The organism is Micromonospora sp. NBC_00421 (genome assembly GCF_036017915.1).
Classification (GTDB): domain Bacteria; phylum Actinomycetota; class Actinomycetes; order Mycobacteriales; family Micromonosporaceae; genus Micromonospora.
Map to the genome: position 1 here is coordinate 5235625 of NZ_CP107929.1, position 56597 is coordinate 5292221.

Below are 56597 nucleotides of genomic sequence, written 5' to 3' on the forward strand. Positions count from 1 at the left end.
CCCCAAGGGCGACCCGGCCGGCTTCGCGCTGGTGCTGGACGACCGGACGATCGCCATCCCGGAGCGGCCGGGCAACCGGCGGGCCGACGGCTACCGCAACATCCTCGACAACCCGCACGTCGGGCTGATCTTCCTGATCCCGGGCCGGACCGACACCCTGCGCATCAACGGCCGGGCGAAGCTGGTCCGCGACGCGCCCTACTTCGACGACATGCTGGTCCAGGGGCACCGGCCGGTGCTCGCCGTCGAGGTGGTCGTCGCGCAGGTCTTCTACCACTGCGCGAAGGCGTTCCTCCGCTCCGAGCTGTGGCGACCGGAGACCTGGCAGCCGGACGTGCTGCCGTCCCGGGCCCGGCTGATCAAGGAGGTGGAGGCACCACCGGAGAGCCTGACCGACCTGGAGCACTACTACGGCCCGGCGTACGCGGACAAGCTCTACCGGGGCTGACCGCCGGGGCGGCCCGGCCCGGTCGGCGGGTCAGCGGTCCCAGGGCGGCGGTACGCGGACCGAGGCCATGCCCGCCGCCGTCGCCGCCGCGACACCCAGGTCGGTGTCCTCGAAGACCAGGCAGTGCTCCGGCGGTACGTCGAGCAGCCGGGCCGCCATCAGGTAGCACTCCGGGTCCGGCTTGGCCCGCGCGTAGTCCTCGGCGCAGACCAGCACGTCGAACCGGTCGAGCAGGCCGAGCGCGGTGAGCGAGGCGGTCACCGACTCGCGGGTGCTGCCGGAGACCACGGCGAACGGCACCTGCCGGTGCGCCTGCTCGATGTGCGCCAGCACCCCGGGTACGGCGGTGAGCTGCGGCAGGAAACTCTGGTAGGCGTCCTCCCGGCGACGGGCCACCACGTCGACCGGCATGGCCAGCCCGTGCCGCGCGTTGAGGTCGACGACGATGTCGGCCACCGGGCGGCCACCCCAGGCGTAGAAGAGGTCCTCGGGCAGGTCGCAGCCCCACTCGTCGAGCGCCGCCCGCCAGGCCAGATGGTGCACCGGCATGGAGTCGACGATGGTGCCGTCGCAGTCGAACAGGTAGGCCCGGAAGTCACCGGGCGGCAGGGGCAGCACCGGCCCAGGATAGCCACGCTCGCCGGTCCCCGGGTGTGGTGGTCAGCGGCCGAGGAGGTCGTCGAGTTCGTCGTCGAACAGCAGGCCGGGATCGAACCCCATCCCGGTGAAGTGGCCGGCGAACTCCAGCGACAGGATGCCGTGCACCCGCGTCCAGAAGGCCAGCGCCTGGCGCAGCGCCGCGGCCGGCACCGTCGGGTCCGCGACCCAGTCGCGATGCTCGTCGAGATGGGCCTCGAACCGTCGCCCTGAGGGCACGACGTCGCGCCGACGGTACGCATCGACCACCGTCGCCATGATCTCGGCCGAGATGGCGGTGGTGTCGTCGGGGGCACGAGGTCGTCATCGTCGTCCTCGGCATCGCCCTCGCGGTCGCCTACCACGCCCTGCGCAGCCGCCGCAGCGTCCGGTAGCCGACGAGAGGCGAGAGGCCCTGGTCGGGGTGGGCGACCGGCAGCTCGCCGTAACGGGAAACCCGGCGACACCGATCCGCCGTTCCGGAATGCTGCCGCCATGACCATCACCCGCGCCAACCCCGAAGGCCTGCACTCCACCCCGGGGTACCACCACGTCACAGTCGTTCCGGCCGGGCGTACCGCCCACCTCGCCGGACAGTGTCCGCTGGATGCCGACGGCACCCTGGTAGGGGCCGACGACGTCGACGCCCAGGTCGACCAGATCGCCAGGAACGCACTGGCCGCCCTCCGATCGGTGGGTGCCGGCCCGGAGCACGTCGTCCGTACCGTGATCTACGTGGTCAGCACCGATCAGGCCGTACTCGCCCAGGTCTGGCGACGCCTGCTGGCCTCGCCCCTCGCCGCCGCGTTCACGACCGCCAGCACCCTTCTCGGGGTGGCACAACTCGGCTTCACCGGGCAACTGGTCGAGGTGGACGTGACCGCGGCCCTTCCCGAGGTGCCCTGACGCACACCGCCGGCACCGCTGGTGGCGTGGCCTCGGAAACGGCGAAGCCCAGGCCGGTGACCTGGGCTTCGCTACCGATTCAGGAGGTGCAGAACGGTGCCGGCCGGGTGAGGCCAAGCTCCTTGCACTCCCATCCGGTGCCCTGTTCGTAGTACCGCCAACCTGTATCGATCGTGTAGTGGAACAGGTAGCGGACGTTGCCGCCGGCCGGGCGCTTCACGTCGGCTGCCGCCCAGGTCTCCGCGCACTGCACGGTGGTGGACGCGAACGACCAGTCCTGCGGCAGTTCGACCAGGTCCCCGAGGGTCTGGATCGATGGACAGTCGGGTGTTTCGGGACCGGTGGTGCCGGGGGCGGCCGCGGGTGGCGCCGACAGGTCGGACCGGTGGCTCACGGCGAAGGCGACGGTGCCGCCGATGGCGAACACCGCCGCTGCGGCTGCGGCACCGGTGGCGAGAGTCGCCCGCCGTTGCGACTGCCGCGACTTACGCAGGGACCGCTCGTACAGGTCGGCGCTGCCGCCGTACTCGCTCAGATCGGACATGGCCTGACGCAGCGGCCCGAGGTCGTCGGTCATCAGGCCTCCTCCATCACGGCCGAGAGCAGCTCCGGCGCTATCTGCCGCATACGGGCCAGCGCCTTGCTGGTCTGACTCTTGATCGTGCCGACCGAACACTGCAACAGAATCGCGGCCTCGGCCTCGCTGCGGTCCTCGAAGAAGCGGATCACCAGCACCGCGCGCTGCCGCTGGGTGAGTTGGGCGAGAGCCTGGTGCAGGGCGAGCTTGAGATCGGTACGGCGGGCGTGGTCACTGCCGGGCTGCGCCACGTCGGCCAACTCCCCGGGCAGGGACTCGGCCACCCTGCGACGCCGCCACCAGCTCACATGCTGGTGGTACATCGCAGTACGGGTGTACGCCTCGAAGTGCCCCGGATCGTCCAGCCGCCGCCGGCCCCGATGGGTGCGGGCCAGCGCGTCCTGCACCAGGTCCTCGGCGAGGTGGCGGTCGCCGGTCAGCAGGAACGCCGTCCGGAGCAACGCCGGCGAGCGGGTCCGGACGAACTCCCGGAACTGATCGTCGATCGACTCCGCCATACCCCGCTCGTGCCCCCCACCTAACGCACAGGTCGTCAGGGCGCGGCGACGTCGGTGCGCGGCCGGCTGACTGTGGTGCACACCGTAACTGGTGTGCACCACAGTGCGCGACCGCGGTCGATCCGACCGGTCAGGAGATACAGAACGGCGCCGGCTCGGTCAGGCCGAGGTCCTTGCAGTCGTATCCGCTGCCCTCGCCGTAGTACTTCCAGCCCGTACCGGCCGTGTAGTGGAACAGGTAGACGCCGTCACCGGCCTTCGGGCCCTGCGGGTCGGCTCCCGCCCAGTCCTTCACACACTCGACACCGCCGAAGGTCATGCCCTTCGGCAGCTCGACCAGGGATTCCAGCGCCTTCGCCGAAGGACACTTGGGACTCGTGGTCGCCGGCTTCGTCGCCGCCGGCTTCGTCGCAGGCTTCGTCGCCGTGGTCGCCGGGTCCGAGACGCAGAACGGCGCCGGCTCGGTCAGGCCGAGCTCCTTGCACTCTTGTCCGCTGCCCTCGCCGTAGTACTTCCAGCCCGTCCCCGCCGTGTAGTGGAACAGGTAGACGCCGTCACCGACGCCCGGACCCTGCGGGTCGGCCCCCGCCCAGTCCTTCACACACTCGACACCGCCGAAGGTCACGCCCTTCGGCAGCTCGACCAGCTTCTGCAGGTTGGTCCCCGAGGGACAGTCGGCACTGTTGACATCCCCGGGTGCCTGGGTGGTCGCCGTGGGCGTGGCACCGGGGGCGCCTGCGGTGGAGCCGGAACTGGGTGCCTCCGTGGCGTTGCAGGCGGTAAGTGCGAACAGAACGGCGGCAGCGGGCAGCAGCAGACGACGTGCAGACATTTCCGGACCCCTATGGATCGTGGCGATCGTTGCTTACACCCGGGTACATGCGATCCACCGCCCGCAGGTTGCCGCCGGCCGGAACTTTTCTCGAATCTCTCGGCGACCGTGCGCCACGAGCCCACCGCACGGAGGCTTCCACCCCGGCGTCAGACGACGGCGGGCAGGACAGGCGGGCGCTCGTCGGTCAGCAGATCGGGCAGCGCGGAACTCACAGCAACAGCACCTTGGACCGCCCGGCCCGCGACCGTCGCGGTTATGTACAGATTTACTCACTTTCATCCGTTTGATGTAGATAATCTACGGGCGAAGTGTTTAGGGCGTGTTGGCCGGTCAGGCGGTTACCGACGTCCCGCCCCCGGTCGGTCCTTCGACCATCAACGGGGACCTGGGGGTTGGCCGGGCCGGCCTGGGGGTGGCCACTCCCAACGGTCTGACCGGGGCCTGCGGTGGCGGCACGATCTCGGCGACCGCCGGTGGCGGGAGCATCAGTCTGACCGGAGCGACATCGCCGGCTGGCGGGAATTGCACCCTCTCGGTGAACGTCACCGGCACCACAAGCGGAACGAAGGTCAACACCAGCGGCCCGGTGGACTCGACCGAGAGCGGCCCGGGTGCCCCGCCTCGGCAAGACTCATGGTCGGTAAAGGCATCCTGCCCGTCACCGGAAGCGCCAGCGCGAGCTACGCCGCCGTCGCCCTGACCATGATCGGCCTCGGTGCGGTGCCGGTCGCAATGCACTACCGGTCGGTCCGGCGTCGGCGCCACGCAGCCTAGCCTCGTCCACCTCAAGGGCAAGGGCTTCTTCCGGAAGACCGACGCCTGCCTCAAATGAACTATCCCGCTCACATTCTTGTGGGGGACAGGGGGCGATTCACAACTGCATCGATGAAAATGAGGCCCTGACCAGCGCTGGCGCTGGTCAGGGCCTCCCTCTGAGCCGCCTGACGGAATCGAACCGTCGACCTACGCCTACCGAACGTCACGAGCCAGAGCTTGCTACTGATCGTCGGCGTCCATCACCGACCTGCACAGACACGATCGCAAGCTCATCAACGCCGGTCACCGATAGCTGTCCATAAGCAGCGGTTTTCGGGGGGTGAGCGGGGGCACCGCTGACCCCTTGCCGGACAGGCACGACCCCGGCCGGTTCAGGCGATCTTGCGGCGGTAGGCAGCCATCGCAAACGCGTAGGCGATGACCAGGATTCCGGCGCACCAGGCGAGTGCGATCCAGATGTCGTTGCCAACGGGCTGTTGCTCGAACAGTGCTCGGATGGCGTTGACGATCGCGGTGACCGGCTGGTTCTCGGCAAAGGCTCGCACTGGGCCGGGCATCGTCTCGGTGGGGACGAACGCCGAACTGATGAACGGCAGAAAGATGAGTGGATACGAGAAGGCGGACGCCCCGTCCGGGGTGGATGCGGTCAAGCCGGGGATCACTGCGAGCCAGGTCAGGGCGAGGGTGAACAGCGTGAGCATGCCCGCCACGGCGAGCCAGGCCAGCAGCCCGGCGGAGGAGCGGAAGCCGATCACCAGCCCGACTCCGATGATGACCACCACGGAGATGCCGTTGGACACCAGAGAGGTCAGCACATGGCCCCACAGCACCGATGACCGGACGATCGGCATCGAGTGGAACCGTTCGAAGATGCCGCTCTTCATGTCCGTGAACAGCCGGAATCCCGTGTATGAGATGCCGCTGGCGATCGCGATCAGCAGGATGCCCGGCATCAGATAGTTGACGTAGTTGTCGGTGTCGGCCTGGATCGCGCCGCCGAAGACGTATCGGAACAACAGCAGGAACGCGATGGGCATGATCGTCACCGTGATGATGGTGTCGAGGCTACGGGTCACGTGCTTGATCGAGCGGTCGAGCATCACGCCGGTGTCACTGAGGACGTGAGTGGTCATGATCAGGCCTGCTTTCCGACGACGGCGAGGAACACTTCCTCGAGGGTGGGCTGCCGTTCCACGTACTCGACCTTGGCTGGCGGCAGCAGTTTCCGCAGGTCGGCCAGGGTGCCGGAGACGATGATCGTGCCCCCGTGCAGGATCGCGATCCGGTCGGCGAGCTTCTCCGCCTCTTCCAGGTATTGCGTGGTCAACAGCACCGTCGTCCCATCGCCGGCGAGCTTCTGGATCTCGTTCCATACCTCGATGCGGCCCTCCGGATCGAGGCCGGTGGTCGGCTCGTCGAGGAAGATGACCGGAGGGTCACCGATGAGGCTCATCGCGATATCGAGCCGGCGGCGCATGCCTCCCGAGTACGTCCCGACGCGGCGCCCGCCGGCGTCGGCCAGCCCGAACCGGTCGAGCAGTTCATCAGCGATCTGGCGGGGGTTGCCGACCCGGCGCAGCCGGCCAACCATGACCAGGTTCTCGCGGCCGGTGAGGATCTCGTCGACGGCGGCGAACTGCCCGGTCAGGCTGATCGATTCGCGCACCCGCACCGGCTCGGACCCGACATCGAACCCCTGGACGCTTGCCGTGCCGCCGTCCGGCTTGAGCAGGGTGGACAGGATGCGCACGACAGTGGTCTTGCCTGCGCCGTTCGAGCCGAGCAGCGCGAAGATGCTGCCGCGCGCCACTTCGAAATCGACGCCCTTGAGGACGGGTAGTTCCTTGTAGGACTTGCGCAATCCGTTGACCCGAATCGCCGGGCTGGCTGTTGCCATGTGCCGCCTCCTGTGCTTGGGCATGGGTCATCGCCGGCGGTCGCCGTTGGCTCCGTCCGTGATGTGGGGACGTGTGTGATCGACGGGCGAGCCGACGCTCGTCCGTGGTTGGTCAGGCGCGGATCAGATGTCGAGGTCCTCGATCGTCGGTTCGTGAACGGCGTCGAGAACCAGCTTGTAGAGCTCGGACGGGACGATCTCGCGCAGCGCGTCGAGGTCGTCGGCGATGCGCAGGCTGGAGTCGGCGGGAATGCGTGTCCAGGATTGGTTGGCGCTCCAGTCGCCGACCCAGGCGCGCCAGCCAGTGCGGTACTTCTCGGCGTTCGGCCCGATGTTCACATGCGCCTCGGACCGCTCGAGGTGGGCGACGTACTTTCCGCTGCGGGTGCGGTAGACCTGGTAGGTCTCGTCGCGCTCGTTGCCGGTCCGCTCCATCTCGGCCAGCAGCACGCCGGAGAACCGCTGTTTGCGGCCGAGCCCCGGCCCGACGCGCACGACGACATCGTCGTACCCCTGCTGCCGGCCCTCCTCGACCTCGACGTAGCGGCGCAGCGCGGCGGCGATGGCCGCCGACAGGGTGCCGCCGGCAAGCTCCTGGGCGCGCTGAAAGAGCGGCAGGTCGTCGTCGGACACGTAGATGGTCTTGTTGGGCACGACCTGACTACACGTACGCCTATACGTACACGCGACGCCGGCGCTATCGGGTCACGGACTCCTGATAGACGTCGGCATAAGTGCGCGAGTCCTTGATCAGGTCATCGCAGAAGGCGGCGACGTCGGCGCCCGTGACTTCCAGAACGCCCTTGCCGGCCACGACGCCCTCCTCGAAGAAGTCGACGATCCCAGGGAGCAGACCCTCGTCGAGCAGATCGGTCGGCCCGACCTTGAACAGGTAGCGCTGCATCTCCTCGTAGACGATCCGATAGTCGGGCGGGAGAGCCTTGACCCGAGCGACGTGCGCCCGCCACTGCTTCTTGCCCTCGATGATGTCCTGGATGCTCACGTCAGTCTCCTAGCCGGGCCAGTTTGCGTGCGACGTTCCGGTTCAGCTGCCTCCGCCACCGGTCGCGGTAACTGCGGGCGCCCGCGCCGCCGGCCAGCGCCGACGTGAAGCCGGCAATGTCGTCGCCGAGCACCTCGTCGATGCGCTGCCCATCGGCTGCGGCTTCCTCGAGCAACCCGAGAGCGGCGTCGGCGATAGGGGTCAGGTTGCGGCCCGTGAAGCTCCCGTACGGGGAGAGGTGAGCCACTATCTGCCCCCACGCGGCCCGATAGTCGGCCGGCAACGCCTGCGCCCGGCCTTCGAACGCTTTCCACTCTCGGGTCAGATCGCTGCCCGTGATGGTCTCCCAGAAGCTCATGCCCCGGCCTCCTTGAGTTTGTCGATCCGCGAGGAGACGTACTGCCACTTCGCCCAGAACGTCGCGAGCTCCCTGCGCCCGGTGTCGTTGAGCGTGTAGAACTTGCGCGGCGGACCCACTTCGGACGGCCGCTTCGCAACCTGGACAAACTTGTTGCGCTCCAGACGCAGCAGGATGGTGTACACCGTGCCGTCGATGACGTCGGTGAAACCGAGCTCGTTCAGGCGACGCGTGATGGCGTAGCCGTAGGTCTCCTCACGGCCGATGATTTCGAGCACGCACCCCTCGAGCGTGCCCTTCAACATCTCGGTCAGATCCTCCACATCAACCTCCAATCCGCTATCTGGTACGACGGGGTACTGGTATACGGTATCACCGAGTACCGCTAGTCGGTAGTACCGAGTACTGGAAACTTCTGCCGGTCAGGAGTGGAAGCGGTAGCCCAAGCGAGGCTCGACGAGAAGGCGGGTCCAACCGCGCAGCCCGGTGGAAACCGGGCGGGCCCATCCCCCCGCCAGCAGAACCCGCCAGCCGGCGCGGCGCAGCGGGTCCTCGCAAGCTCCCGTCGCACCAGGGTCCTGTCAGACCATCGGCGACGCCAAGCCGCAGGGCGGAGTCTTCGGGGGCGACTCAAATCTTCATCGATACAAGAGATGCCCTGACCTGCGTCTCCGCTGGTCAGGGCATCATCCGAGCCGCCTGACGGAATCGAACCGTCGACCTACGCGTACCGAACCCAGTGGTCCTGCATCGTCGTCGACTGTCAGGACTTGGCGCTGAGCCGTACAAACGACCCGGCAGAATACTCATCGTTGGTCACCACTGGTCTGCCGATGGCAGGGACTTTCGAGGGGTGAACGGGGGCGGCCACCAGGCGCGGCGCGTTGCTGTCGCCGGGAAGGTGTCAGGCATCCTCGTCGCGGGTCGCCCCCGCTGTGTCCTGCCGAGGGGCGTACCCGGCTCAGTGATGTGTGTCAGGCTGCGGGTTGCTCGTTGGGGAAGAAGACCTTCTCGACCTGATCGTGGTTGGTGTGCAGCTCCCAGTAGAGCGGCGCGATCTCCTCCGGCGCGGTGGCGCCCGGCTGGCGGGCGAGCCACGTGCCGATTGCGACGTGGCCGACCTGCACTCCCCGGGGAGCGGCAGCGGCGTGCAGGCCGTGGGCCCAGTTGCGGAGCCATGCCGCAGCCGGGCCGACGTTGCCGAATATCTCGTGACCCATCTCCGGACGCACGGAGGTGGCGCCGGTGGTGAACAGGATCGTGCCCGAGCCTCGGGCGAGCATCTCCGGCAGCACCTCGCTGACGGCAGCAACGGCTCCGTGTACGAGGAAATCGAGATGGACCTGCACGTTTTCGTGGGTCAGCTCGGTGGAGGGAGCCATCGGCAGCGCCGGGTTGGACGGCGAATACTCGAAGACGTCGATCTGCCCGAATCGCTGCCTGACCGCAGCGAGGCCGGCGACGATCGACGGCCGGTCGGTCACGTCGGCTGCGAAGGCCGCCGCTTCGATGCCCTGACCGATCAGTTCGGCCACGACCGGCTCCAGCTTGGCCGGGGTCCGCGACAGCAGCGCGACCTGGTGGCCTTCCTTGCCGAAGGTCTGAGCGATGGCGAGTCCCATTCCGGGACCGGCACCCATGATGGCGATGGTGGGCATGACTTTCTCCTTAGATCACGTGGTGAACAGTGGGATGGAACAACGGACCGACTGCCGCCGGGGCTGGCGCGGCGGGCAGGGTCGGCGTCAGTTGCTGATCTGCAGTTCCTGCCGTACGTATCGCAGATTCTCGGCATGAGCGAGCATGAATTGCGCGAGCTCGGCCCGGGAAGTGTGTGAGCCGACCCGGTCCCCGGATCCGGTCCCGGTGCGCACTTCGACCCTCCCGATCCAGTTTCATCAGGTCTCCTGAGCCTGGTCTGAGCCGGATCACCGAGGGGCTCATGGCACAAAATGAGGACACCCTCAGCTTGTGCTGCCACCATAGCACGCAAGTTGAGGAGCACCTCAAGTTGATAGGCTGTGCGGCATGTCCCCCGAACCCGCACCTGCCGCGACCACGGCCCCCGCCCGGCCGCTGCGTCGCGACGCGCAGCGCAACCGCGACTCGCTACTCGCGGCCGCTCAGGCCGTGTTCGCCGAACAGGGGATGGAGGCGTCGCTGGAGCAGGTCGCCAAGCGGGCTGGAGTGGCCATCGGCACGCTCTACAACCACTTCCCCGCCCGGCTGGACCTGGTGCAGGAGGCCTTCGCCGGCAAGCTCGCGATCTGGGTCACCGCCGCCGAGCAGGCCCTGACCATGGACGACGCGTGGGAAGGACTGTGCCTGTTCCTGGAAACCATGTGCGAACTCCAGGCCCGCGACCGGGGCTTCAACGACTTCGCCTCGATCCGGCTACCGGAAAACGCCTGCCTGGCCGGCCAGCAGACCCGGATCCACGACCTCGGCATACGCATCGTCAAACGGGCCCAACAACAAGGCCACCTCCGGCCCGACCTGGCCCCCGAGGACCTCGCCTTCGTCATCTGGTCCCACAGCCGGATCATCGAGGCGACCGACGGCATCGCCCCGCACGCCTGGCGTCGTCACCTGCACCTGATGCTCGACGGATTCCGCGCCGAGCGCGCCCACCCACTGCCCGAACCGCCCCTGACCCCCGAACAGCTCTACCGAGCCATGCTGCGCCTCGGCGGCACCGACACCCTCCGTCCAGCCACGTCCACGGAGGAGTTCTCGGGGGGCGATTCAAAACCGCATCGATGAAAATGAGGCCCTGACCAGCGAACCCGCTGGTCAGGGCCTCACACTGAGCCGCCTGACGGAATCGAACCGTCGACCTACGCATTACGAGTGCGTCGCTCTAGCCGACTGAGCTAAGGCGGCAACGATCGTTGAGTGTACGGCACGAGCCCACCCGGGATCGACCGGGCTCCCGGCCGACCGACCCGGACATCAAGGGACATCGGCGGACAGTGCGACGGCTAGGCTGCCCGGGTGAGCGACGACCACGCCACCCCCGACCACCACGCCACCCCCGACCACCACGCCACCCCCGACCACCACGCCACCCCCGACCACCACGCCACCCCCGCCGACCCCGCCACCCCTGCCGATCCTGGCGACACCGCCACGCCGGACCCGGATGCCGAGCACGCCCCCGGTGAGCGGGCGGTCCGTCGGCCGCGCGGCACCGATCCGGTGGAGCTGGGCTTCACGCCCCGCAGACCGGTCCCCTGGCTCGCGCCGTTCCTGTTGATCAGCACCGGCATCCGTACCCTGCTGGCGATGCTGTTCGGGGCGTACCTGGACAAGCGGGAGTTGCAAAACGCGCTCGACGCGCGGATCGGCGAGCAGGTCGGGCCGGACGGCGGGCTCTGGCTGGACTACGTGGCCGACCTGGGCGACGGTTTCGACGCCACGTACTCGGTGGCCTACCTGCTGGCCCAGCCGGAGCTGACTGTCGACGGGCACCGGCTGCCCCGGGCGCAGACCCTGGTGATGGGGGGCGACCAGGTCTACCCGTCGGCGGCCTACGAGGCGTACGAGGACCGGTGCAAGGGGCCTTACCAGGCGGCGCTGCCGGTGGCCCCGCCGGAGCGGCCGACGCTGTTCGCGGTGCCCGGCAACCACGACTGGTACGACGGGCTGACCGCGTTCCTGCGGCTCTTCGTCCGCTCCCGGGACCGGAACTTCGGCGGCTGGGGCACCGGCCAGTCCCGGTCGTACTTCGCGGTGCAACTGCCGGCGGGGTGGTGGCTGCTCGGCCTGGACGACCAGTCGGGGTCCTACCTGGACGATCCGCAACTCGCCTACTTCGACGAGGTGGCCCGCCGGCTCGGCCCGGACTCCCGGGTGATCCTGGCGGTGCCGGCACCGACCTGGGTGAAGTCCGTCGACCACCCCACCGCGTACGACTCGATCGACTACTTCGTCCGGACGATCATCGCGCCCACCGGCGCGCACGTCCGGCTGCTGGTCTCCGGCGACCTGCACCACTACGCCCGGTACGCCGGCCCGGGACGACAGTTGATCACCTGCGGCGGGGGCGGCGCATACCTGTACCCGACGCACACCCTGCCCGAGCGGATCGAGGTGCCACCGAAGGACACCCTGTCCCGCCGGGCCAGTCGCACCCGCGCGTACGACCTGGTGGCCCGTTTCCCGGACGCGGCCCGCTCCCGCCGGTACGGCTGGGGGATCTTCCACCGGCTGCCCCGACGCAACCCGGGCTTCGGCACCCTGCTCGGCACCCTGCACACGCTGCTGATGCTCGCCATGGCGGGTGTCGCGGCCAACCGCACCGGCACCGAGCAGCGGTTGTTCAGCGTCCCGTTGGTGATCATGTTGGCGGTGACGCTGCTCGGCGCGGCCTTCTTCGCCAAGCCGCCCAGTGCCGGCGGAAAACGGCACGTCCGGCACTGGCTGCTCGGCGTCGGTCACGGGCTCGCGCACGTGGTGCTCGCCGTCGCCGGCACCTGGGCCTGGCTGCACCTGCCGTTCTACGACTGGCCGTGGCCGCTGCCGGCGGTCGCCGCCGCCGTGCTCTACGGCCCGGTGATCGGGCTGGTGGCCACCCAACTGGTGGCCGGTTACCTGCTGGTGGCGGGGGCGTTCGGGGTCAACGTCAACGAACTCTTCGCCGGCCAGGGCATCGAGGACTCGAAGTCGTTCCTGCGGATGCGCTTCGACCCGGACGGCACGCTCACCGTCTATCCGATCGCCGTCGACCGCGTCTGCCACGACTGGCAGCTCAACCCCGACCAGTCCCCCACCGCCTCCTGGCTGACCCCCCACACCCCCCTAACCCCCCACCTAGCCGAACCCCCCATAACCCTCACCTAACCCCACCCCCACCCCCACCCCCACTCCCCACCCACCCACCCACCCCCAGAGGTTGATCAAGAAGTTTGCGTCATCGGGGACGACTTTCCTGACCTGAACCTCTTGGTCAACTGGGCGGGACGGGTGGGCGAGGCTCGTAGGGAGTGGATCATGCTTTTCAGGGCACGGAACCAGCGTCGACGAGGAGTGCGCGAGCAGGGCCCGTCCGGTCTGCCGAGCGATGAGCAGGGGCCGGCCTCCCCGAGTGGGGGCCGGGCCCTTCTGTCGTCACGGGGCCAGGTCAGGGCGATTGGCGCGCAGCCAGGCCAGCACCTCGGTGCGCCCGGCCGAGCTGTTCGATCGGTTCATCGCCTGGACGAAGCCACGCCGCACGCGCAGCCTGCCCACCTGAGCACTACTCCGCCCGAGGGGAGAGGCTCGGCTCTGCGGGGTGGGGCCTCTCCTCGTATGCCTGGCGGGAGCCGCACACCTCGGACAGGGAGCACCGCTTGGTCTCGCCCCCGGTGAGCTGGCGGACGACGACGGTTTCGCTCGGCGGGTGCCGGGACACCACCTTGGCCTGGCCATCCGCGGTCTCGACCCGCTGGCCCGGGCTCGGGTAGGAGGTGCCGCCTTCGGCATAGAGCGGGTGCTCGTACTTCAGGCAGCACATCAGCCGGCCGCAGGCCCCGGAGATCCGCAGCGGGTTCAGCGGGAGGTCCTGATCCTTGGCCATCCGGATGGTCACCGGCTCGAAGTCGTTGAGGAAGGTGGCGCAGCACAGGTCCCGGCCGCAGGAGCCGATGCCGCCCTGCACCCGGGCCGAGTCCCGGGCGGAGAGCTGTCGCAGCTCCACCCGGCAGTGCAGGGTCGCGCCCAGGTCCCGGACCAGGGAGCGGAAGTCCACCCGGTGCGGGGCGGTGAAGTAGACGGTCGTCCGGTCCCCGGTGCCTTCGGCGGCGGCGAGGACATGGTCGACCGCCACCACCTTCATCGGCAGGCCGTGCTCCCGGATCAGCCGCTTCGCGGCCACCTTCGCCTCGGCCTTGCGCCGCCGCAGCAGCTCGTCGCGGCGCAGGTCGTCGTCGTCGGCCAGCCCGGCCAGCTTCGGGAAGCCGGCGGTCTCCTCGGTGACCCACTGGGCGGCCCAGACGCACTCCGCCACCTCGGGACCGTCGTCGGTGGGGACGAGCACCCGGTCGCCGACCTGCGGACGGAACTCCCCCGGGTCGAGGTAGTAGAGCCGCCCGTACCGGTTGAAGCTGACCGCGCAGAGCATGCCCATGCCTTCAGCCTACGACGGATCGACCGAACCCGGCCGGACGCTGCCGCCGGGCACCCCGCCGGGAGCCGGAGCGGGTCACGGTCAGCCGATCCGCAACGGGCCACCGTGGTACGACGGACCGCCCGTCGACCGCCAGGTCGACTCGGCCAGACTGGGCGACCACTGGCGCAGCAGCGTCTCCGCCCCGTCGTATGCCACGCCGAGCACCGAGAGCACCCGGGTGGCGATCTCGGCCGCCGCACCGGCCCCGGCGGCGGGCCCGGCACCGGGGGCGGTCGCCGCCCGGACCCGGACCGCCTCGGTGGAGCCGAGCACCTCGGCCAGCACCCGGGCCACCGCCAGCCGGCTGCCCTCCACCCAGTCGGCCAGCGCGTCGGCGTAACCGGCTGTCGACTCCAACCTGCCGACCAGGCTCTCCGGCCCCTCGTCCAGATGGCGCAGCAGGGCGGTGCGGGCCTCGTCGTAGGACGCCCCGGCCGGACCGGACCAGACGCCCGGGTCGGTGAGGGCGGCGCAGGCGTCGTCGTACCCCCGGACGAGGCGGCGCACGGCGTGCCCGGCGGTCGCCAGCGGCGCGGGATGCAGGTCGAGGAAGGCGCGCAGGGCCTCGCCCGGCAGCAGTTGCATCCGGCGCAGCAGCGGCCAGACCGGATGCGCCTCGGGGGCACCTGCGGCGAGCAGCGTGTCGACCCGGGCGAGCAGGTCGAGGCCGGGCTCGGCGAGCCGGTCCAGCGGGTCCATCACGCCTCCCCGGCCAACCGGCGGCGGGCGTCGTCGTCGGTGGTGGCGTAGCGGTCGGCGGCGCTGCGGACGGCCGACGCGGCGGCGGCCAGCCGGGCGGCGGCGGCACCCGCCTCGCGGGACCGCCCGTCGGTGGCGGTGGCCCACTGCCGATGCAGGGCGCGGCCGACCTCGCCGGGACGGCCGGCGGAGTGCGCGCCGAACGCCGGGTGCGGCGGATCACTGACGGTGACCGTCCGGGACAGGGTGGCGAGGGTGGCGCTGGCCTCGTCGAGGCGGTCGGCGAGGGCGCGCAGGGCGTCCACCTCAGGCCCCCGCGAGCGGACGGTAGGCGGTGAAGGTCTCGTTGTGCAGTTTCTCCCGGGCCCACTGGGCGGCATCGGCGGCGGCCGTGACGGCGGCCTGCACCGAACCGGCGACGTCCCGTGGGTGCCGGTTGTGCAGCGGGCCGAGGAAGCGCACGTCGGTGATCCGGCCGCCGGCGGTCACCACCACCTCGACCAGCCCGTCGGGCGAGCGGACGGTCACCTCGACGGTGTCGACCGCCCGGTCGAACTCGGCCTGGAGGGATTCGATCCGGCGGTACCGCCGCACCGCCTCCTCGATCCACGCCTCGTCGATCTCGCCGCGCGGCATCCGATCTCCCCCCAGGTCGACCTCACCCTGCGTACCACCACGATCACCGCGGCCCCCTCGGGACCGTACCGCACGCCGTCAACGCGTGTCGATGGGCGGAAACGGGCGTCAGCCCCGCCAGAGGGAGAGCATCATCGCCTCCACGGCGATGCGCGGTTTGACGTTCGCCTCGATCGCCGCCCGGCACGCCAGCACCGCCTCCAGCCGACGCAGCGCGCCCTCGGGGGCCCACTTCTGCCCGCCCGCCTCGGCCAGCGCGGCGGTGTCGGTGTGCACCGGGGCGACCGGCGCGCGCCACGCCGAGGTGAGCGCGTCCCGGTAGAACCCGGCCAGGTCCACCAGGGCCCGGTCCAGGGCGTCCCGCTGCGCCCGGGTGGCCCGGGACTTCTGCCGCTTCTCCAGCTCCTTGAGCTGGCCGGCGGAGCCGCGGGTCGCGCCCGCCGCGCCCCGGCCGGTGCCGCCCGCGCCCAGCGCGGTCTGCAACGCGGCCCGCTCGGCCGCATCGGTCTCCGACACCGACGCCTCGGCCTCCGCCTCGGCCGCCGCGATCAGCGCCGACGCCGCGTCCAGCGCGGTGCCCACCCCGGTCAGCCGGCGCGGCACCGCCAGCACCGCGTCCCGGCGCTGGCGCGCCTCCGGGTCGCGGGCCAGCCGCCGGGCCCGCCCGACGTGTCCCTGCGCGGCGGCGGCCACCCACTGCGCCACGTCGGGCGCGACACCGTCCCGCCGGACCAGCACCTCGGCGACCGCCGCCGCCGAGGGCTGCCGCAGCGGTACGACCCGACACCGCGACCGGATCGTCACCGAGATGTCCTCCGGGTGGGTGGACGGGGCGCAGAGCAGGAAGACCGTCCGGGGCGGTGGCTCCTCGACGGCCTTGAGCAGCGCGTTGCCGGCCGCCTCGGTGAGCCGGTCGGCATCCTCGATGATCACCACCTGCCAGCGTCCGCCGGACGGGGTGCTGGCCGCCCGGAGCACCAGGGCGCGCATCTCGCCGACGCCGATGGAGAGCCCCTCGGGGGCCACCAGCCGGACGTCGGCGTGGGTGCCGGTGAGCGTGGTGTGGCAACCGGGGCAGGCCCCGCAGCCGGTGCCGTGCACGCACTGGAGGGCGGCGGCGAAGGCACGGGCGGCCACCGAACGACCGGAGCCGGGTGGGCCGGTGAAGATCCAGGCGTGGGTCATCCCGGCGGTCGGGTCGACGGCTGGCACGTCCGGGCCGGCCGTCGCGTCCGGGGCGGCAGAGGCCTCGACCACGCCGGGGGCGGCTGCCGGGGCACCGCCGGAGGCGGCGGGAACAACGGCGTCGGCGGCGGCCAGCGCGTCCAGGTCGTCGTACTCCTGGTCGGCGGCGGTGTCGGCGGCTGGGAGGTGGGCGGCGCGGAACACGGCGGCGGCCGACGCGGCGGCCCGGCGCAGCGTGTCGACCGCGTCGGTCTGCCCGACCAGGTCGGCGAAGACGTCCGGCATCAGGTGCGGTGCTCCACGCCCACCAGCTCCGTGTCGGATAACTCGGGCTGGACCGAGGTGTCCGGCCCGTGCGCCGGGCGGGGGTGCACGATGCCGGCCGGGTCCACCAGGACCTCCTCGACCCGGCGGCCGACCAGGCCGGCGATCTCCTCGACCGGTCGGGCGGCGTCGAGCACCAGGTAGCGCTTCGGGTCGTTGGCCGCGAGGTCGAGGAAGGCGTAACGGACCCGCTCGTGGAAGGCGACGGACTCGGCCTCCAGCCGGTCGGCCCCCTGGTTGCGGGCGGCCACCCGGGACAGGCCGGTACGCGGGTCGACGTCGAGCAGCACCACCAGGTCGGGCTTGAGCCCGCCGGTGGCCCACGAGGAGAGCCAGGAGACCTCCTCGACCGGCAGCGTACGGCCGGCGCCCTGGTAGGCCAGGGACGAGTCGACGTACCGGTCGCTGATCACCACCGCGCCCCGGATCAGGGCGGGGCGGACCACGGTGGCGACGTGGTGGGCCCGGTCGGCGGCGTACAGCAGCGCCTCGGCGCGCGGGGACGGCGCGTCGGCACCGGAATCCTCAAGCACCAGGGCACGGATCCGCTCCCCCACCACTGTGGCACCCGGTTCACGGGTCACCACCACGTCCCGGGCCTGCGCGCGCAGGCGGGCGGCGAGCGCCTCCAACTGGGTGGACTTGCCGGCCCCCTCGCCGCCCTCGAAGACCACGAAGAGCCCGTTGGAGACGAACGGCTCGGCCGGCAGCAGTGGCCGGCCCCGCATCGAACCCCACAGGTCGGCCAGGACCGGCACGCCCTTCTTGTCGTCCATCTGACCGAACGCGCTGATCCCGGCGAAGATGCCGGCCAGACCGGCGGCGAGCAGCAGCAGGCGGGTGGAGGAGACCGAGATGCCGAGGTCGGCGATGGTGAGCTGGCGCGAGCCGCCGACCCCGACCAGCAGGCTGCTCAGCGCGATGGCCAGGATCAGCACCAGCCGGGTGCCGATCTGCACCACGGCGAAGACCCGGCCGCGCACCTCGTCGGCGACCTCGCCACCGAGCAGCGTGGTGCCGGCGAGGAAGGCCATCCCGGCGCCCGCGCCTACCATGATCGCGCCGAGGATGGCCATCGACAGGTGGATGGCGAAGGCCAGCACCAGCACGGAGGCGCTGGCCAGCACGATGCTCATGCCGAACCAGCGGCGGCGGGACATGTCCCGGACGATCATCGGCCCGAGCCCGATGCCGATCGCCAGGCCGATGAAGATCGCGCCGAACAGCATGTAGAAGGCGGCGTCACCGGCGCCCAGGGAGGCGGCGAAGAACTTGGCGGTGCCGATCACGATGCCGCCACCGGCGAACGCGCCGAAGATGCCCAGCACCAGGCCCCGGACCAGCGGGGTCTGGCCGATGAACTTCCAGCCCTCGGTGAACTGGCTGAACATGCCCTGCTCGGCGCGCTCACCCCGCTCCCGGGCCTGGGCCTGGCTGATCTCCTTGATGCCGAAGGCCACCACCAGCGCGGTGGCCAGCCGGGAGAGGGCGTTGAACCAGAGGGCGAGCTGCGCCGGCTCGGCCCAGCCGGGCATCTCCCCGCCGGTGACCCCGCGCACGCTGCGGTCCAGCACCGCCAGGCCGATCGCGGCGGCGACCGGGGTCAGGCCGTACGTGGTGATCAGGGTGAGCTGGTTGGCCGTCTCCAGCCGGGCGCGCGGGATGAGGTTGGGGACCGCGGCCTCCTTGGCCGGAATCCAGAGCAGGGTGATCGACTCGATCAGGAAGGTGGCGATCGCCGCCCAGGTGACCACCACTCCGCCGCGGACGCCGAGCAGCGCGACAAGCGGGATCGAGGCGAAGAGCAGGAAGCGGAGCAGGTCGCAGATGACCATCGTCCAGCGCCTGTCGAAGCGGTCGGCGAGCACGCCGGCCACCGGCCCCAGCACCAGCGCCGGGAGCAGCCGGATCGCGATCACCCCACCGAACACCGCACCCTGTGCGGTGCTGCCGGACACCTGGGCGGCGGCGAAGACCGAGGTGGCGAGCAGGCCCAGCCAGTCGCCGAAGGACGCCGCGCCGAGCACGATCCAGAGCCGTCGGAACGGCCGGATGCGCAGCACCGAGCGGATCGCCGCCGCACCGGACCGGTCGGTCTGGGCGGTCACGCCGCCGGGCGGTGTCCCGGACGACGACGCGCCGGACGACTCGCCGTTCTGCTGGCTTTCGATGGCCGTACCTCCACGTGCCGGCCCAACACTGGGCAGTCCCGGTGGAACACTCTAGACCCGGTGGGAGCCTCCCCACCGGCGACATTCTCCTGCTCGCCGAGCCTAGGCCGCGAACACCACCGACCGCAGCCCGGTAGGACGTGAGGGTATTTCGCATTGCCGTCCCGACAGTTAGCGTGCATTCGTGGTCATCGACAGCGACACCCTGCGCGAACGCCTCGACAAGGCGACCGCCCACCTCGACCCGCCCTACGCCGTGGTGGACCTCACCGCCTACGACGCCAACGCCGCCGCGCTGGCCGCCCGTAGCGCCGGCAAACCGGTCCGCGCCGCCAGCAAGTCCATCCGGGCGCGCGAGCTGCTCACCCGGGCGCTCGGGCAGCCCGGCTGGGCCGGCGTGATGGCCTTCACCCTGGCCGAGGCGAACTGGCTGGTCCGCTCCGGCGCGACCGACGACGCGCTGGTGGCGTACCCGACCGCCGATCGGGGAGCGCTCGCCGAGCTGGCCGCCGACCCGCAGCTCGCCGCGGCGGTCACCCTCATGATCGACAGCACCGGGCAACTGGACCTGATCGACACGGTGTGCCCCCCGGGCCGCCGCCCCGAGCTGCGGGTCTGCCTCGACCTGGACGCCTCCTGGCGACCCCTGCGCGGGCGGGTGCACGTCGGGGTGCGCCGCTCGCCGGTGCACAGTGCCCGGGCCGCCGGCGCGCTGGCCGCCGCCGTCGGCCGTCGGGCCGGCTTCCGGCTGGTCGGTCTGATGTCGTACGAGGCACAGATCGCCGGTCTCGGGGACGCCCCGCCCGGACAGGCCGTGCTCAGCGCCGCGATCCGGATCGCCCAGCGCGGGTCGTACCGGGAACTGCTGGCCCGCCGGGGGGCGGCGGTCACCGCCGTCCGCGAACACGCCGACCTGGAGTTCGTCAACGGCGGCGGCACCGGCAGCGTGGCCGCCACCAGCGCCGACCCCTCAGTCACCGAGGTCACCGCCGGCTCGGGCCTGTACGGGCCGACGCTGTTCGACGCGTACCGGGCCTGGCGGCCGGCCCCGGCGGCGTTCTTCGCCTGCGCGGTGGTCCGCCGGCCGACCCCGCAGATCGCGACGGTGCTCGGCGGCGGCTGGATCGCCTCCGGCCCGGCGGCGAAGAGCCGGCTGCCCCGACCCTGGCTGCCGGCCGGGTTGGCACTGGTCGGCAGCGAGGGCGCGGGCGAGGTGCAGACCCCGCTCACCGGTGCCGCCGCAGCGGACCTGCGGATCGGCGACCGGGTGTGGTTCCGGCACGCCAAGGCCGGCGAACTCTGCGAACGGGTCAACGAACTGCACCTGGTCGACGGCGACACGGTCGTCGCCACGGTGCCCACCTACCGGGGCGAGGGCCGCGCCTTCCTCTGACGGCGTCCCACGCCCAGGGCCGGGCGCGGCTCAGGGCTGGGCGCGGCCTAAGGCTGGGCGACGGGCCCGGCCGGGGCCTCGACGTGCCGGTGCAGGTATTCGCGGATGAGCGCCTTGGCCTCGGCGAGGACCCGCTCGTCGCCCTCCGGCTTGCGGCGGAACGCCAGCTTGATCAGGGCGTCGGCGGCCTCGACGGCGATCTCCAGGCAGAACCGTAGGCGCGGCTCGTCGATCATGCCGAACCGTTCGGTGAGCACCCGGGCCAACTGGTCGGCGATCACGCCGTTGTTGTCCCGCTGCTCGTCGAGCAGGTGCAGGTCGACCACGTCGCCGAAGTGCAGGGTCCGGAAGCCCGGGACGGTGCGGTGCATGGAGATGTACTCGTCGATCCCGGCGTCGACACCGTCCCACCAGTGGGTCAGGTCGTCCGAGGCGAACCGCTCGTCGAGGCGCTGGAGGTAGGACTCCATGGTGCGCAGGGTCAACGCCTGCACGATCGCCCGTTTGTCCGGGAAGAACTGGTAGACCGACCCGATCGCCACCTCGGCCCGCTCGGCGAGCAGCGTGGTGGTCAACCCCTCGTAGCCCACCTCGTCGACGAGCTCGGCACAGGCGTCCAACATCCGTTGGACGCGCGCGACACTTCGACCCTGCACCGGAACGCGGCGCAGCGGTCCGGTCGTGGCGGCTGGTGTGGACACTCGGCGCCACCCCCCTTCGACGAAAGAACATATCCACATGTCACGAGGCCGTGACTACCGGTACAACGAGCGGACCTCGATTGCGGTATTTACCAGGCACAACGTTCCTGATATGAAGGCAGTTCACATTCATGTCGAGGAGCGCCGATGGCCGGTACCGCCACCGCTTGGTCCAACTGGGCCGGCAACCAGCACAGCGTCGCCACCGCCATCCTGCGCCCTACCACCGTCGAGGACATAGCCGAGGCGGTCCTGGACGTGGCGGGCGCGGGTGAGCGGATCCGGGTGGTCGGCAGCGGCCACTCGTTCACCCCCATCGCCCTGTCGGACGGGCGGCGGATGGAGTTGTCCGCGCTGCGGACCGAGGTCCGGGTGGACCGCGACGCCCGGCTGGTCACCGTGCCCGCCGGGACGACCCTGCGGGCGCTCAACGCGCTGCTCGCCGGGCACGGCCTGGCCATGCCCAACCTGGGCGACATCGACGCGCAGACCATCGCCGGGGCGATCTCCACAGGCACCCACGGCACCGGCGCCGCGTACGGCTGCCTGTCCACCTTCGTCGAGGCGCTCACCATGGTCACCGGCACCGGTGAGGTGCTGCACTGCTCGGCCCGGGAGCACCCGGAGATCTTCGCCGCCGCCCGGGTCGGGCTGGGGGCGCTCGGGGTGCTGGTGGACGTCACGCTGCGCTGCGTGGACGCCTTCACCCTGCGCGCGCACGAACGGCCCGCCCCGCTGGACGAGGTGCTGGGCGACCTGCCCGGACTCGTCGGCCGACACGACCACGTCGAGTTCTACTGGTTCCCGTACACCGACCGGGTTCAGGTCAAGACCAACGACCGGGTGCCGGCCGACGACCGGCCGCTGCCCCGCTGGCGGGGCTGGCTGGACGACGACTTCCTCGCCAACACGGTCTTCGCCGGGGCCTGCCGGCTGGGCCGCGCCGTGCCGGCGCTGGCCCCCGCCATCAGCGCGGTGTCCGCCCGGGCGCTCACCGAGCGCACCTACACCGGGCGCTCCGACACCGTCTTCTGCACCCCGCGCCGGGTCCGCTTCGTGGAGATGGAGTACGGCATCCCGCGCGCCGCCCTGCCGCAGGCGCTGGCGGAGCTGCGGCGCATCGTCGACCGGCTGCCGTTCAAGGTGCTCTTCCCGGTCGAGGTGCGGTTCACCGCCGCCGACGACATCTGGCTGTCCCACGGCTACGGACGCGACTCGGCCTACCTCGCCGTGCACCAGTACGTCGGCATGCCGCACGAACCGTACTTCCGGGCCTTCGAGGAGGTCGCCGCCGGGCTGGGTGGCCGCCCCCACTGGGGAAAGCTGCACTACCGGGACGCGGCCTCCCTGGCGACCGCGTACCCGAGGTTCGCCGACTTCCAGGACCTCCGCGCCCGCCTCGACCCCGGCCGGGTCCTCACCAACCCGCACCTGGACCACATCCTCGGCCCCTAACTCACCCCCACCACCGCGAGCTTGGCAGGAAGTGGCCCTCCTGGGGCCGTTTCCTACCAAGATCCCGACGGACCTGCCGGGTGGGTGGGTGGGTGGGTGGGTGGGTGGGTTACTCGGCGGCGGTGGTGGCCTTGCGGGGGGTGGCCTTCTTGGCGGGGGCCTTCTTGGCCGTGGTGGCCTTGGCGGTGGCGGTCTTCTTGGCGACCGTGGACTTCGCGGCGGCGGTCTTCTTCGCCGCCGTCGCCTTGGTCGCCGTCGTCTTCTTGGCGGGGGCCTTCTTGGCTGCGGTCTTCTTCGCCGCCGCCTTCTTCGGCGCGGGACCCTTGGCCCGCTTCTCGGCCAGCATCTCGGACGCCTGCGCGATGGTCAGCTCCTCCGGGGTCTGCCCGCGCCGCAGCGACGCGTTGAACTCCCCGTCGGTGACGTACGGCCCGAACCGCCCGTCCTTGATCACCAGTGGCTTCTCGGTCAGCGGGTCGACGCCCATCTCGCGCAGCGGGGGCGCGGCGGCCCGACGCTGGCGGGTCTTCGGGGCGGCCAGCAGGGCCAGCGCCTCGTCGAGGGTGACGGTGAACATCTTGTCTTCCGAGTCCAGCGAGCGGAACTCGTCACCACGCTTGACGTACGGGCCGTAGCGGCCGTTGTTGGCGACCACTTCGCCGCCGTCCGGGGCAACACCGAGCACCCGGGGCAGGCTGAGCAGCTTCAACGCCTCGTCGAGGGTGAGCGAGTCGGGCGTCTGCGTCCGCAGCAGGGACGACTTCCGCTCGCCGCTGGCGACGTACGGGCCGAACCGGCCGGACTTGAGCAGGATCGGTTCCCCGGTGGCCGGGTCGTCGCCGAGCTTGCGCTCGCCGCCACCGCCGAGGAACAGCTCGTGCACCTTCTCCGGGGTCAGCTCGTCGGGGGCCAGCCCCTCCGGGATAGGTGCCCGGTCGCCCTGGCTGCCGCCCTCCTCGCCGTCGACCTTCGGTGCCGGCTGCTCGCCGGGGACCGACCGCTGCAGGTACGGCCCGAACCGGCCGACCCGGACGACGACCTCACGCCCCTCGTCGTCGGTGTGCAGCGGGATCGAGTTGACGCTGCGCGCGTCGATCTCGCTGATGTCCTCGGTGACCAGCTTCTTCAGCCCGCCCGCGTGGGCGATGGCCTGGTCACCGGTGCCGTTGCTGCTGCCGAAGTAGAACGCGGTGAGGAAGTCGACGGCGGCGTGGTCGCCCCCGGCGATCTCGTCCAGCTCGTTTTCCATGCTGGCGGTGAAGTCGTAGTCGATCAGGCGCGGGTAGTGCCGTTCCATCAGCCCGATCACCGCGAACGCCAGGAACGTCGGGATCATCGCCTGGCCGCGCTTGGTGACGTAGCCCCGGTCCTGGATCGTCTGCATGATCGACGCGTACGTCGACGGGCGGCCGATGCCCAGTTCCTCCAGCGACTTCACCAGCGACGCCTCGGTGTACCGCGACGGCGGCTGGGTGTGGTGGCCCTGCGCGGCCAGCTCGTCGGCGGTCAGCGGCTGGTCCTTGACCAGGGTGGGCAGTCGACGCTCGGCGTCCTCCGCCTCGGCGTTCTCGTCGTCGCTGGACTCGACGTACGCGCGCAGGAAGCCCGGGTCGGTGATGGTCTTGCCGGTCGCGCCGAAGTCCGCCTCCTCCTGGGCGGCGGAGACCGCCCGGATGCGCACCGAGACGCTGGAGCCGACCGCGTCGGTCATCTGCGAGGCGATGGTGCGCCGCCAGATCAGCTCGTAGAGCTTGAACTCCTCGCCGGACAGCTCCTTGGCCACGTCGCCCGGGGTGCGGAAGTTGTCCCCCGCCGGGCGGATCGCCTCGTGCGCCTCCTGGGCGTTCTTCACCTTGCCGGTGTAGCGGCGCGGCTCCGGCGGCACGCTGCGCTCGCCGTACAGCTCGACGATCTGCCGGCGGGCCGCCGCGATGGCGGTCTCCGACAGGTTCACCGAGTCGGTACGCATGTAGGTGATGTAGCCGTTCTCGTAGAGCCGCTGCGCGGTGCGCATCGTCTGCTGCGACGAGAACCGCATCTTGCGGGCCGCCTCCTGCTGCAGGGTGGAGGTGATGAACGGCGCGTACGGGCGACGACGGTAGGGCTTCTCCTCGACCCGGGTGACGGTGAACGGCCGCCCGTCGAGCCGGGCCGCCAGCCCACGGGCCCCGCTCTCGTCGAGGTGCACCACGCCCGCGCCGGGCCGTACCTTGCCGGTGGTCGGCTCGAAGTCCTTGCCGGTGGCGATCCGGTCGCCGTTCAGGGCGACCAGGGTGGCGTTGAAGTGGCGTGGGCCCTCGCCCGGCTTCGCCACCGCCAGGGTGGCGAGGATGTCCCAGTACTCCGCGGTGCGGAACGCCATCCGCTGGCGTTCCCGCTCGACCACGATCCGGGTCGCCACGGACTGCACCCGGCCCGCCGAGAGCCTCGGCATGACTTTCTTCCACAGCACCGGGGAGACCTCGTAGCCGTACAACCGGTCGAGGATGCGGCGGGCCTCCTGGGCGTCGACCAGATCCCTGTCGATCTCCCGGGGGTTGGCCACCGCGGCCTGGATGGCCGGCTTGGTGATCTCGTGGAAGACCATCCGCTTGACCGGCACCTTGGGCTTGAGGGTCTCCACCAGGTGCCAGGCGATTGCCTCGCCCTCGCGGTCCTCGTCGGTGGCCAGGAAGATCTCGTCGACCTCCTTGGCCAGCTTCACCAGCTTGTTGATCTGTTGCCTGCGGTCGGCAGAGACCACGTAGAGGGCGTGGAAGCCGTTGTCGACGTCCACCCCGAGCCGGGCCCACGGCTCGCCCTTGTACTTGGCCGGCACGTCGGCGGCGTTGCGGGGGAGGTCCCGGACGTGGCCGAAGCTGGCCTCCACGACGTACCCCGGGCCGAGGTAGCCCGAGATCGTCTTGGCCTTCGCCGGTGACTCGACGATGACCAGACGGGTGGTTCCAGCTCTGCTCGGCACGTCTCTCCCCGACCTCACTCCTGCTCCGGGCCCGATTCGGGCCGTGTTGCGCCCGCCGGACCATCGTCGGTCCGGATGTCCAACGTAACGCGCCGTCCGGGTTCCGGGTCCCGGGGGCGGCAAACAGCGTTCGCGCGGCGGCACCACCGACGCCGCACGGGCCTCAGCGGCCGGACGGCGCCACCGTACACCGTGGGTAGGGCCCGAAGTGGGCCACGGTGACGATGACAGCCCCCCGACCTGGGCGAATCCCGCTGTTCACAGAGTGAGACGGTAGCCCTACCGTCCGCGATACTGTCCTTGATCGGACAGTAGACCCGCGCACGGTCACGGTCCGGCCGGGTCACGGCCAGAGGTCGGCGGGGGCGGCCGGTGGGCGGTCGCCGACCAGCTCGGCCAGCCGGGCCAGCCGCCGGACGCCGATCCGGTACGCCGGTCCGCCCGCCTCCGCCTCCTCCAGCAGCGCCGCCGGCAGGCCCACCACCGCGAGCGCCGCCCGCACCACCGGCCACCACGGCTCGTCGCGGGGATCCAGGCGCAGCAGCAGGCCGGCGTCGTCGGCGGCGCCGGCAGCGGCCAGCCAGAGGCGCAGCCGCCGACCGTGGAGATGGAAGTGGGCGGGTGGGCGCTTGACCCCGCCGGCCAGCCAGGCAGTCGCCAGCGGGGCCAGGGTGGTCAGGTACGAGGTACGCACGACGTAACGCTGCTCGCCGGTCGCCTCCCAGCCCGCCGCGAGCCCCCGGCGGGCCAGCTCGGCGACGAGCACGTGCACCCGCCAGGCCGAGTCCACCTCGACGGACAGCCTGGCGGTACGCCCCATCCGGTGCACCTCCGCCGGGCCGGCCAGCAGCCCGGCCAGGTCGGCGACGGACGGATCGGCGGCCTCGGTGCCGAACAGCGACAGTTGGCGCACCGGCTCTCCGGGCGGGTCGGCACGACTCAGCGACACTCCGGGACCTCGTCGAAGGCCTGTTTGAGCTCTTCCGAGTTGAGCCGCCCGGTGTCCAACGCGCTCGCGTCGTACTCCTTGTTGAGCTTGTCCACCGCGGCCTGGACCCCGTCGTAGAACGCGGTGGCCTGCCCGGTGTCCAGGGCGTCGATGGTGTCCCCGGCGCGCCCGTAGGCGTCCCTGATCTTCTCCAGGGAGGCGCGGAAACCCTTCGACACCTCGTCGCCGTGGTCGGTCTCCGGGATGCCCGCGTCGGCGATCCGGCGGCGGGCCGTCTCGCTCGCCTGCTCGGCACCGGCGAAGAGCCGCACCAGGTTCTCCTTCGCCTGCGCCGGGGTGGTCTGCGCGGTCATCTGCTGGTGGGTGCTGCTGGTGAGCTTGCTGATCTCGGCCCGCCACGGGGTGAGCGCCTCGCAGACCGAGGCCGCCCAGGCCCGGGGGGTGGGCCCCCCACCGCAGCCGGCGACGACGAGTACGAACGTGGCGAGGACCACCGTGAGCTTTCCGGCGGCACTCGCCCGACACGTACGCATGCGATGCAGCGTACGGCCTCCGGGTGATTGCGCCAGCGGTCAGGTTTCCCGCCGGCCGGCCGGCGCAGCGGGCCCCCGGGGCGGCCGGGGACCCGCTGCGCCGTCACTCAGACCTTGGCCGTTTCGACCCGTTTCGGGTCGTTGCCCCCAGCGGTGCCGCCACCGTCCGGGGTGGAGTCCATCGCCACGCCCTTGCGCTTGCTGAACACCACCGCCGCCACCACGATCAGGGTGGCGACCAGCGCGATCGTCAGGCGCAGCGGGGTGTTCCGGTCGTCGCCGACGCTCCAGGCCACCACGGCCGGCGCGATCAGCAGCGAGACCAGGTTCATCACCTTGATCAGCGGGTTGATCGCCGGGCCTGCGGTGTCCTTGAACGGGTCACCGACGGTGTCGCCGATGACAGTCGCCGCGTGCGACTCGGAGCCCTTGCCGCCGTAGGCGCCGTCCTCGACCAGCTTCTTGGCGTTGTCCCAGGCGCCACCGGAGTTGGACAGGAAGACCGCCATCAGGGTGCCCGCCCCGATCGCCCCGGCCAGGTACGAGGCCAGCGCGCCCGGCCCGAGGCCGAAGCCGACCGCGATCGGAGCGAGGATGGCCAGCAGGCCGGGGGTCATCAGCTCGCGCTGCGCGTCCCGGGTGCAGATGTCGACGACCTTGCCGTACTCGGGGCGCTGGGTGCCGTCCATGATCCCGGGCAGCTCGCGGAACTGCCGACGGACCTCCATCACCACCGCGCCGGCCGAGCGGGACACCGCGTTGATGGCCAGCCCGGAGAAGAGGAAGACCACCGCCGCGCCGATGATCAGACCGACCAGGTTGCGCGGGTTGGCGACGTTGAGCGCGTTGAGGATCTCGGTGCCGACGTCTCCCACGCCCGCGTCGGAGTACGCGGTGCGCAGCGTGTCGGTGTACGAGCCGAACAGCGCGGTGGCCGCGAGCACGGCGGTGGCGATCGCGATGCCCTTGGTGATCGCCTTGGTGGTGTTGCCGACCGCGTCCAGCTCGGTGAGGATCCGCGCGCCGTTCTCGTCGATGTCACCGGACATCTCGGCCACGCCCTGCGCGTTGTCGGAGATCGGGCCGAAGGTGTCCATCGCGACGATCACGCCGACGGTGGTGAGCAGGCCGGTGCCGGCCAGCGCCACCGCGAACAGCGACAGGGTGATGGAGCTGCCGCCGAGCAGGAACGCGCCGAAGACACCGGCGCCGATCAGCAGCGCCGAGTAGACCGCCGACTCCAGGCCGATGCTGATGCCGGCGAGGATGACGGTGGCCGCCCCGGTCTGCGAGCTCTTGCCGATGTCCTGCACCGGGCGGCGGTTGGTCTCGGTGAAGTAGCCGGTCAGCGCCTGGATGGCGGCGGCCAGCACGATGCCGATGACGACCGCGCCGATGGCCACCACCCGGGGGTTCTGGTCGACGTCGGTGAGGCCGCCCTCCAGCTCGCCGAAGGTGGCCGGGAGGTAGAGGAAGGCGGCGACCGCGACGAGCACCGCGGAGAGCACCGCGGAGAGGTAGAAGGCCCGGTTGATGGCGGTCAAGCCGTTGCGGTCGGAGGTGCGCAGCCGGGTGATGAAGACCCCGACGATGGCGATCAGCACCCCGATGGTCGAGATGATCAGCGGGAAGACCAGGCCGTCCTCGCCGAACGCGGCCCTGCCGAGGATCAGCGCGGCGACAAGCGTCACCGCGTACGACTCGAAGAGGTCGGCGGCCATGCCGGCGCAGTCGCCGACGTTGTCGCCCACGTTGTCGGCGATGGTGGCGGCGTTGCGCGGGTCGTCCTCGGGGATGCCCTGCTCGACCTTGCCGACCAGGTCGGCGCCGACGTCGGCGGCCTTGGTGAAGATGCCGCCGCCGACCCGCATGAACATGGCGAGCAGGGCGGCGCCGAAGCCGAAGCCCTCCAGCACGGTCGGGGCGTCGCCCTTGAACAGGGCGACCACCAGCGCCGCGCCGAACAGGCCGAGGCCGACGGTGAGGAAGCCGACCACGCCACCGGTCCGGAAGGCGATCTTCATGGCGGCTTCCCGGCCGCCGGCCGCCTCCCGGGCGGCGGCGGCGACCCGCAGGTTGGCCCGGGTGGCCAGCCACATGCCGGCACCGCCGATGAACGCGCTGAACAGGGCGCCGACCACGAAGAACGTCGATCGGCCGATCTTCACCGCCAGTTCACTGCCGTCGGTGTCGTGCACCGGCAGCAGGAAGAGCAGCACGACGGCGACGACCACGAAGATCGCCAACGTCCTGAACTGCCGGAGCAGGTAGGCCGAGGCGCCCTCCTGCACCGCGCCGGAGATCTCCTGCATTTTGATGGTGCCCTTACCGGCTGCCAGCACGGCCTTGGTCAAGGCGGCGGCGAAGACGAGTGCCACCAGCGCGATGACCGCGGCGATGACGACGTACGTCAGGTTTTCTCCGGAAAGGGACAGCGCGCCGCTATCGGCGGCCAAGGTCCCGGACATCTGTGTCCTCCTGTACCGAACACTGTCGCGCCGGTCAGTGGACGCATGACCGACGCCTGGATGCGGTGGCGCACGCGCTCCGACCCGCCCCGGGACAAAGATGATCAACGTCCATATTCGCTGGCCGCGGGAAGGATCACGTGCTGACAACCCACAGACTGTAGCCCTGGCCAGTGTTGGAGGTCACATGCGGGGGACACCGTGTCCGGATGATCTCTGTAACTGTGTTATGAGGAAAAATCTGATATAGGAGGCCATCGACACCACGAGGCCGCGACCCACCAGGGGTCACGGCCTCGTCGACAGAACGTGAGGTCAGCGGCCGACCGGCCACACCATCCGGACCTCGGTCCCGATGCCCTCGGCCACCGGGCGAACCTGGAGATCCTCCACGAAACCGGCGAGCAGCGCGAAGCCCACGCCGGTCGTCAGCGCCTCGTCGGTAAGCGTCTCGTTGGCCAACTCGTCGGCGTTCAACGCGGCCAGGCCCAGCCCCGCCTCGATCGGCGCCCGGTCCACCACCCGCACCGCGTACGCCCCGGAATCCGACATCTCCACAAGCACCGGGTCGGCGAGGCCGTACTGGTGGTGCAGGGCGACCGCCCGGGTGCACGCCTCACCGATGGCCAACCGCACCTCGTCGAGCAGGTCCTCCCGGACCCCGGCCCGGCGGGCCACCGCGACACCGACCAGACGGGCGGTGCGCACGTGCACCGGCGCCGGTGAGAAGGAGAGCCGGACCGTCGCCATCACGCGCCGGAGCCGGCGGGGTCGGCGGCGACCGCCGCGTCCACCGTCGGGTGCAGGGGAAAGACCTGGTCCAGGGCGGTGATCCGGAAGATCTTCAGCAGCGGCTCCTTGCCGCAGACCAGGGCGAAGGAGCCCCCGGCCGAGCGCAGCCGCTTCAGGGCGCCGACCAGCACGCCCAGGCCGGTGGAATCGAGGAAGTCCACCCGACCCAGGTCGACGACCACCCGCCGGGCGCCGCCGTCGATCAACTCCAGGAGCCGTTCGCGCAGTCGGGGTGCGGTGTAGACGTCCACCTCACCGCCGACCTCGAGCACCGTGTGCTCCCCCACGGTGCGGGTCGCCAGCGACAGCTCCATCAGTCCTCCTCCGAGAGCCGTAAACTCTCCTGGGCATCTAACCATCCCCGCCGGACGGCCCGACGAGGTCACCGGTGAGGGCTCCCCCATACCCACCGGCCCGGTTGTTCAGCACCGAACACCAGTGCGAGAGTGCAGGACGTGAACCCCGCAGCCACCGCGACCGCAGGCCCCGGCACCGGGCGAGGCCCGGCCGAGCTGCTGGGCAGGCTGCGCGCCCGGCACCGGGCCGACCCGGTCACCCACGTCGAGCGGGTGCCGGCCCGTGCCGGGCAGCAGACGCCCTGGCCGCAGTGGGCCCCCGAGGAGCTACGGGCGGCCTTCGCCCGACGCGGGGTGGTCGCCCCCTGGCGGCACCAGGCCGAGGCCGCCGAACTGGCGTACGCCGGGCAGCACGTCGTGGTGGCCACCGGCACCGCGTCCGGCAAGTCCCTGGCGTACCAGCTCCCGTCGCTTGCCACCCTGCTCGCCGACCCCCGGGCCACGGTGCTCTACCTGGCCCCCACCAAGGCGCTCGCCGCCGACCAGCTCCGCGCCGTCGCCGGCCTGGCCCTCGACGGGGTACGCCCCGCCTGCTACGACGGGGACACCCCGCGCACCGAACGGGAGTGGATCCGCAGGCACTCCCGGTTCGTGCTCACCAACCCGGACATGCTTCACCACGGCATCCTCCCCGGGCACGCGCACTGGTCGGGGTTCCTGCGCCGGTTGACGTACGTGGTCGTCGACGAGTGCCACACCTACCGGGGCGTCTTCGGCTCGCACGTGGCGCACGTGCTGCGGCGGCTGCGGCGGCGGTGCGCGCAGTTCGGGCGTACCCCCGTCTTCCTGCTGGCCTCGGCGACCTCGGGTGACCCGGCGGTGACCGCCGGGCGGCTCACCGGCCTGCCCGTCACCGCCGTCACCGAGGACACCTCGCCGCGCGGCGGGGTCACCTTCGCGCTCTGGGAACCGCCGCTGCTGCCGCCCCCGGCCGACGCCGTGGCAGTCGCGGACGACCTGACCCAGGTCCGCCGGTCGGCGCTGCGGGAGACCGCCGACCTGCTCGCCGACACCGTCGCGGCGGGGGTACGCACGCTCGCCTTCGTCCGGTCCCGTCGCGGCGCGGAGGTGGTCGCCGCGAACGCCCGCCGGGCACTGGACGAGGCGGTGCCCGGCCTCGGCGAGCGGGTGGCCGCCTACCGGGCCGGCTACCTGCGTGAGGAGCGGCGGGAACTGGAACGGGCCGTGCTCCACGGCGACCTGCTCGGGTTGGCCTCCACCAACGCGCTGGAGCTCGGCGTCGACCTGGTCGGGCTGGACGCGGTGCTGATCTGCGGTTGGCCGGGCACCCGGGCGTCGCTCTGGCAGCAGGCCGGCCGGGCCGGACGCTCCGGCGACGAGGCGCTCGCGGTGCTGGTGGCCCGGGACGACCCGCTCGACACCTACCTGGTGCACCACCCGGAGGCGCTGTTCGGCCGCCCGGTCGAGGCGACCGTGCTCGACCCGGCCAACCCGTACGTGCTCGCCCCGCAGCTCGCCTGCGCCGCCGCCGAGTCCCCGCTCACCCCGGCCGACCTGGAGCTCTTCGGCGACGGGGCGAAGGAGGCCGTCGACCGCCTGGTCCAGGCCGGCGACCTGCGGCAGCGCCCCACCGGCTGGTACTGGCGGCACCGGGAGCGGCCCGAGGTCGACCTGCGGGGCGAGGGCGGGTCGCCGATCTGCGTGGTGGAGGCGTCCACCGGGCGGCTGCTCGGCACCGTGGACGGCGGCTCGGCGCACTTCCTCGTCCACCCCGGCGCGGTCTACCTGCACCAGGGCGTCTCGTACGTGGTCGACGCGCTGGACCTCGACGACGGGTGCGCACTGGTGCACGCCGAGGAGCCGGACTGGTCCACCCACGCCCGGGACGTCACCTCGCTGTCCGTGGTGTCGGTCCGCTCCTACCTGGACGCCGGGCCGGTCGGGCTCTTCCTCGGCGAGGTGGACGTGACCAGCCAGGTGGTCTCGTACCAGCGCCGCCGGATCGCCTCCGGCGAGGTGATCGACACCCGGCCGCTCGACCTGCCGGCCCGCGAGCTACGGACCGTCGCGGTCTGGTTCACGCTCTCCCCGCAGTCCCTGGCGGCGGCCGGCGTCGACCCGGCGGACGTGCCGGGGGCCCTGCACGCGGCCGAGCACGCCGCGATCGGACTGTTGCCGCTGATGGCCACCTGCGACCGGTGGGACATCGGCGGGCTGTCCACCGCCCTGCACCCGGACACCGAGGCGCCCACCGTGTTCGTCTACGACGGCCACCCCGGCGGGGCCGGCTTCGCCGAGCGGGCCTACCGGACGGCGGCGGCCTGGCTGGGCGCCACCCGGGACGCCGTCGTCGAGTGCGGCTGCGAATCGGGCTGCCCCTCCTGCGTGCAGTCCCCGAAGTGCGGCAACGGCAACAATCCGCTGTCCAAGGCGGCTGCCGTCCGGGTCCTCGGCGTGGTCCTCGGCAACCTCCCCGCCGAGGTTTCCGCACCACCCAGACAGGCAGTTCACAAGTCCCGGCTTCCGGATCGCGCTTGAGTCGGGGAACATGTGGGCATTGATGCATGGGAGCGCTTCCATCGATGTTCGGAAGTGCTCCCTACCGCCGACCCTGCCGTTCTTCCCGACCCGGAGGAGAAGCCGTGGCCGACACCATTGCCGAGACCGTCGACCTGCTCTACACCATCGACCAGGACAATCTCACCCCCGACCAGCTGATCGCGCTGGGTGCCGCACTGGCCAGCCTGGCCCAGGCGGAACGCCTGGAGCAGATCAACGAACGACTGCGCGGCATCCACCAGGTGCTCAACACCTGGGCGCTCAAGGCGACCACCGACGTCGGACGCTGACGGCCGGACATCGACCGGCGGGCACTGACGGTCTGGCGCTGACAGTTGGGCGCTGGCGGGCGGACCGGCTATCGGGCGAACGCTGGCCGGCAGACGCTGACCGTCGGGCTCTGGTCGGTGGGCGCTGGCCGGCGGGCGGTTGGGCGCTGGCGAGCGGGCGCTGGCCGGCGGGCGGTTGGGCGCTGGCTGGCTGGTGGGCGCTGGCCGGCGGGCTGTGCGAGACTCCGGCGCACCCTTCGGAGGAGTTCTCATGCAGCTAGACAGTTTGCAGGCACAGCGCCAGTTCCATATCCGGCAGCGGCTTCGGATGATGGTGAACCAGTACGAGGTCCGGGCCGTGGCGGCGGACGGCACCGAGGGTGAACTCCTGGCGTTCGCGCAGCAGAAGCGGCTCGCTTTCAAGGAGCAGGTCACCATCTACACAGACGACTCCAAGCAGCAGCCGTTACTCGGGTTCAAGGCCCGCCAGCGGCTCGACCTCGGTGCCACGTACGACGTGACCGACCACGCCGGCACGCCGATCGGGCTGTTCCGCAAGGACTTCGCCCAGTCGCTGCTCCGCTCGACCTGGCACGTCGAGCAGGCCGGTCTGCCGCAGATCACCGGCCAGGAACGCAGCATGCCGGTGGCGCTGCTGCGCCGGTTCGTCGACTCGTTGTCGTGGCTGCCGTACCACTTCGACTTCACCGCCGCAGGCCAGCCGGTCTTCTCCGTGATCAAGAAGTGGGGCCTGCGGGACCGCTACGTCGTCGAGGTGCCGCACCCGCAGATCGACCGACGCCTGGTGATCGCCATGGCGATCGGCCTGGACGCGCTCCAGGGCCGCTGAGCCACCGGCCGTCCCGGGGTGCGTGGCCCCTGGCCACCCGCCCCGGACGGCGGCCGGCCCGGCCCGGTATGCACCACCGGCACCGCCTTGTTCCCCTCGGCCTGCTTGTTCACCTCGGCCTGCTTGTTCACCTCGGCCGGTTCGCGCCGCCACTTCGGCACCGCCGTTCTCCGCCTCCGGACCGGTGCCGTACCCGCGCTCAACCACGAACCGGTCCGGCGCGGGCGGTGGCGGTGGCGAACCGCCGCAGTCCCGGCAGCGGGGTGACCGCCACCTCGACCGTCACCACCACGTCGAACCCGTCCACCTGGCAGGCGACCAGCCGGGCGGCGTTGGCGCGGACGAACTCGTCGGCGGTCGCGCAGGCCGGTTCGGCACCCCGCCACACCTGGCCGGCCCCGGCCAGGGCACCGAAGTCGGCGCCGACCCGGGCCTGGTGCCGGGCCAGCCGAGCTGCGCCGATCGCCGCCCCGAATCCGCCGACCAGCACGAAGACCATGCCGATGGCGAGCAGCAGAACGGTCGCCCCGCCCCGGTCCGACGCGCGGCCCGGCTGGCGATCACGGCGGGGCCGGACCGGACCGTCTCGCCTCCTTCCCTCACTGTGGGTGCCGCCCGGTCCGCCCGTGGAGCGCTCGGGTCGGCCGTCGGTGCGGTTGCCGGGCGGGGTTCCGGCGCCACTGCCGGACCGGGTCGCGGCGGGGGTCACCGGCCGGGCTCCGGTGCACCGGGCTCGACGGCGGCGACCGTGCCGGCCTCGACCGTGAGCCGGGGCAACCGCGCCCCGAGTGCCCGGACGGGGGCGCGGACCGTCACGGTGACCCGCTTCTCGTCCGCCGAGATCGAGACGACCGCCGCCTCCGGCGCGATCCCGGCACCCGCGCCGGTGCCGTCCCCGCCCCGGGAGGCGGCCAGCGCCGCCTCCCGGGCCGCGTCCAGGCAGGCCGCCTTCGTGGTGACCGCGTCGACGGCGGTGAGCCCGGCGAGCAGGAGCAGGAGCAGCGCCGGCAGGCCGGCTGCCAGTTCGGCGGTGAACGAACCCCGGTCCCGACCGGCCGGCCGGCGCGGTCTCACTTCAACGCCCGGTCGATGACGGCGGTCAGCGCCGACTGCACGTTGCCCGAGGTGAGCACCTTGAGCAGGATGCCGGCGAAGGCGACGGCGGCGAGGGTGCCCACGGCGTACTCGGCGGTGTTCATCCCCGCGTCCCCGCGTAGCCGCGTGAGGAGTTTGCGCATCTGTCGTTCCCCTTCTCGATGATGGTTCACAGCACGTCGCCGAGGACGGCGACGATCACCGGCACCAGGCCGGCAAGAATGAAGGCCGGCAGGAAGCACAGGCCCAGCGGCAGCACTATCAGCACGCCGGCCCGCCGGGCGGACGCCTCCGCCGCCGTGGACCGGTCGGCCCGCAGGTCGTCGGCGACCCGGGCGAGGGCCCCGGCGAGTGCCGCGCCGCTGCGGGAGGAGCGCAGTGCGGCACCGACCACCCGGTCCGCCCCGGGCACCGTGGCGAGGTGCGCCCAGGCCTCCTGCGGCTCACCGCCGAGCAGCAGCGTCCGCCCGATCCGGCCGAGCCGGACCGCCAACGGACCGTCCAACGCGTCGGCCACCGCGAGCACCGCCCGGTCGACCGGGGCGCCCGCTCGCATGGCCGCCGCCAGCAGGTCGGCGGCGAGCGGCAGGTCGGCCGCCTCCCGTAGTCGGCTCTCCCGGACGGCGGGTGGTTCGATCCGCCGCAGCAACCGGTCCGCCACCGGCGCGGTAAGCACTCCTCCCAGGACACCGGGCCAACCCCCGACCAGGATCAGGACCGCCAGCCCGGCCAGCGCAGCACCGAGTCGCACCCGGTCCGGCCACCAGCCCGGCCGACGTCGGCCGGAGCCTCTACCGGTGAGTACGTCCCACCGCCGGCCGACCCGGTTGCCGCGTACGGCGACCAGCAGCGCGGCCACCACCAGGCAACCGGCCGACCACACCGGCGGGGACATCAGCCGCTCCCGCCCGGTATGGTGCCCAACCGTTCGGCCCAGAGCAGTCCGCCGGCTTGTAACCCCATCGCGGCCAAGGCGCACCCGGCACCGATCGGGGTGTGCAGCAGCACCGCCAGCGGGTCGACGCCGATGCCGTAGCCGAGCGCGATGCCGCCCAGCGGCAGCGCGGCCAACAGCAGCGCGGTGGCGTTGGCACCCGCTGCCTGGGCGGCGGCCCCGGCCAGTCCCCGGTCGAACGCCCGAGCGTCGGCCTCGACCCGTTCGAGGAGTTCGGCAAGCGGCGCTCCCGTCCGGTCCGCGAGCCGGACCGCCGACCGGGCCAGTCGGGCGAGCCGGTCCGTCCCGGCCGGGTCGCCACCCGCGGCACCTGAACCGTCACCCGTGCTCGGGTCCACGTCGCCGGACGGGGTTGCGGGTAGACCGGCGCGCAGGTCGGCGGCGAACGCGCCGAGCCGGTCCAACTGGCGGCGGCGCTCCCGGCCGACCTGCCCCGCCACCCGCCGTCGATGCACGGCGCGGGCACCGAGCATGCCGTATCCGGCCAGCAGGGCGGCGGCGACCGGCCCGCCCACCAGGCCACCCGCACCGGTGCCCACCAGCCCGACCAGCAGCAGAACCCGGCGCGGACGAACTGATGCCCTCCACCGCGGCGACCGCCGTCCGGCTGCCGGCCGGCTGGCGGACTGTGCGTCCCGGCCCGTGTGCGCATCGACGGCACCGATGCGGCCCGGCGGTGGACCGAACACGCTGCGGCGACGACGGCGGCTATTGCGTGCCGGCCAGGCGACCACCACGGCCGCACCGGTCAGCAGGAGCGTGACCAGCCACGACGTGGACGTCATGCCGGCCCTGCCGCACCGGCCGGGGATTCGTGGAGCAGGGGCGGTACGGGCACTCCCCGGTCCCGCAACAGGGTGGCCAGCGAGTGTCCGGCGGGCCCGATCCCCTGCCCCCGCACCCAGGCCGGTACCGCGGTGACCAGCCGGTCGGGCCCCTGCGCCGGCAGCAGACAGATCGACTCCACCAACCGGCCGTGCGGGCCTCGACGCACCTGGACCAGCACCTGGAGCGCGGCGGCGACCTGGGCGTGCAGCGCCGCCCGGGGTAGGCCGCCGAGCATGCCGAGGGCCTCCAGCCGGGCCGGCACGTCGGCCGGGGTGTTGGCGTGCAGGGTGCCCGCCCCGCCGTCGTGGCCGGTGTTGAGCGCGGCCAGCAGATCGACCACCTCCGCGCCCCGGCACTCTCCGACGACCAGCCGGTCGGGGCGCATCCGCAACGCCTGCCGGACCAGTTCGCTCAGCCCGACCACGCCCGCGCCCTCCACGTTGGCCGTCCGGGCCTGGAGACCGACCACGTGCGGATGCACCGGATGCAGCTCGGCGGCGTCCTCGACCAGCACGATGCGTTCCGTCCCCGGCACCAGGCCCAGCATCGTGTTGAGCAGGGTCGTCTTTCCCGAACCGGTGCCACCGATGACCAGGTACGCCAGCCGGGCGGCGACCACCGCGGCGAGCACCGACGCCACCGCACGCGGCACGGTGCCCTGTTGGACCAGCTCGTCGAGGGTGAACGGGCGGTGCCGGAAGGTACGCAGGGACAGGTACGGGCCGTCGGTCGCCACCGGTGGCAGTACGGCGTGCAACCGGGTGCCGTCGGGCAGCCGCGCGTCCGCGTAGGGGGAGCCGTCGTCGAGTCGACGTCCTGCGGCGGCGGTGAGCCGTTGGGCCAGCCGGCGTACGTCGTCGACCGAGCCGAGCGGCACCGCCACCTGGTGCAGCCCGGCACCCCGGTCGACCCAGACCCGGACCCCGTTCACGAGCACGTCGGTGACCTGTGGATCCCCGATCAGCGGAGCGAGTGGCCCGGCACCCACCAGGTCGTCGTGCACCCGGTCGGCGATCCGCAGCACTGCGGTGTCGCCGAGGACGGCGGCGGACGGGTCGGCGCGGACGGCGGAGACGATCGCCGCCGGGGTGACCGGGGTGGCCGCGTCGGCCATCCGCTGCCGCACCCGGGCCGCGAGTTCGTCGGGCCGGCCGGTCATGCCGCACCCGGCACGGGGAGCCCGGTCAGCTCGGTGACGAGCCGACGGCAGAGCGCGGCGAGCGGTCCACGGCCGGCGGCGGTCGGCGCCTCGCCGCGTTCCAGCCCGCGGCACAGCGCCGGTTCGGGGCGCAGCGTCCCGGCGAGCGGGAGCCCCAGGGCCCGAGCCACCTCGGTCGCTTTCAACCGGCCGGGGGCGGGGCCCCGGACGATCGCCCCCAGGGCGGCACAGTGCGGGGCGGCGGCGGCGACCACCCGGGCCGCCGCCGCGGTGGCCCGCAGCTCGGCCGGCACCACCACGTATGCCTGGTCGGCGGCCTGCAACGCGATCACGGCGGCATCGTCGAGTTGGCGTGGCAGGTCGACCACCACGAAGTCCCGGCCACGCCGCGCGGCGTCCAGCGTGGCGGCCATGGCCTGTGCGGGCAGGGCCAGCGGCTCGCCCCGGTCCCAGGAGAGGACGACCAGGTCGCCCCGGTTCGGCAGGGCGCGGACCAGGCTCGGCGCGTCGACCCGGCCGTCGGCGTCGGTGAGCGAGGGCCACCGCAGCCCGTCCAGCTCCTCCCAGCCGAGCACCAGGTCGAGCCCACCGCCGAGCGGGTCCGCGTCGACCAGCAGGGTCCGCAGGTGGGCGCGGGCGGCGGTGACCGCCAGGCCACCGGCGAGGACGCTCGCACCGGCACCACCCCTACCCCCGAGCACCGCGACCGTACGGGCGGGCCCGGCCGAGTCGCCGCCCGGCACGCACTCGGTGAACCGGTCCACCAGCCACGGTTCGGCGGCCGGCAGGACGGCGACGTGTTCGGCACCGATCAGCTCGGCGATCTCCCAGCCCGGGTCGAGCTCGCCCGAGCGCCCGACCAGCACCGTCCGTGGCCGTCGGGGCAGTCGGGCCCGCAGGCAGGCCTGCGCCTGGTCGCTGCCGACCAGGACCAGCGGGCTGGGAACCCAACGGGACCGGGCGGCAGCCGGGTCGGCGGCCACCTCCACCTCGCTGCCGCCCGCTGCGGCGAGCCGCAGGAGTTCGTCGAGGAGGTCACCGTCGGCGGTGACGAGCAACGGAAGTCGTCGGTGCGGTGAGAGGGAGGTACGGGGTGGCATCACGGCCTCCAGCGGTCGGGGGTGCTGGGACAGACCCTGCGCCGGGTGACCCGGTTCGCGACGCCCGAAGCCGCTCGCCTGTGGACAACCCGGCGGGCTGTGGACAACCTCCGTTGCGGCCGGTGATCTGCTATGCAGGTGGGGAACGCGAAAAAAAGCCGTGTTATCTCCAGCCGGCTCATTGACGACATACCGCGTCGTACGTCGATAATCGTGACCGCACGCCACCGCGAAGGTGGCATCCGCCGCTCTCGGAAACGGGGCCATGGCCGACTCACCCGACGAAACACCCCCCACCCTGCGCATCGGTGGCTGGCTACCCGAGGCCCGGCACCACCAGGCGCTGCCGCCGTACCTCGTTCCCCCGGCGGGCCGGCACCTGATCGACGTCCCCCCGCCCGGGTCAGCGACCACCCCCCTGCCGTCGCCCGTCCACACCGTCGAATCCGACGGCATCGGCCGGACCCTGCTGCTGGCCGGGGTGGCCTGTGGTCTGGTCACCGGTCTCGTCTTCGCACTGTCGCCGCTGTGGTCCGGGCCGGAGCGCCGGGGCGCCGCCCTCCCGGTGACGCCGTCGGGGGTCGTGGGCGGGCCGAACCTCGCCGCCGCGGAGAGCCCCACGCCGATCGACGACTACTCGCCCGCGCCTGTCTCGCTCGCCACCCGCGCCGTCTCCCCGGCACCTGTCGCGCCGCCAGCGCAGGCACCGGCCCGTCCGCCGAGCCGACCCGGCGCCGGTACGACCCCCCGCCCCACCACGACCACCACCCCGCCCCGGCCGGCCCCGACCACCACCCCGCCCCGGCCCACGCCGAAGCCGCCGGCGAACCAGCCCGGACCGGGCGAGTTGACGGCGCTGCCGGCGTCCCAGGAACGGTCGCTGCGGTCCAGCGCGAACGGACCCTCGACGTACGTCGAATTCGTCAACGCCCGCAACTCGCGGGTCATCGTCTACTGGCTCGACTACCACGGCCAGCGGCGGCAGTACAAGGTGCTCGACGCCGGCCGGTCCTACCGACAGCAGACGTACCTGGGCCACCCCTGGGTGGTCACCGACGACCGCGGCCGGGGGCTGGCCTGCTTCCTGCCCGCCCGGACCACGATGCGGGCCGTGGTGCGGTAACCGGCCCAGCGGTGGATGCCGGCCCCCGTGGTCGGCGGACGGATTTCCGTCCGGGCCGGTTCCACCGGGCAGGTACGATCCCCGCCATGCACCCGACCGGCCGACAGCCGACGAGGCTCCTTCCCGGTGCGGGGAAGCCCTTCCTGAAGTGGGCCGGCGGGAAAACGCGGTACGCCTCGACCCTGGTGTCCGCCGCGCCCGAATTCACCGGCACCTATCGCGAGCCCTTCCTCGGCAGCGGCGCGGTCTTCTTCGAACTGAATCCGGCCAAGGCCGTGCTGAGCGACGCCAACGAAGAGCTGGTCACCTGTTTCCGACAGGTCGCGAAAGACGCGGAAGCCGTGATGAAGCGGCTCGACGAGCACCCCAACACCCGCGAACACTTCGCAGAGATACGGCGGCAGGACCCGGCAGAGCTCTCCGACGTCGAGCGGGCCGCCCGGGTGATCTACCTGAACAAGACCTCGTTCCGGGGGCTGTGGCGGGTCAACCGGAAGGGCCAGTTCAACGCGCCCTACGGCGCATACGACCGCCCCTACTACAATCGACGGACACTCCTCGAAGCCGCGAAGCTCCTCGACGGCACGGAGATCAGGGTCGCCGACTTCGCAGAACAGCTCGACGAGGCCTCCGAAGGCGACTGGGTCTACCTCGACCCGCCCTATGTGCCGCTCGGCGGTTGGGCGGACTTCCAGCGCTACACCCCCGGGCAGTTCGGCCGGGACGATCACGTCCGGCTCTGCGCGGCGATGAAACGGGCGAGCGGTCGCGGCGCCCTGGTGACCCTGAGCAACAGCGACACCCCGTTCGTACGGCAACTGTTCGCCGACGACTTCCACATCGCCAGGATGGCGACCCGTCGGGACATCAACCTCCAGTCGGACAAGCGGGGAAGCTGGGACCTGGTGGTCACGAACTACGAACTACCCGACGCGGCCCGGCAACTCACCGTCTGACCGCCAGCTTGCCGCGGACAGCACCGCCGGCACCCGTGAGGATCACCCGAACACCCTTGGCAGCACCCACGGGCGTTGAATCCCGTCGCTGGCGGCAGATCCCTGCGCGGGGCACGGGATCGCGTCTTCGAGAACGTGGATAGGATCCGGTTCCGTGGACTCCAGGGCCGACCGGGCGTCGGCCACCTTGCCGCACTCGGGTAGCAGCACGGCACCGGGCCTGACCTTCCTCGTCCTGCTGACGGCGATGTCGGTGCTTCCGGTGAACGTCTACCTGCCGGCCCTGCCCGACATCGCCCATGCCTTCGGGGCGAGTTTCGCCCTGGTCAACCTCTCAGTCGCGGGTTACGCCATCGCCACAGCCCTCACGGAGGTGGTCGCCGGTGCCGTATCCGATCGCTACGGACGCCGACCGGTGGTGCTGGTGTCGGTCTCGATCTTCGTCGTCGCGTCCCTCGGGTGCGCGCTGGCCCCCACCGTGCAGTTCTTCCTGGTCTGCCGCATGTTCCAGGCGGCAATCGCCGCATGTTTCTCCGTGGCCATGGTCGTCATCAAGGAGACGACGAGCGGACACGAGGCGGTCAGGAAGATCGGCTTCGCGGGCATGGGATGGGCGCTCGCCCCCATGTTCGGCCCCACCCTCGGCGGGATCGTGAACGAACTCCTCGGCTGGCAGGCGATCTTCGTCATCCTCGCCGCCCTGGGTGGAGTCGTTCTCGTCGTGGCGATGCGGCAGCTCGGCGAGACGTCCCACAGCTCCGGTAGTCCGGCGGGCAGCCTGCTCGCGTCGTACCAGCGGGTCGCGGGTTCGCCCCGGTTCTGGGCGTACACCCTGTGCATGGCCTGCGCGACGGGGACGCTCTACGTCTTCCTGGGCGGGGCGCCCATCGTCATGACCGAGCGCCTCGGTGGGTCGAGCGCGACACTGGGCCTCGCCATGGCCGTGGTGCCCGGCGGTTTCGTGCTGGGCAGCTACCTGACGGGGATCGTCGCCTCCCGGTTCTTCAGGAGCCACATCCTCGTGGCGGCGCGTGTGCTGACCTTGGTGGGCTTGTCGGCCGGTCTCCTCTTCGCGACGCTGCGGGACCTCCACCCCGTCGCGTTCTTCGCCGTCTGCGTCTTCGTGGGAGTCGGCAACGGCCTGACCACCCCGGTCGTCAATCTGGGGGTGATGTCCGACCACCCACGCCTGGCCGGAACCGCGACGGGCCTGTCCGCCGCGACGGCCATCGGAGGCGGCGCGCTGATCTCCTCCGTCGCGGGCGTCGCCCTGGGCACGACCGGCTCACCCCGGACGCTGCTGACCCTGTTGCTGGCCCCGGCATCGCTCGCTCTGGTGGCGGCGCTCGGCGCGGCAGCAGCCGACCGGCGTACCGCACCCACCCGGTCGACACGAGCGGCCGAGGCACAAAGGGACGACCCCCGTCGGGGGGATGACGGGGGTCGTCGGAGGGTTCGGCTCCGGGGGGGTTGAGCCGAACCGGCCCGGCGGTCACGGGGGGTGCGACCGCCGAGGGTCTGTCAGCTTTCCGGGACGTGAATGGTCGTCGTGCGGTCAAGTCTGCCCGAGCGGAGTGTTCACGTCGAGTGTTGTCGACCCCACTCCCTGCGAAATTATGACCGCAGCGTGTGACTGCGCTCACGTTGAGCATTCGTCGTGGACGTGCTTCCGCAGGTCGCATGGGGTGTGGACCCCGGGGCACCCGCCGACCCTAGACCATCGGGCTAGACTTGCGCGCCGTGGGCCGAAGTGCCGCTTTTTTCGATCTGGACAAGACCGTCATCGCCAAGTCGAGCGCCTTGGCATTCGGTCGGCCGTTCTACCGGGACGGGCTGATCACCCGACGGGATGTCGTGAAGTCGGCGTACGCGCAGCTGATGTTCCGGCTGGGCGGCACCGACGAGCAGACCATGGCCAGGACCAGGGATTATCTCGCCGCCCTCTGCAAGGGCTGGCAGGTGGAACAGGTCCGCCAGATCGTCGCGGAGACGCTCCACGAGCTGATCAACCCCTACGTGTACGCCGAAGCCGCCGTGCTGATCGCCGAGCACCAGGCGGCCGGGCGGGACGTCGTGCTGGTCTCCGCCTCCGGTGAGGAGATGGTCCGCCCGATCGGCGTGCTGCTCGGGGTGACCGACGTGATCGCCACCCGGATGAGCGTGCAGGACGGCCGCTACAGCGGCGAGGTGGAGTTCTACGCGGCCGGTCCGAGCAAGGTCGAGGCGGTCAACGAGCTGGCCGCCGCCCGGGGCTACGACCTGGCCGACTCGTACGCCTACTCCGACTCGTACAGTGATCGGCCGTTGTTGGAGTGCGTGGGCCACCCGAGCGTGGTCAACCCGGACCGGACGCTGCGCCGGCTCGCGGTGGAGAACGCGTGGCCGGTGCTGGAGTTCCGGCATCCGATCCCGCTGGGCCGGCGGCTGCGGGAGCGCCCGGCCGTCCCGGTGGCCGCGGCGGCGCTCGGGGTCGGGGTCGGGGTGGCGATCGGCATCGCCTGGTACGGCAGGCACCGCCGGACCCGCGCCACCCAGGTCGCCTGACCGACCCACCGCCGCCCTCTCCCCCGCACCTCACCTGCCTCACCCCACCTGCCCCCGGACGCCGCCGGGGCCCGAGGTGAGCCCCGGCAGCCGCACGGGTCGGCACCCCCACGGACCAGGGCAGGAATCCGGCAGAACCCCGTGATTGAGCGTTCGCTCAAATACGCCTATGCTGCGTTTTGAGCAAGTGCTCAAAACGAGGAGGCAGCATGACCGAGCAGGAACCACCGCCCCGACGGAACGCCGCCAACTGGGTGCTCGCCGGGCTGGTCGCCGCCTTCGGACTGGTGGTCTTCGTCGCCACGGTGCGCGCGGGACGAGCCGACAGCGCCCTGCTCTTCGTCGCGCTCCCGACCACCCTCGCCGCCGCCCTCACCCTGCTGCCCGGCCGCACCGCGCACGGCCGGGTCTTCGTGCTCACCACGATCGCCCTGCTGCTGGCGGCGGTGGCGCTGCACGAGGGGGCGATCTGCGTCGTCCTCGCCGCTCCCCTGGTCTACGCGGTGTCCCACGGGGCCACCGCCCTGATCCGCGCGCTGCGCGACACCTCCCGCTCGTACGCCGTCCTCGCGGTGCCGCTGCTGCTCCTGCCGGGGCTGGAGGGCAGCGGGATCGCCCCACGGGTGGCACCCGACCAGTCAGTCGAGGTGGTACGGGTGGTGGCGCTCCCGGCCGACCAGGTGGCCGCCCGGCTCGCCGACGGTCCGCGTCCCGCGCCGGCCCGCTCGGTGCCGCTGCGGCTGCTCGGCGTGCCCACGCCCGGCCAGGTGAGCGGGGACGGGCTCGACCCGGGTAACAGGTGGATGTTCGGTTACCACGGCAGCGCGCACGGCCCCGGCGGCCACCTGCTCGCCGAGGTGGAGACGGTCGCGCCGCAGCGGGTGGCGTTCCGGTTCGTCGAGGACAGCTCGATCACCGCGCGCTGGTTCCGGTGGCGGCACGCCGAGCTGAGCTGGCGGACCCTCGACGAGCGGCACACCGAGGTCCGGGTCCGGGTGGACTACACCCGGGGGCTCGACCCCTCCTGGTACTTCGGGCCGGTGCAGCAGGTCCTGCTCGGTGCGGGGGTGGGGCACCTGCTGGACATGATGACGCTGCGATGATCACCGCCCGCTACCTGAGCCTGGCGGTGCCGTTGCTGGCCGTGCTCGCCGCCACCCGGGTCGACCGGAGCCGCGCCGGTCGGGCGGCGGCGCTGCTTGCCTTCCTCGCCACCGGCATCGGCATCGCCGCCCTCGACGAGGTGGCCCGGCACACCGGTTGGTACACCTTCGCCCCGGTGCGGGGGAGCTACCGGTGCATGCCTGTCGACCTCTGGATCGGCTGGGCCGCGCTCTGGGGTCCGCTGCCCGTGCTGCTGCGCCGGCTGCTGCCCCTGCCGGTGGCACTGGGCCTGCTGCTCTGGGTCGACGCGGTGGCCATGCCGGCGCTGGACCCGCTGGTCGGGCTCGGCCCCAACTGGCTGCTCGGGGAGCTGGTCGGGCTGCTCGTGGTGGCCCTGCCTGCGCAACTGCTCGGCCGCTGGTGTGCCGACCGGCGGCACCTGATGGCGCGCACGCTGCTCCAGGTCGGGGTCTTCACCGCCCTGCTGCTGTGGCTCGTCCCCAGCCTGGCCTTCGAGGTAGGTGACGGCTCGTGGCGGGCGGCCACCGGGCTGCCCCGGTCCGTCCTGCTGCTCCTCGCCCAGGTGGCGCTGGTGGTGGCCGCCCCGGCCCTCGACGCGGTCCGTGAGTTCGTCACCCGTGGTGGCGGCACGCCGTACCCCTGGGATCCGCCCGTGCGGCTGGTCACCACCGGGCCGTACGCCTATCTGGCCAACCCGATGCAGACCGGCGCCGTGGCCCTGGTGCTGCTCACCGCCGCACTCACCCGCAGCTCGGCGCTGTTCCTGGCGGCCGTGGTGGCTGTCGCCTTCAGCGTGGCGGTGGCCCGACCGCACGAGGAGCACGACCTGGCCGGCAGGTACGGCGGGGCGTGGCGCGCGTACCGGCGGCAGGTACGGGACTGGTGGCCGCGCGGGCGGCCCTACCACGCGGGGCCGCCGGCGGTCCTCCTGCTCGACGACGCCTGCGGTCCGTGCGCGGCCACCTGGCGCTTCCTCGCCCGCCGCTGCCCGGTGGGCCTGCTGATACGGCCCGCCACCGCAGCCGGCCGGGTGCTCTGGCGGGCGGAGTACGTGGACGGCGACGGTCGACCGGAACGGGGGGTGGCCGCCGTCGCCCGCGCACTCGTGCACCTTCATCTCGGCTGGGCCGTGGTCGGCTGGACCCTGCGGCTGCCCGGGGTCATCTGGCTGGCGCAGCTGGTGACCGATGCGATGATCGCACCGCCACACCCGGCAGGCCCACGAGGAGGACGATGTCCGGCACCAAGCAACGCCTCCTGGACGGCGCCATCACCGCCATCCGTACGCACGGCATCGCCGGCGTGTCCGCCCGTACCATCGCCGCCGCCGCCGGGGTGAACCAGGCGCTCGTCTTCTACCACTTCGGCACGGTCGACGACCTGCTCACCGCGGCCTGCCAGGCCAGCACGGCCGACCGGCTCGGGCACTGGTCGACCCGGCTGGCCGAGGTGGGCTCACTGCGGGAACTGCTCGCCGTCGGGCAGGAGCTGCACGAACAGGAACGCGAACTGGGTAACGTCTCCTTCCTGGCCCAGCTGCTGGCCGGAGCGCAGACCGAGGAGCGGCTCGCCGCGCCCACCGCCGCCGCGCTCCAGCTCTGGGTGGACGAGATCGAGTCGGTCCTGCGCCGGCTGCTCGCCGGTTCGCCGTTCGCCGAGATCGCCGACGTGCCCGGTCTGGCCCGAGCCGTCTGCGCCGCGTTCGTCGGGTTGGAGCTCTACGACGGGGTGGACCGGCCGGCCGCACAGCAGGCGATGTCGGCGCTCGACCAGCTCGCCGTGCTGATCGAGATCATCGACGACCTCGGACCGATCGCCCGCCGGGCGGTCCGGGCCCGGGTGAACCGGGCCACCCGCCGGGCCTGACCGCGCGGACGGCACCGGTCAGGCGGTGGCGATGATCTCGTCGCCGACGGCGGTGAGCTGGTCCGCGCCGACCTCGACGGCGCTCAGGTAGTGCCGCAGCCAGGAGCGCAGGCCGTCCGGGGTACCGGTGGCGAAGGCCCCGGCCGCCCCGACGTACTCCGGCTCCCGCTCCCGGTGGCCGACGTCGACCGCGACCAGGCCACGCGGGTCGAACCCGCGGGACATCAGCACCAGCCGGGCGGCGGCGCGGGCCACCAGCCCGGACGGGCCGGCGAAGGGCCGCAGGTTGAGCAGTTCGCCGTGCACCACGGCGGCCAGGATCAACGGGGAGACCTTCGTACCACCGGCGACCAGCCCGGCCAACCCGTCGAGCCGGGCGGCCACCACCGGGTCGGCGACCGGACGCCCCAGCTCGGCCTCGGCCACCACGTCCCGGGCGGCGAGCACGTGCAGCCGGGCCAGCGCCTGCCGGGGTGCCGTCGACCACCGCTCGGTCAACCCGGGCAGCGCCCCGGCCACCCGCAGCGCCCCCTGGAGCACCGGTTCGGTGACGGTGCCGGCCCGGACCGCCTCGCGCTCGTGGTCGTACCCCTCCAGGGCGGCGCTGGCCACCGCGCAGCGCAGACCGACCTCGGCCGCGACCTGGCCACCCTGGCGGCGCAGCGCGCGGTGCCGCATCGCCTGGTCGACCCGCTCGCGGGCCCGCTCGACGGCAGGGGCGATGTCGGCGAGCGCGAGCAGCGGAGCGAGCGGGTCGGTGGTCACCTCGCCACGCTAGCGACCCGGCGGCCCGCACCGGACGGCACCCGCCGGGAGGGCGACCCGGGCCACCGGGGCTACCGCCTGCCCGGCGGACGGGTCGGTGCGCAGGGACCGACCGGCGGCCGACAGGATCAGCACGTCGGGCCGTCGAGTCCGATCCTGATCAGGTCCGGGCAGGTCGGGGTGGGCGGGGCCGTCGGGCGCGTCGGGACGGCCGCTGAGCGCGCCGGCCGGCACCTGGGGTGTCGCGGTCCCCAGCGGCCCGGACTAACCTCGGCCGGGTAGGAGACGCAGGTCACCCCGACGAAGGAGTCACCGCATGAGCGAGGCCTTGGCCAACCTGCTGAACGAGACGCGCCAGTTCCCGCCGCCGGCCGCACTCGCCGCGGAGGCCAACGTCACCGCCGGCGCGTACGACGAGGCCGGCGCGGACCGGCTCGCCTTCTGGGAGCGGCAGGCCGGCCGGTTGGCCTGGGCCAAGCCGTGGGACGAGGTGCTCGACTGGTCGAACCCGCCGTTCGCGAAGTGGTTCGTCGGTGGCCAGCTCAACGTGGCGTACAACTGCCTGGACCGGCACGTGGCGGCTGGCCGGGGCGACCGGGTGGCGATCCACTGGGAGGGCGAGCCGGGCGACACCCGCACCCTCACCTACGCCGACCTGCACCGGCTGACCTGCCAGGCGGCGAACGCGCTCACCGACCTGGGGGTGGTCGCCGGTGACCGGGTGGCGATCTACCTGCCGATGATCCCCGAGGCGGCGGTGGCGATGCTGGCCTGCGCCCGGATCGGCGCGACCCACAGCGTGGTCTTCGGCGGCTTCTCCGCCGACGCGCTGAGCAACCGGATCCAGGATGCCAGCGCCAAGGTGGTGATCACCGCCGACGGCGGCTACCGCCGGGGCAAGCCGTCGGCGCTGAAGCCGACGGTGGACGAGGCGGTGGCGAACTGCCCGTCGATCGAGCACGTGCTGGTGGTCAGGCGCACCGGCGAGGAGGTCGCCTGGTCGGCGAAGGACCACTGGTGGCACGAGACGGTCGAGACGGCCCCGGCGGAGCACACCGCCCAGCCGTTCGACGCCGAGCACCCGCTGTTCATCCTCTACACCAGCGGCACCACCGCCCGGCCGAAGGGCATCCTGCACACCACGGGCGGTTACCTGACCCAGGCCGCCTGGACGGCGCACGCGGTGTTCGACCTGAAGCCGGAGACCGACGTCTACTGGTGCACCGCCGACATCGGCTGGGTCACCGGGCACTCCTACATCGTGTACGGGCCGCTGGCCAACGGCGCGACCCAGGTGATGTACGAGGGCACCCCGGACACCCCGCACAAGGGCCGGTTCTGGGAGATCGTCGACAAATACAAGGTCAGCATCCTCTACACCGCGCCGACGCTGATCCGCACCATGATGAAGTGGGGCGAGGACATCCCGGCGGGCTTCGACCTGTCGTCGCTGCGCCTGTTGGGCAGCGTCGGTGAGCCGATCAACCCGGAGGCGTGGATGTGGTACCGCCAGCACGTCGGCCGGGGCGAGCTGCCGATCGTGGACACCTGGTGGCAGACCGAGACCGGCGCGATCATGATCTCCCCGCTGCCCGGGGTCACCGCGACCAAGCCGGGTTCGGCGATGACGCCGCTGCCCGGCATCGTCGCCGACGTGGTGGACGACCAGGGCCGGTCGGTGCCGAACGGCGGGGGCGGCTACCTGGTGCTGCGCGAGCCGTGGCCGTCGATGCTGCGCACCATCTGGGGCGACGACAACCGGTTCATCGAGACGTACTGGTCCCGGTTCGAGGGGATGTACTTCGCCGGTGACGGGGCCAAGAAGGACGACGACGGGCACATCTGGCTGCTCGGCCGGGTCGACGACGTGATGCTGGTGTCCGGGCACAACATCTCCACCACCGAGGTCGAGTCGGCGCTGGTGTCCCACCCGGCGGTGGCCGAGGCGGCGGTGGTCGGTGCGACCGACCCGACGACCGGGCAGGCGATCGTGGCGTTCGCCATCCCGCGCGGCACCGCCGACATCTCGGGCGAGGCGGGCGAGCAGCTCATCACCGAGCTGCGCAACCACGTGGCCAAGACGCTCGGCCCGATCGCCAAGCCCCGGCAGATCATGCTGGTGCCGGAGCTGCCGAAGACCCGTTCCGGCAAGATCATGCGCCGGCTGCTGCGGGACGTGGCGGAGAACCGGTCGCTCGGCGACGTGACCACGCTCCAGGACTCCTCGGTGATGGAGCTGATCTCCTCCGGACTCGGCGGCGGGAAGTCCGACGAGGACTGACGACGCGCAAACCCCGTCGGTGGGTGCCGGTCCGTGCGGACCGGCACCCACCGGTCTTTTTCCGGGGTACGAATGGGTCGGTAGGCGGAGCCGGGTCGGGCTGAACGGGCAGAGGCGTCGGTGCCCCCTTCCGGTGGCGAACCTCCCTCATCTAGGTTCAGCAATATCGACTGGATTCGACGTAGGTCACCGGCGATTCCTCTCCCATGCCCGAGAAACGGAGTGGCATGAACATCTTCCCGCCCACTGGGTCACGCCGACGCCTACTCGTCGCGTTGCCCACCCTCGCCCTCGTCGCCACGTCGCTGACCGTGACCGGCAGCGCGGCGGCCCAGCCCGCCGGGCCGGCCACACCGACCCGGATCGGGGCCGACGAGCACTACCTCAACTACGCCGAGCCGGAGGTGCAGCCGGACACCGCCGGTAAGGAGGTGCGCGGCGTCGACGGGATCCGCACCCCGCCGGCGGACGAGGCCCGCGCGTACGACCGCAAGTTCGCCGGCGGCAACCCGCTGGCCGCCCGGGAACTGGCCCGCAACGAGGCGCGGGCGATCCGCACCGGGCAGAGCCCGCGCACGTTCAAGAAGGCCAAGAGCACCCAGACGGCCAAGCTGCTCACCCTGCTCGTCGAGTTCAACGAGCAGGCCAACGACGACTTCACCGGGGTGATGGTCCCCAAGACGGTCTTCGAGGACCGCACCTGCGTGCCCGGCACCGTCCAGAACGGACCTAAGCACAACAACATCCCGAACCCGGCGACCCTGCCGCACGAGGACAACAACTCGATGTGGGTGCCGGACTTCTCGCCCACCCACTTCGACAAGATGCTCTACACCAAGAAGGGCATCACCGAGCGGGTCCGCAAGGACCTCAAGGGACCGGACGGCAGGAAGGGCATCGACCTGTCCGGCCGCACCATGCACAACATGTACCTGGAGATGTCCAAGGGCGCGTACACGGTGGACGGGCAGGCCAGCCCGTGGATCACCGTACCGCACTCGGAGGGCTGGTACGCGGCCTCGCGCTGCTTCCAGGACGAGACCGGCGCCTGGGTCGCCGGCCGGGAGCAGGCGATGAACGGCCACCCGGACAACCCGCAGGGCGCGGGGCGGCTCGCCACCGACGCGATCGACGCGCTGGCCGCGGCCGACCCGAACTTCCCGTGGGCCGACTACGACATCGAGGACCAGGGCGACCGGGACGGCGACGGCAACGTCAACGAGCCGGACGGGGTGATCGACCACCTGGTGCTGGTGCACGCCGGTCAGGGCAAGTCCCGGGGCGGCGGCGACCAGGGCGTGTACGCGGTCTGGGCGCACTCCTCCACGGTCGCCGGCGGCTACGCCATCCCCGGCACCACCCTGAAGGTGTCCAACTACATCGTCCAGCCGGAGGACGCCGGGGTCGGGGTCTTCGCCCACGAGTTCGGGCACGACCTGGGCCTGCCGGACCTCTACGACACCTCCGGCAACGCCGACTCGGACGTCGACTTCTGGGACCTGATGGCGTCCGGCTCGCACAACGGCGAGATCTTCCAGGCGCTGCCGACGCACATGGGCATCTGGGACAAGTGGGTGCTCGGCTGGGCCGACCCGCTGACCCTCGCCCCCGGCTCCCGGACCCGGACGGCACCCCTCGGGCAGACCTCGCGTACCCCGGTGGGCACCCAGGACGGCATCAAGATCGACCTGCCGGACAAGGTGGTCACCCTCGCCCAGCCGCACAGCGGCACCGGGATGTGGTACAGCGGCTCCGACCAGGCCTGGGCGGACGTCAAGCTCGGTCGGCAGATCGCCGTCCCGGCCGCCGCCGACGCGAAGTTCTGGATGTGGAACAACTACGTCATCGAGGAGGACTGGGACTACGGCTTCGTCGAGGTCTCCACCGACGGCGGCGCCACCTGGGCCGAGCAGAAGGTCTACGACGCGGCCGGCGCGCTGGTCTCCACGAACGACGGTTACGCCGACCCGAACGGCCGCATGGTCGACTTCGGCAACAAGAAGTACGGCCTGACCGGCAGCACCGCCGGTTGGCGGCACGACTGGATCGACCTGTCGGCGTACGCCGGGACGACCGTGCAGGTGCGGCTGCGGTACGCCACCGACGAGGCGTTCCAGGAGCGCGGCTGGTTCGCCGACGACCTCTCGGTCACCGGCGGCGGGGCCACCACCTTCAGCGACGACGTGGAGAACGGCACGAACGGCTGGACGCTGACCGGCGGCACGTTCACCGACACCACCGGCGCGGGTTGGCACATCGACCCGGGCACCCAGGTCAAGTCGCAGTACTACCTGGCCGAGTGGCGTAACTTCGACGGCTTCGACATGGGTCTGAAGTACGCCTACGACACGATCTACTCGCACGAGGCGTGGAAGGTCGACCGGATCTCGTACAACGCGCCGGGGATGCTGGTGTGGTACCGGGACACGATGCTGGGCGACGTCAACCACGTCACCGGGCAGATGACCGCGCTGCCCAGCTACGGGGCCAAGGGCGGGTTGCTCATCGTGGACTCGCACTACGACCCGCTCCGTCGTACCGGTGAGGCGGCGACCAAGGATCCGTCGGTGCTCGACAATCTGCCGAGCCGGCCGCAGTCGGCCAACGCGGCGTTCTCGCTGACCAGGACGTACCCGTTCACCGAGTGCCTGGAAGCGGCGGACGAGCCGTACAGCGCGTACTGCACCAAGTTCGGTCGGCAGGCCCCGGTGTCCACGTTCACGGACGCCAAGGGCTGGTACCCGGGCATCGAGATGCGCGACGGCGCGGCGTACGCCCGGGACAACGACGCATCGGTGGTCGTCCCGTCGCGGGGCAACAAGCCCTACACGACCCGGGTGGTGAACCCGGACGGCACGCCGGCCACCGAGTTCTACGGTGTGACGCTGGGCGGTGGGGCGATCGTGCTCGGCACGGGCAACCCCTCCGACGCCAAGGTCCGGCACGGCGTCTCGATCAAGATCCTGTCGGCCGCGCCGGACAACTCGTACGCGGTCGTCCAGATCACCCCGGCGAAGAACTGAGCCCCGCGCCGGGCCCTCCGGCAATGCGGTGGTAAAGGTCAGTAACTGACCGATTGGTGGACAGTGGGCCGGTGGCGGAGAAGCCACCGGCCCACTGTTTCACGCATCGCGGCAATCCAATCGAAATACATCACTATAATTCCGGCCGGGGCGTCCGCACTGCTCATGACCGTTGGTGAACACCCGGTGTGTGACGGTGAAAAGCGTTCCCATCAAAATCTTGCAACAAATCGACGCGGACATCTTCCCACCCGTCCCAGCAGTGTCTATGTTCACCATGGGTCCCACTAGTGGGACGTCTCACGCCGGCCCGTACCCCCGTTGGGCCGGTTCCCTCACACCGGAGGTACCACGTGCGCAAAGTCGCAGTGGGTCTGCTCGGGCTCTCGCTGACGGCGACAGGTCTGGTGACGGGCGCGTCCGCCAGCGCCGCGCCGGCACCGAAGCTCCCGACGGCGGCCCCGTCGGTCGCGGAACCCCAGGCGGACCACGATCTGCCCAACCCGCTGGAAACCAAGCGGCGGGCGCTGCGCCAGGAGGGCCTCAGCGAGGTCCTTTCCGGCAAGTCCAAGGCGCAGAAGATCAACGGCAGCACGGTCGTCAAGGTCGGCAAGACCCAGGCTGCGGGCAAGAACAACGCCCGGACGACGGCCTCGGGCGTCGCCCAGACGCAGGACCAGTACGTCGAGTTGGGCCGCGAGCGGACCGACAAGATCTTCGTCATCCTCGCGGAGTTCGGCAACGAGCGGCACCCGAGCTACCCGGACCGGGACACCGACCCGAACACCCCCGGGCCGACCCGGTTCGACGGGCCGCTGCACAACGAGATCCCGGCCCCCAACCGGGCGGTGGACAACTCCACCGTCTGGCAGGCCGACTACAACGCGGATCACTTCCGCAAGATCTACTTTGGTACCGGCCAGGGTGACGAGTCGCTGAAGCAGTACTACGAGGCCCAGTCCTCGGGTCGCTACAGCGTCGACGGCGAGGTCACCGACTGGGTCAAGGTCAAGTACAACGAGGCCCGGTACGGCCGCTCCAACGGCTACCCCTGCGCCTCGAACGTCTGCAACAACACCTGGAACCTGGTCCGGGACGCCGCCAACCAGTGGGTCGCCGACCAGAAGACCGCCGGTCGCACCGACGCCCAGATCGCCGCCGACGTCAAGTCGATGGACGAGTGGGACCGGTACGACTACGACGGCGACGGCAACTTCAACGAGCCGGACGGCTACATCGACCATTTCCAGATCGTCCACTCCGGCGGCGACCAGGCCGACGGTGACCCGATCCAGGGTGAGGACGCCATCTGGAGCCACAGGTGGTACGCCTTCGCCTCCGACCAGGGCAACACCGGTCCGTCGACCTTCCCGGGCGGCGGCACCCAGATCGGCAACACCGGCGTCTGGATCGGCGACTACACCATCCAGCCGGAGAACGGTGGCCGGAGCGTCTTCTACCACGAGTACGGTCACGACCTCGGTCTGCCGGACGACTACAACGTCATCAACAGCGGTGACAACAACAACGAGCACTGGACCCTGATGGCCCAGAGCCGGCTCGGCGCCAAGAACGACGGCGGCATCGGCGACCGGGGCGGCGACCTCGGTGCCTGGAACAAGCTCCAGCTCGGCTGGCTCGACTACGAGACCGTGGTGGCCGGCCAGAAGAAGACCCTGGAGCTGGGCCCGCAGGAGTACAACTCCGACAAGGCGCAGGGTGCCGTGGTGGTACTGCCCCAGCGGGAGTACAGCTTCCAGAACGGCAAGCCGTTCGAGGGGACCAAGCAGTTCTTCTCCGGTAACGACGACGACCTGAACACCACGATGACGCGGACGATCGACCTCACCGGGAAGACCAGCGCCGCGCTCACCATGAAGGGTCGTTACTCGATCGAGGAGGACTACGACTACCTCTTCTTCGAGGCCAGCACCGACGGTGGCCAGACCTGGGCCACCCTGCCGGGTACCGCCAACGGCAAGGCCCTCAAGGAGATCTCCCCCGGGCGCTTCGCCCTGGACGGCTCCAGCGGCGGCCAGTGGGTCGACGTCAACATCCCGATGAACGCGGCGGCCGGCAAGGCGGTGCAGTTCCGGCTGCGCTACCAGACCGACGGTGGCGTCTCGGAGGGTGGCTTCTACGGTGACGCGATCACCGTCACCGCCGACGGGCAGACCGTGCTCACCGACGGTGCCGAGGCCGGTGCCGCCGGCTGGACCCTGAACGGGTTCAGCGTCGTGGCCGAGACCTACACCCGCAAGTTCGACAACTACTACATCGCCGGCAACCGGTCGTACGTGTCGTACGACCAGTACCTCAAGACCGGCCCGTACTACTTCGGTTACGCGAACACCCGCCCGGACTACGTGGACCACTACGCGTACCAGGAGGGTCTGCTGATCTCCTACTGGAACCTCCGGTGGGCCGACAACGACACCTTCGACCACCCGGGCGAGGGTCGGAACATGATCATCGACGCGCACCCGGAGCCGCTCTACAACCTGACCGGCGCCCCCTGGCGGGCCCGGGTCCAGGTATACGACGCGCCGTTCAGCCTGAAGAAGGCGGACTCGTTCACGCTGCACATCAACAGCGTGCCGCAGTACGTCCGCGGCCAGGCCGCGCAGCCGCTGTTCGACGACACCAAGCAGTACTGGTACCCGGAGCTGCCGAACCACGGCGTCAAGGTTCCGGCGACCGGCACCAAGATCAAGGTTGTGGAGCAGAACGGCACCTCGGTGAAGGTCCGCTTCTCCTGATCCGCTGATCAGCGCACCACCCGCTACACCCCGATGCCCGGGCAGGTCTCCTGCCCGGGCATCGGCCCTCTTCAAGGGCTGGTGCAGCCGCCCCGGCCGCGCAGGAGGGGTGCCGACCCACCGACGACGTGGCACGCTGGCTCTGCGCGTACCCATGCCGGGTGCGCCGGGAACGGAGGCACCGTGACCGACGACCGGACCCCGACCACCCCGCCCGCCGGCCGCCCGGCGGCGCTCTCCGCCACCCCGCCGCCCACCCTGCGGCGACCGGCCTCGCCCCCACGGCACCCCACCGACCAGCGCCGACCGGACCGGCTCGCCGGCCGGATCACCCACGGTGGCGACGGCCCGTGCTACGGCCTGGTCACCGACGACGGCCGGGAGTACGCGCTGCACGGCCCCGGCATGGGCACCTTCACCACCGGCACCACCGTGCTGGTCACCGTCGGCCCGGCCGACCCGACCGGCACCTGCGGCCCCGGCACACCTGTCGGCATCGTCGAGATCCGCGTGGTGCGCTGACCCCGATCGGCCCGGCGTCGGCGCTCCCGGTGGCCCCTACTCCACCGGTCCGGCCGCCCCGCTCCACCGGTCCGGCCGTGCCGTACGGGTCGGCGGGGCGATCGACAGGCACCGAGGTCCTAGGCTGTGC

Annotated in this window: 53 protein-coding genes, 1 tRNA gene and 1 pseudogene (1 of these 55 running past the window's edge); 21 read left to right on the top strand and 34 right to left on the bottom strand. The window is 71.7% G+C overall.

Features of this window, described 5'->3' with window-relative positions:
- On the top strand, positions 1-448 hold the 3' portion of the coding sequence (locus OHQ87_RS22150; protein ID WP_328340740.1) for a pyridoxamine 5'-phosphate oxidase family protein. The gene continues 173 nt to the left of window position 1, outside the view; the window shows 448 of its 621 coding nt (coding positions 174-621); the start codon falls outside the window, past its left edge; the stop codon is at positions 446-448.
- A 30-nt stretch (positions 449-478) separates the two neighbouring features.
- Here OHQ87_RS22150 and OHQ87_RS22155 read toward each other — a convergent pair whose 3' ends face one another.
- Positions 479-1066: an HAD family hydrolase gene (locus OHQ87_RS22155; RefSeq protein WP_328340742.1), complete on the bottom strand. Its 588-nt coding sequence runs from the start codon at positions 1064-1066 to the stop codon at positions 479-481.
- A gap of 42 nt (positions 1067-1108) precedes the next feature.
- A pseudogene (locus OHQ87_RS22160) lies at positions 1109-1390 on the bottom strand (TetR-like C-terminal domain-containing protein); the annotation flags it as partial.
- 189 nt (positions 1391-1579) lie between these two features.
- On the opposite strand from OHQ87_RS22160, the gene OHQ87_RS22165 reads away from it, so the two are divergent.
- Positions 1580-1990 carry a RidA family protein gene (locus OHQ87_RS22165; protein WP_328340744.1) on the top strand — a complete coding sequence of 137 codons (411 nt, stop codon included), beginning with the start codon at positions 1580-1582 and terminating at the stop codon, positions 1988-1990.
- Between the two features lie 79 nt (positions 1991-2069).
- Here OHQ87_RS22165 and OHQ87_RS22170 read toward each other — a convergent pair whose 3' ends face one another.
- From OHQ87_RS22170 to OHQ87_RS22180, 3 genes are all read right to left on the bottom strand, one after another.
- Entirely contained in the window at positions 2070-2567 is a 498-nt protein-coding gene (locus OHQ87_RS22170; RefSeq protein ID WP_328340746.1) for a hypothetical protein, read from the bottom strand.
- Positions 2567-3085, bottom strand: coding sequence for a SigE family RNA polymerase sigma factor (locus tag OHQ87_RS22175; RefSeq protein WP_328340748.1), 519 nt, complete (start codon positions 3083-3085; stop codon positions 2567-2569). The genes OHQ87_RS22170 and OHQ87_RS22175 overlap by 1 nt, the downstream gene beginning before the upstream one ends.
- 130 nt (positions 3086-3215) lie before the next feature.
- Positions 3216-3917: an SPOR domain-containing protein gene (locus OHQ87_RS22180; RefSeq protein WP_328340749.1), complete on the bottom strand. Its 702-nt coding sequence runs from the start codon at positions 3915-3917 to the stop codon at positions 3216-3218.
- Positions 3918-4332: 415 nt separating this feature from the next.
- On the opposite strand from OHQ87_RS22180, the gene OHQ87_RS31450 reads away from it, so the two are divergent.
- The gene (locus OHQ87_RS31450; protein ID WP_442930851.1) at positions 4333-4620 is read left to right on the top strand and encodes a DUF7933 domain-containing protein; all 288 of its coding nucleotides are present in this window, start codon (positions 4333-4335) and stop codon (positions 4618-4620) included.
- Positions 4621-5068: 448 nt separating this feature from the next.
- On the opposite strand, the gene OHQ87_RS22185 is transcribed toward OHQ87_RS31450, so the two are convergent.
- From OHQ87_RS22185 to OHQ87_RS22215, 7 genes are all read right to left on the bottom strand, one after another.
- Positions 5069-5830 (bottom strand): ABC transporter permease, encoded by a 762-nt coding sequence (locus OHQ87_RS22185; protein WP_328340751.1) that lies wholly within the window; start codon positions 5828-5830, stop codon positions 5069-5071.
- A 2-nt stretch (positions 5831-5832) separates the two neighbouring features.
- Entirely contained in the window at positions 5833-6594 is a 762-nt protein-coding gene (locus OHQ87_RS22190; protein ID WP_328340753.1) for an ABC transporter ATP-binding protein, read from the bottom strand.
- 123 nt (positions 6595-6717) lie between these two features.
- Entirely contained in the window at positions 6718-7248 is a 531-nt protein-coding gene (locus OHQ87_RS22195) for an EXLDI protein (protein ID WP_328340755.1), read from the bottom strand.
- A 43-nt stretch (positions 7249-7291) separates the two neighbouring features.
- Positions 7292-7597, bottom strand: coding sequence for a DUF1048 domain-containing protein (locus OHQ87_RS22200; RefSeq protein WP_328340757.1), 306 nt, complete (start codon positions 7595-7597; stop codon positions 7292-7294).
- A gap of 1 nt (position 7598) precedes the next feature.
- On the bottom strand, positions 7599-7955 hold the full coding sequence (locus tag OHQ87_RS22205; RefSeq protein ID WP_328340758.1) for a DUF1048 domain-containing protein: 357 nt from the start codon (positions 7953-7955) through the stop codon (positions 7599-7601).
- Positions 7952-8278, bottom strand: a complete 327-nt coding sequence (locus tag OHQ87_RS22210; protein WP_328340760.1) for a PadR family transcriptional regulator — start codon at positions 8276-8278, stop codon at positions 7952-7954. Before OHQ87_RS22210 ends, OHQ87_RS22205 begins: the two co-directional genes overlap by 4 nt.
- 651 nt (positions 8279-8929) lie before the next feature.
- Positions 8930-9613: an SDR family NAD(P)-dependent oxidoreductase gene (locus tag OHQ87_RS22215; protein WP_328340762.1), complete on the bottom strand. Its 684-nt coding sequence runs from the start codon at positions 9611-9613 to the stop codon at positions 8930-8932.
- A 370-nt stretch (positions 9614-9983) separates the two neighbouring features.
- Here OHQ87_RS22215 and OHQ87_RS22220 point away from each other — a divergent pair, with 370 nt between their 5' ends.
- Positions 9984-10718, top strand: a complete 735-nt coding sequence (locus OHQ87_RS22220) for a TetR/AcrR family transcriptional regulator (protein WP_328340764.1) — start codon at positions 9984-9986, stop codon at positions 10716-10718.
- Positions 10719-10764: 46 nt separating this feature from the next.
- Here OHQ87_RS22220 and OHQ87_RS22225 read toward each other — a convergent pair.
- Positions 10765-10838 (bottom strand) — tRNA-Thr (locus OHQ87_RS22225).
- 111 nt (positions 10839-10949) lie between these two features.
- Between OHQ87_RS22225 and OHQ87_RS22230 the strand changes: the two genes are divergently transcribed.
- Positions 10950-12797 (top strand): metallophosphoesterase family protein, encoded by a 1848-nt coding sequence (locus tag OHQ87_RS22230; RefSeq protein WP_328340766.1) that lies wholly within the window; start codon positions 10950-10952, stop codon positions 12795-12797.
- A gap of 394 nt (positions 12798-13191) precedes the next feature.
- On the opposite strand, the gene OHQ87_RS22235 is transcribed toward OHQ87_RS22230, so the two are convergent.
- The 6 genes from OHQ87_RS22235 to tmk all read right to left on the bottom strand — a co-directional run bounded on the left by OHQ87_RS22235 (position 13192) and on the right by tmk (position 19010).
- Positions 13192-14061: a PSP1 domain-containing protein gene (locus tag OHQ87_RS22235; RefSeq protein WP_328340768.1), complete on the bottom strand. Its 870-nt coding sequence runs from the start codon at positions 14059-14061 to the stop codon at positions 13192-13194.
- A gap of 81 nt (positions 14062-14142) precedes the next feature.
- Positions 14143-14802, bottom strand: a complete 660-nt coding sequence (locus tag OHQ87_RS22240) for a hypothetical protein (RefSeq protein ID WP_328340770.1) — start codon at positions 14800-14802, stop codon at positions 14143-14145.
- The gene (locus OHQ87_RS22245) at positions 14802-15107 is read right to left on the bottom strand and encodes a hypothetical protein (protein WP_328340772.1); all 306 of its coding nucleotides are present in this window, start codon (positions 15105-15107) and stop codon (positions 14802-14804) included. Before OHQ87_RS22245 ends, OHQ87_RS22240 begins: the two co-directional genes overlap by 1 nt.
- Before the next feature lies 1 nt (position 15108).
- Complete coding sequence (locus tag OHQ87_RS22250) at positions 15109-15438, bottom strand: YbaB/EbfC family nucleoid-associated protein (RefSeq protein ID WP_328340774.1); 330 nt, start codon at positions 15436-15438, stop codon at positions 15109-15111.
- 108 nt (positions 15439-15546) lie between these two features.
- Complete coding sequence (locus OHQ87_RS22255) at positions 15547-16908, bottom strand: DNA polymerase III subunit delta' (protein WP_328340776.1); 1362 nt, start codon at positions 16906-16908, stop codon at positions 15547-15549.
- Positions 16908-19010: a dTMP kinase gene (gene tmk / locus OHQ87_RS22260; protein WP_328348953.1), complete on the bottom strand. Its 2103-nt coding sequence runs from the start codon at positions 19008-19010 to the stop codon at positions 16908-16910. The genes OHQ87_RS22255 and tmk overlap by 1 nt, the downstream gene beginning before the upstream one ends.
- Positions 19011-19302: 292 nt before the next feature.
- On the opposite strand from tmk, the gene OHQ87_RS22265 reads away from it, so the two are divergent.
- Positions 19303-20511: an amino acid deaminase/aldolase gene (locus tag OHQ87_RS22265; protein ID WP_328340778.1), complete on the top strand. Its 1209-nt coding sequence runs from the start codon at positions 19303-19305 to the stop codon at positions 20509-20511.
- Between the two features lie 47 nt (positions 20512-20558).
- Here the strand turns inward: OHQ87_RS22265 and OHQ87_RS22270 are convergent, their stop codons facing one another.
- Positions 20559-21134 (bottom strand): TetR family transcriptional regulator, encoded by a 576-nt coding sequence (locus OHQ87_RS22270; protein WP_328340780.1) that lies wholly within the window; start codon positions 21132-21134, stop codon positions 20559-20561.
- A gap of 225 nt (positions 21135-21359) precedes the next feature.
- On the opposite strand from OHQ87_RS22270, the gene OHQ87_RS22275 reads away from it, so the two are divergent.
- Entirely contained in the window at positions 21360-22667 is a 1308-nt protein-coding gene (locus OHQ87_RS22275; RefSeq protein WP_328340782.1) for a D-arabinono-1,4-lactone oxidase, read from the top strand.
- Positions 22668-22776: 109 nt separating this feature from the next.
- Here the strand turns inward: OHQ87_RS22275 and topA are convergent, their stop codons facing one another.
- The 6 genes from topA to OHQ87_RS22305 form a co-directional block, all read right to left on the bottom strand.
- Positions 22777-25629: a type I DNA topoisomerase gene (topA, locus tag OHQ87_RS22280; RefSeq protein ID WP_328340784.1), complete on the bottom strand. Its 2853-nt coding sequence runs from the start codon at positions 25627-25629 to the stop codon at positions 22777-22779.
- A 343-nt stretch (positions 25630-25972) separates the two neighbouring features.
- A complete protein-coding gene (locus OHQ87_RS22285; RefSeq protein WP_328340786.1) occupies positions 25973-26578 on the bottom strand; it encodes a hypothetical protein in 606 nt (201 codons plus the stop codon).
- Positions 26569-27111 carry a hypothetical protein gene (locus OHQ87_RS22290; protein WP_328340788.1) on the bottom strand — a complete coding sequence of 181 codons (543 nt, stop codon included), beginning with the start codon at positions 27109-27111 and terminating at the stop codon, positions 26569-26571. The genes OHQ87_RS22285 and OHQ87_RS22290 overlap by 10 nt, the downstream gene beginning before the upstream one ends.
- A 107-nt stretch (positions 27112-27218) precedes the next feature.
- The gene (locus OHQ87_RS22295; protein ID WP_328340790.1) at positions 27219-29579 is read right to left on the bottom strand and encodes a sodium-translocating pyrophosphatase; all 2361 of its coding nucleotides are present in this window, start codon (positions 29577-29579) and stop codon (positions 27219-27221) included.
- 315 nt (positions 29580-29894) lie between these two features.
- A complete protein-coding gene (locus OHQ87_RS22300) occupies positions 29895-30329 on the bottom strand; it encodes an ATP-binding protein (protein ID WP_328348954.1) in 435 nt (144 codons plus the stop codon).
- Positions 30329-30685, bottom strand: a complete 357-nt coding sequence (locus OHQ87_RS22305) for an STAS domain-containing protein (RefSeq protein WP_067300370.1) — start codon at positions 30683-30685, stop codon at positions 30329-30331. Before OHQ87_RS22305 ends, OHQ87_RS22300 begins: the two co-directional genes overlap by 1 nt.
- Before the next feature lie 132 nt (positions 30686-30817).
- On the opposite strand from OHQ87_RS22305, the gene OHQ87_RS22310 reads away from it, so the two are divergent.
- From OHQ87_RS22310 to OHQ87_RS22320, 3 genes are all read left to right on the top strand, one after another.
- A complete protein-coding gene (locus tag OHQ87_RS22310) occupies positions 30818-33226 on the top strand; it encodes a DEAD/DEAH box helicase (RefSeq protein WP_328340797.1) in 2409 nt (802 codons plus the stop codon).
- Positions 33227-33330: 104 nt separating this feature from the next.
- The gene (locus tag OHQ87_RS22315) at positions 33331-33537 is read left to right on the top strand and encodes a hypothetical protein (protein WP_328340799.1); all 207 of its coding nucleotides are present in this window, start codon (positions 33331-33333) and stop codon (positions 33535-33537) included.
- Between the two features lie 250 nt (positions 33538-33787).
- On the top strand, positions 33788-34366 hold the full coding sequence (locus tag OHQ87_RS22320; RefSeq protein WP_328340801.1) for a hypothetical protein: 579 nt from the start codon (positions 33788-33790) through the stop codon (positions 34364-34366).
- Between the two features lie 199 nt (positions 34367-34565).
- On the opposite strand, the gene OHQ87_RS22325 is transcribed toward OHQ87_RS22320, so the two are convergent.
- Genes OHQ87_RS22325 through ssd form a run of 7 tightly spaced genes read right to left on the bottom strand, consistent with a single transcriptional unit; the run spans position 34566 to position 39503 of the window.
- Positions 34566-35075 carry an Rv3654c family TadE-like protein gene (locus tag OHQ87_RS22325; protein WP_328340803.1) on the bottom strand — a complete coding sequence of 170 codons (510 nt, stop codon included), beginning with the start codon at positions 35073-35075 and terminating at the stop codon, positions 34566-34568.
- Positions 35072-35440, bottom strand: coding sequence for a TadE family type IV pilus minor pilin (locus OHQ87_RS22330; RefSeq protein WP_328340804.1), 369 nt, complete (start codon positions 35438-35440; stop codon positions 35072-35074). Before OHQ87_RS22330 ends, OHQ87_RS22325 begins: the two co-directional genes overlap by 4 nt.
- Positions 35437-35604, bottom strand: coding sequence for a DUF4244 domain-containing protein (locus tag OHQ87_RS22335; RefSeq protein ID WP_013283643.1), 168 nt, complete (start codon positions 35602-35604; stop codon positions 35437-35439). The genes OHQ87_RS22330 and OHQ87_RS22335 overlap by 4 nt, the downstream gene beginning before the upstream one ends.
- 26 nt (positions 35605-35630) lie before the next feature.
- Positions 35631-36356 (bottom strand): type II secretion system F family protein, encoded by a 726-nt coding sequence (locus OHQ87_RS22340; protein WP_328340806.1) that lies wholly within the window; start codon positions 36354-36356, stop codon positions 35631-35633.
- Complete coding sequence (locus OHQ87_RS22345) at positions 36356-37201, bottom strand: hypothetical protein (RefSeq protein WP_328340808.1); 846 nt, start codon at positions 37199-37201, stop codon at positions 36356-36358. The genes OHQ87_RS22340 and OHQ87_RS22345 overlap by 1 nt, the downstream gene beginning before the upstream one ends.
- Complete coding sequence (locus OHQ87_RS22350) at positions 37198-38403, bottom strand: TadA family conjugal transfer-associated ATPase (RefSeq protein ID WP_328340810.1); 1206 nt, start codon at positions 38401-38403, stop codon at positions 37198-37200. The genes OHQ87_RS22345 and OHQ87_RS22350 overlap by 4 nt, the downstream gene beginning before the upstream one ends.
- Positions 38400-39503 (bottom strand): septum site-determining protein Ssd, encoded by a 1104-nt coding sequence (gene ssd, locus OHQ87_RS22355; RefSeq protein WP_328340812.1) that lies wholly within the window; start codon positions 39501-39503, stop codon positions 38400-38402. The genes OHQ87_RS22350 and ssd overlap by 4 nt, the downstream gene beginning before the upstream one ends.
- 265 nt (positions 39504-39768) lie before the next feature.
- On the opposite strand from ssd, the gene OHQ87_RS22360 reads away from it, so the two are divergent.
- The 7 genes from OHQ87_RS22360 to OHQ87_RS22390 all read left to right on the top strand — a co-directional run bounded on the left by OHQ87_RS22360 (position 39769) and on the right by OHQ87_RS22390 (position 47117).
- Positions 39769-40626 carry a VHL beta domain-containing protein gene (locus tag OHQ87_RS22360; RefSeq protein ID WP_328340813.1) on the top strand — a complete coding sequence of 286 codons (858 nt, stop codon included), beginning with the start codon at positions 39769-39771 and terminating at the stop codon, positions 40624-40626.
- A gap of 86 nt (positions 40627-40712) precedes the next feature.
- Positions 40713-41582 carry a DNA adenine methylase gene (locus OHQ87_RS22365; protein WP_328340814.1) on the top strand — a complete coding sequence of 290 codons (870 nt, stop codon included), beginning with the start codon at positions 40713-40715 and terminating at the stop codon, positions 41580-41582.
- A gap of 154 nt (positions 41583-41736) precedes the next feature.
- Positions 41737-43056 (top strand): multidrug effflux MFS transporter, encoded by a 1320-nt coding sequence (locus tag OHQ87_RS22370; RefSeq protein WP_328340816.1) that lies wholly within the window; start codon positions 41737-41739, stop codon positions 43054-43056.
- 257 nt (positions 43057-43313) lie between these two features.
- Positions 43314-44126, top strand: a complete 813-nt coding sequence (locus OHQ87_RS22375) for an HAD family hydrolase (protein ID WP_328340818.1) — start codon at positions 43314-43316, stop codon at positions 44124-44126.
- A 209-nt stretch (positions 44127-44335) separates the two neighbouring features.
- A complete protein-coding gene (locus tag OHQ87_RS22380; RefSeq protein ID WP_328340819.1) occupies positions 44336-45229 on the top strand; it encodes a hypothetical protein in 894 nt (297 codons plus the stop codon).
- Positions 45226-46590 carry a methyltransferase gene (locus OHQ87_RS22385; protein ID WP_328340820.1) on the top strand — a complete coding sequence of 455 codons (1365 nt, stop codon included), beginning with the start codon at positions 45226-45228 and terminating at the stop codon, positions 46588-46590. The genes OHQ87_RS22380 and OHQ87_RS22385 overlap by 4 nt, the downstream gene beginning before the upstream one ends.
- Positions 46485-47117: a TetR/AcrR family transcriptional regulator gene (locus OHQ87_RS22390; RefSeq protein ID WP_328340821.1), complete on the top strand. Its 633-nt coding sequence runs from the start codon at positions 46485-46487 to the stop codon at positions 47115-47117. Before OHQ87_RS22385 ends, OHQ87_RS22390 begins: the two co-directional genes overlap by 106 nt.
- A gap of 18 nt (positions 47118-47135) precedes the next feature.
- Here the strand turns inward: OHQ87_RS22390 and OHQ87_RS22395 are convergent, their stop codons facing one another.
- Positions 47136-47882: an oxidoreductase gene (locus tag OHQ87_RS22395; RefSeq protein WP_328340822.1), complete on the bottom strand. Its 747-nt coding sequence runs from the start codon at positions 47880-47882 to the stop codon at positions 47136-47138.
- A gap of 316 nt (positions 47883-48198) precedes the next feature.
- Between OHQ87_RS22395 and acs the strand changes: the two genes are divergently transcribed.
- From acs to OHQ87_RS22415, 4 genes are all read left to right on the top strand, one after another.
- Positions 48199-50163 carry an acetate--CoA ligase gene (gene acs, locus OHQ87_RS22400; RefSeq protein ID WP_328340824.1) on the top strand — a complete coding sequence of 655 codons (1965 nt, stop codon included), beginning with the start codon at positions 48199-48201 and terminating at the stop codon, positions 50161-50163.
- 227 nt (positions 50164-50390) lie between these two features.
- Positions 50391-53186 carry an immune inhibitor A domain-containing protein gene (locus OHQ87_RS22405; protein ID WP_328340826.1) on the top strand — a complete coding sequence of 932 codons (2796 nt, stop codon included), beginning with the start codon at positions 50391-50393 and terminating at the stop codon, positions 53184-53186.
- 368 nt (positions 53187-53554) lie between these two features.
- Complete coding sequence (locus tag OHQ87_RS22410) at positions 53555-55945, top strand: immune inhibitor A domain-containing protein (protein ID WP_328348955.1); 2391 nt, start codon at positions 53555-53557, stop codon at positions 55943-55945.
- A gap of 183 nt (positions 55946-56128) precedes the next feature.
- Positions 56129-56467, top strand: coding sequence for a hypothetical protein (locus OHQ87_RS22415; RefSeq protein WP_328340827.1), 339 nt, complete (start codon positions 56129-56131; stop codon positions 56465-56467).
- Positions 56468-56597: the final 130 nt, after the last annotated feature.

Coding starts and splice junctions, on each gene's coding strand:
- OHQ87_RS22360 (WP_328340813.1), top strand. CDS start 39,769: ATGGCCGACTCACCCGACGAAACACCCCCCACCCTGCGCATCGGTGGC.
- OHQ87_RS22255 (WP_328340776.1), bottom strand. CDS start 16,908: ATGCCGGACGTCTTCGCCGACCTGGTCGGGCAGACCGACGCGGTCGAC.
- OHQ87_RS22190 (WP_328340753.1), bottom strand. CDS start 6,594: ATGGCAACAGCCAGCCCGGCGATTCGGGTCAACGGATTGCGCAAGTCC.
- OHQ87_RS22205 (WP_328340758.1), bottom strand. CDS start 7,955: ATGAGCTTCTGGGAGACCATCACGGGCAGCGATCTGACCCGAGAGTGG.
- OHQ87_RS22305 (WP_067300370.1), bottom strand. CDS start 30,685: ATGGAGCTGTCGCTGGCGACCCGCACCGTGGGGGAGCACACGGTGCTC.
- OHQ87_RS22385 (WP_328340820.1), top strand. CDS start 45,226: ATGATCACCGCCCGCTACCTGAGCCTGGCGGTGCCGTTGCTGGCCGTG.
- OHQ87_RS22175 (WP_328340748.1), bottom strand. CDS start 3,085: ATGGCGGAGTCGATCGACGATCAGTTCCGGGAGTTCGTCCGGACCCGC.
- OHQ87_RS22405 (WP_328340826.1), top strand. CDS start 50,391: ATGAACATCTTCCCGCCCACTGGGTCACGCCGACGCCTACTCGTCGCG.
- ssd (WP_328340812.1), bottom strand. CDS start 39,503: ATGCCACCCCGTACCTCCCTCTCACCGCACCGACGACTTCCGTTGCTC.
- OHQ87_RS22340 (WP_328340806.1), bottom strand. CDS start 36,356: ATGTCCCCGCCGGTGTGGTCGGCCGGTTGCCTGGTGGTGGCCGCGCTG.
- OHQ87_RS22390 (WP_328340821.1), top strand. CDS start 46,485: ATGTCCGGCACCAAGCAACGCCTCCTGGACGGCGCCATCACCGCCATC.
- OHQ87_RS22275 (WP_328340782.1), top strand. CDS start 21,360: ATGGCCGGTACCGCCACCGCTTGGTCCAACTGGGCCGGCAACCAGCAC.
- OHQ87_RS22165 (WP_328340744.1), top strand. CDS start 1,580: ATGACCATCACCCGCGCCAACCCCGAAGGCCTGCACTCCACCCCGGGG.
- OHQ87_RS22235 (WP_328340768.1), bottom strand. CDS start 14,061: ATGGGCATGCTCTGCGCGGTCAGCTTCAACCGGTACGGGCGGCTCTAC.
- OHQ87_RS22250 (WP_328340774.1), bottom strand. CDS start 15,438: ATGCCGCGCGGCGAGATCGACGAGGCGTGGATCGAGGAGGCGGTGCGG.
- OHQ87_RS22345 (WP_328340808.1), bottom strand. CDS start 37,201: ATGACGTCCACGTCGTGGCTGGTCACGCTCCTGCTGACCGGTGCGGCC.
- OHQ87_RS22295 (WP_328340790.1), bottom strand. CDS start 29,579: ATGTCCGGGACCTTGGCCGCCGATAGCGGCGCGCTGTCCCTTTCCGGA.
- OHQ87_RS22180 (WP_328340749.1), bottom strand. CDS start 3,917: ATGTCTGCACGTCGTCTGCTGCTGCCCGCTGCCGCCGTTCTGTTCGCA.
- OHQ87_RS22185 (WP_328340751.1), bottom strand. CDS start 5,830: ATGACCACTCACGTCCTCAGTGACACCGGCGTGATGCTCGACCGCTCG.
- OHQ87_RS22290 (WP_328340788.1), bottom strand. CDS start 27,111: ATGCGTACGTGTCGGGCGAGTGCCGCCGGAAAGCTCACGGTGGTCCTC.
- OHQ87_RS22170 (WP_328340746.1), bottom strand. CDS start 2,567: ATGACCGACGACCTCGGGCCGCTGCGTCAGGCCATGTCCGATCTGAGC.
- OHQ87_RS22240 (WP_328340770.1), bottom strand. CDS start 14,802: ATGGACCCGCTGGACCGGCTCGCCGAGCCCGGCCTCGACCTGCTCGCC.
- OHQ87_RS22350 (WP_328340810.1), bottom strand. CDS start 38,403: ATGACCGGCCGGCCCGACGAACTCGCGGCCCGGGTGCGGCAGCGGATG.
- OHQ87_RS22270 (WP_328340780.1), bottom strand. CDS start 21,134: ATGTTGGACGCCTGTGCCGAGCTCGTCGACGAGGTGGGCTACGAGGGG.
- OHQ87_RS22320 (WP_328340801.1), top strand. CDS start 33,788: ATGCAGCTAGACAGTTTGCAGGCACAGCGCCAGTTCCATATCCGGCAG.
- OHQ87_RS22215 (WP_328340762.1), bottom strand. CDS start 9,613: ATGCCCACCATCGCCATCATGGGTGCCGGTCCCGGAATGGGACTCGCC.
- OHQ87_RS22380 (WP_328340819.1), top strand. CDS start 44,336: ATGACCGAGCAGGAACCACCGCCCCGACGGAACGCCGCCAACTGGGTG.
- OHQ87_RS22300 (WP_328348954.1), bottom strand. CDS start 30,329: ATGGCGACGGTCCGGCTCTCCTTCTCACCGGCGCCGGTGCACGTGCGC.
- acs (WP_328340824.1), top strand. CDS start 48,199: ATGAGCGAGGCCTTGGCCAACCTGCTGAACGAGACGCGCCAGTTCCCG.
- OHQ87_RS22335 (WP_013283643.1), bottom strand. CDS start 35,604: ATGCGCAAACTCCTCACGCGGCTACGCGGGGACGCGGGGATGAACACC.
- OHQ87_RS22220 (WP_328340764.1), top strand. CDS start 9,984: ATGTCCCCCGAACCCGCACCTGCCGCGACCACGGCCCCCGCCCGGCCG.
- OHQ87_RS22365 (WP_328340814.1), top strand. CDS start 40,713: ATGCACCCGACCGGCCGACAGCCGACGAGGCTCCTTCCCGGTGCGGGG.